The 57,671-nt window shown below is 54.5% G+C and carries 41 protein-coding genes and 1 tRNA gene (2 of these 42 only partly in view); 23 read left to right on the top strand and 19 right to left on the bottom strand.

Features of this window, described 5'->3' with window-relative positions; translation table 11 throughout:
* Both HY913_01880 and HY913_01885 read right to left on the bottom strand, forming a co-directional pair.
* Window positions 1–353, bottom strand: the 5' portion of a protein-coding gene (locus tag HY913_01880) for a hypothetical protein (protein MBI4962003.1). The gene continues 82 nt to the left of window position 1, outside the view; 353 of the gene's 435 nt are visible here — the first part of the coding sequence; its start codon is at window positions 351–353; the stop codon falls past the left edge of the window.
* On the bottom strand, window positions 337–978 hold the full coding sequence (locus HY913_01885; GenBank protein ID MBI4962004.1) for a radical SAM protein: 642 nt from the start codon (window positions 976–978) through the stop codon (window positions 337–339). Before HY913_01885 ends, HY913_01880 begins: the two co-directional genes overlap by 17 nt.
* A gap of 135 nt (window positions 979–1,113) precedes the next feature.
* Between HY913_01885 and HY913_01890 the strand changes: the two genes are divergently transcribed.
* The gene (locus HY913_01890; GenBank protein MBI4962005.1) at window positions 1,114–3,045 is read left to right on the top strand and encodes a DUF4445 domain-containing protein; all 1,932 of its coding nucleotides are present in this window, start codon (window positions 1,114–1,116) and stop codon (window positions 3,043–3,045) included.
* 7 nt (window positions 3,046–3,052) lie between these two features.
* Here the strand turns inward: HY913_01890 and HY913_01895 are convergent, their stop codons facing one another.
* Window positions 3,053–3,520: a PaaI family thioesterase gene (locus tag HY913_01895; protein ID MBI4962006.1), complete on the bottom strand. Its 468-nt coding sequence runs from the start codon at window positions 3,518–3,520 to the stop codon at window positions 3,053–3,055.
* Between the two features lie 138 nt (window positions 3,521–3,658).
* On the bottom strand, window positions 3,659–3,841 hold the full coding sequence (locus tag HY913_01900) for a hypothetical protein (GenBank protein MBI4962007.1): 183 nt from the start codon (window positions 3,839–3,841) through the stop codon (window positions 3,659–3,661).
* A gap of 469 nt (window positions 3,842–4,310) precedes the next feature.
* Between HY913_01900 and HY913_01905 the strand changes: the two genes are divergently transcribed.
* The 4 genes from HY913_01905 (at window position 4,311) to HY913_01920 (ending at window position 11,013) form a co-directional block, all read left to right on the top strand.
* Entirely contained in the window at window positions 4,311–7,109 is a 2,799-nt protein-coding gene (locus HY913_01905; protein ID MBI4962008.1) for a pyruvate, phosphate dikinase, read from the top strand.
* A gap of 232 nt (window positions 7,110–7,341) precedes the next feature.
* Entirely contained in the window at window positions 7,342–7,707 is a 366-nt protein-coding gene (locus HY913_01910) for a hypothetical protein (protein ID MBI4962009.1), read from the top strand.
* Between the two features lie 188 nt (window positions 7,708–7,895).
* Window positions 7,896–9,620: a 50S ribosome-binding GTPase gene (locus HY913_01915; GenBank protein ID MBI4962010.1), complete on the top strand. Its 1,725-nt coding sequence runs from the start codon at window positions 7,896–7,898 to the stop codon at window positions 9,618–9,620.
* 235 nt (window positions 9,621–9,855) lie between these two features.
* Window positions 9,856–11,013: an FtsX-like permease family protein gene (locus HY913_01920; GenBank protein MBI4962011.1), complete on the top strand. Its 1,158-nt coding sequence runs from the start codon at window positions 9,856–9,858 to the stop codon at window positions 11,011–11,013.
* Window positions 11,014–11,320: 307 nt separating this feature from the next.
* Here HY913_01920 and HY913_01925 read toward each other — a convergent pair whose 3' ends face one another.
* The gene (locus HY913_01925; GenBank protein ID MBI4962012.1) at window positions 11,321–12,520 is read right to left on the bottom strand and encodes an MFS transporter; all 1,200 of its coding nucleotides are present in this window, start codon (window positions 12,518–12,520) and stop codon (window positions 11,321–11,323) included.
* Window positions 12,521–12,791: 271 nt separating this feature from the next.
* Here HY913_01925 and HY913_01930 point away from each other — a divergent pair, with 271 nt between their 5' ends.
* Entirely contained in the window at window positions 12,792–13,289 is a 498-nt protein-coding gene (locus HY913_01930) for a hypothetical protein (GenBank protein ID MBI4962013.1), read from the top strand.
* A gap of 40 nt (window positions 13,290–13,329) precedes the next feature.
* On the opposite strand, the gene HY913_01935 is transcribed toward HY913_01930, so the two are convergent.
* From HY913_01935 to HY913_01955, 5 genes are all read right to left on the bottom strand, one after another.
* On the bottom strand, window positions 13,330–13,752 hold the full coding sequence (locus HY913_01935; GenBank protein ID MBI4962014.1) for a PaaI family thioesterase: 423 nt from the start codon (window positions 13,750–13,752) through the stop codon (window positions 13,330–13,332).
* Window positions 13,733–14,404, bottom strand: coding sequence for a DUF502 domain-containing protein (locus HY913_01940; protein ID MBI4962015.1), 672 nt, complete (start codon window positions 14,402–14,404; stop codon window positions 13,733–13,735). The genes HY913_01935 and HY913_01940 overlap by 20 nt, the downstream gene beginning before the upstream one ends.
* A gap of 473 nt (window positions 14,405–14,877) precedes the next feature.
* Window positions 14,878–16,440, bottom strand: a complete 1,563-nt coding sequence (locus tag HY913_01945; GenBank protein MBI4962016.1) for a cobalamin B12-binding domain-containing protein — start codon at window positions 16,438–16,440, stop codon at window positions 14,878–14,880.
* 309 nt (window positions 16,441–16,749) lie between these two features.
* Window positions 16,750–17,463 (bottom strand): 4'-phosphopantetheinyl transferase superfamily protein, encoded by a 714-nt coding sequence (locus HY913_01950; protein MBI4962017.1) that lies wholly within the window; start codon window positions 17,461–17,463, stop codon window positions 16,750–16,752.
* Window positions 17,464–17,659: 196 nt separating this feature from the next.
* Window positions 17,660–25,693 (bottom strand): SDR family NAD(P)-dependent oxidoreductase, encoded by an 8,034-nt coding sequence (locus HY913_01955; protein ID MBI4962018.1) that lies wholly within the window; start codon window positions 25,691–25,693, stop codon window positions 17,660–17,662.
* Between the two features lie 217 nt (window positions 25,694–25,910).
* Between HY913_01955 and HY913_01960 the strand changes: the two genes are divergently transcribed.
* Complete coding sequence (locus HY913_01960) at window positions 25,911–27,002, top strand: SDR family oxidoreductase (GenBank protein ID MBI4962019.1); 1,092 nt, start codon at window positions 25,911–25,913, stop codon at window positions 27,000–27,002.
* A 331-nt stretch (window positions 27,003–27,333) separates the two neighbouring features.
* Here the strand turns inward: HY913_01960 and selD are convergent, their stop codons facing one another.
* Together selD and HY913_01970 are read right to left on the bottom strand one after the other, a co-directional pair.
* Entirely contained in the window at window positions 27,334–28,383 is a 1,050-nt protein-coding gene (gene selD / locus HY913_01965; protein MBI4962020.1) for a selenide, water dikinase SelD, read from the bottom strand.
* Between the two features lie 168 nt (window positions 28,384–28,551).
* Window positions 28,552–29,169, bottom strand: a complete 618-nt coding sequence (locus HY913_01970) for a L,D-transpeptidase (protein MBI4962021.1) — start codon at window positions 29,167–29,169, stop codon at window positions 28,552–28,554.
* 1,331 nt (window positions 29,170–30,500) lie between these two features.
* On the opposite strand from HY913_01970, the gene iorA reads away from it, so the two are divergent.
* Together iorA and HY913_01980 are read left to right on the top strand one after the other, a co-directional pair.
* Window positions 30,501–32,282: an indolepyruvate ferredoxin oxidoreductase subunit alpha gene (iorA, locus tag HY913_01975; protein MBI4962022.1), complete on the top strand. Its 1,782-nt coding sequence runs from the start codon at window positions 30,501–30,503 to the stop codon at window positions 32,280–32,282.
* Window positions 32,279–32,863, top strand: a complete 585-nt coding sequence (locus HY913_01980; protein MBI4962023.1) for an indolepyruvate oxidoreductase subunit beta — start codon at window positions 32,279–32,281, stop codon at window positions 32,861–32,863. The genes iorA and HY913_01980 overlap by 4 nt, the downstream gene beginning before the upstream one ends.
* Window positions 32,864–33,254: 391 nt before the next feature.
* Here HY913_01980 and HY913_01985 read toward each other — a convergent pair whose 3' ends face one another.
* The 4 genes from HY913_01985 to HY913_02000 are packed head-to-tail and all read right to left on the bottom strand — an operon-like array spanning window position 33,255 to window position 37,450.
* Window positions 33,255–35,606: a molybdopterin-dependent oxidoreductase gene (locus HY913_01985; GenBank protein MBI4962024.1), complete on the bottom strand. Its 2,352-nt coding sequence runs from the start codon at window positions 35,604–35,606 to the stop codon at window positions 33,255–33,257.
* Window positions 35,603–36,091 (bottom strand): (2Fe-2S)-binding protein, encoded by a 489-nt coding sequence (locus tag HY913_01990; GenBank protein MBI4962025.1) that lies wholly within the window; start codon window positions 36,089–36,091, stop codon window positions 35,603–35,605. Before HY913_01990 ends, HY913_01985 begins: the two co-directional genes overlap by 4 nt.
* Window positions 36,092–36,148: 57 nt before the next feature.
* On the bottom strand, window positions 36,149–37,036 hold the full coding sequence (locus HY913_01995; GenBank protein ID MBI4962026.1) for a xanthine dehydrogenase family protein subunit M: 888 nt from the start codon (window positions 37,034–37,036) through the stop codon (window positions 36,149–36,151).
* 27 nt (window positions 37,037–37,063) lie between these two features.
* Window positions 37,064–37,450, bottom strand: a complete 387-nt coding sequence (locus HY913_02000; protein ID MBI4962027.1) for a hypothetical protein — start codon at window positions 37,448–37,450, stop codon at window positions 37,064–37,066.
* A 427-nt stretch (window positions 37,451–37,877) separates the two neighbouring features.
* On the opposite strand from HY913_02000, the gene HY913_02005 reads away from it, so the two are divergent.
* Window positions 37,878–38,681, top strand: coding sequence for an IclR family transcriptional regulator (locus HY913_02005; GenBank protein ID MBI4962028.1), 804 nt, complete (start codon window positions 37,878–37,880; stop codon window positions 38,679–38,681).
* A gap of 422 nt (window positions 38,682–39,103) precedes the next feature.
* A complete protein-coding gene (locus HY913_02010) occupies window positions 39,104–39,925 on the top strand; it encodes a hypothetical protein (GenBank protein ID MBI4962029.1) in 822 nt (273 codons plus the stop codon).
* 11 nt (window positions 39,926–39,936) lie between these two features.
* Here HY913_02010 and HY913_02015 read toward each other — a convergent pair.
* Window positions 39,937–40,034 (bottom strand) — tRNA-Sec (locus HY913_02015).
* A 169-nt stretch (window positions 40,035–40,203) separates the two neighbouring features.
* Here HY913_02015 and HY913_02020 point away from each other — a divergent pair.
* The 6 genes from HY913_02020 to HY913_02045 all read left to right on the top strand — a co-directional run bounded on the left by HY913_02020 (window position 40,204) and on the right by HY913_02045 (window position 49,147).
* Window positions 40,204–40,686, top strand: a complete 483-nt coding sequence (locus HY913_02020) for a 2-C-methyl-D-erythritol 2,4-cyclodiphosphate synthase (GenBank protein MBI4962030.1) — start codon at window positions 40,204–40,206, stop codon at window positions 40,684–40,686.
* Window positions 40,687–40,895: 209 nt separating this feature from the next.
* Window positions 40,896–42,383, top strand: a complete 1,488-nt coding sequence (locus tag HY913_02025) for a cysteine--tRNA ligase (GenBank protein ID MBI4962031.1) — start codon at window positions 40,896–40,898, stop codon at window positions 42,381–42,383.
* Window positions 42,384–42,421: 38 nt separating this feature from the next.
* Window positions 42,422–43,279: an ATP-binding cassette domain-containing protein gene (locus tag HY913_02030; GenBank protein ID MBI4962032.1), complete on the top strand. Its 858-nt coding sequence runs from the start codon at window positions 42,422–42,424 to the stop codon at window positions 43,277–43,279.
* On the top strand, window positions 43,276–43,971 hold the full coding sequence (locus HY913_02035; GenBank protein MBI4962033.1) for an outer membrane lipoprotein carrier protein LolA: 696 nt from the start codon (window positions 43,276–43,278) through the stop codon (window positions 43,969–43,971). Before HY913_02030 ends, HY913_02035 begins: the two co-directional genes overlap by 4 nt.
* A complete protein-coding gene (rimO, locus tag HY913_02040) occupies window positions 43,961–45,301 on the top strand; it encodes a 30S ribosomal protein S12 methylthiotransferase RimO (protein MBI4962034.1) in 1,341 nt (446 codons plus the stop codon). Before HY913_02035 ends, rimO begins: the two co-directional genes overlap by 11 nt.
* A 588-nt stretch (window positions 45,302–45,889) precedes the next feature.
* Window positions 45,890–49,147, top strand: a complete 3,258-nt coding sequence (locus tag HY913_02045; GenBank protein ID MBI4962035.1) for an AMIN domain-containing protein — start codon at window positions 45,890–45,892, stop codon at window positions 49,145–49,147.
* 203 nt (window positions 49,148–49,350) lie between these two features.
* Here HY913_02045 and HY913_02050 read toward each other — a convergent pair whose 3' ends face one another.
* Window positions 49,351–49,872, bottom strand: coding sequence for a hypothetical protein (locus HY913_02050; protein ID MBI4962036.1), 522 nt, complete (start codon window positions 49,870–49,872; stop codon window positions 49,351–49,353).
* A 201-nt stretch (window positions 49,873–50,073) separates the two neighbouring features.
* Entirely contained in the window at window positions 50,074–51,330 is a 1,257-nt protein-coding gene (locus HY913_02055) for a glutamate-5-semialdehyde dehydrogenase (GenBank protein MBI4962037.1), read from the bottom strand.
* A 464-nt stretch (window positions 51,331–51,794) separates the two neighbouring features.
* Between HY913_02055 and mobB the strand changes: the two genes are divergently transcribed.
* The 6 genes from mobB to HY913_02085 form a co-directional block, all read left to right on the top strand.
* On the top strand, window positions 51,795–52,292 hold the full coding sequence (mobB, locus tag HY913_02060) for a molybdopterin-guanine dinucleotide biosynthesis protein B (GenBank protein ID MBI4962038.1): 498 nt from the start codon (window positions 51,795–51,797) through the stop codon (window positions 52,290–52,292).
* A 574-nt stretch (window positions 52,293–52,866) separates the two neighbouring features.
* Complete coding sequence (locus HY913_02065) at window positions 52,867–53,160, top strand: integration host factor subunit alpha (GenBank protein ID MBI4962039.1); 294 nt, start codon at window positions 52,867–52,869, stop codon at window positions 53,158–53,160.
* Window positions 53,161–53,368: 208 nt separating this feature from the next.
* Window positions 53,369–53,935, top strand: a complete 567-nt coding sequence (locus tag HY913_02070) for a hypothetical protein (GenBank protein MBI4962040.1) — start codon at window positions 53,369–53,371, stop codon at window positions 53,933–53,935.
* A 471-nt stretch (window positions 53,936–54,406) separates the two neighbouring features.
* Window positions 54,407–55,576, top strand: coding sequence for a methionine adenosyltransferase (locus HY913_02075; GenBank protein ID MBI4962041.1), 1,170 nt, complete (start codon window positions 54,407–54,409; stop codon window positions 55,574–55,576).
* A 77-nt stretch (window positions 55,577–55,653) separates the two neighbouring features.
* Window positions 55,654–56,907 carry an adenosylhomocysteinase gene (locus HY913_02080; protein MBI4962042.1) on the top strand — a complete coding sequence of 418 codons (1,254 nt, stop codon included), beginning with the start codon at window positions 55,654–55,656 and terminating at the stop codon, window positions 56,905–56,907.
* A gap of 319 nt (window positions 56,908–57,226) precedes the next feature.
* Window positions 57,227–57,671, top strand: the beginning of a protein-coding gene (locus HY913_02085; protein ID MBI4962043.1) for a diguanylate cyclase. It continues 500 nt past the right edge of the window; 445 of the gene's 945 nt are visible here — the first part of the coding sequence; its start codon is at window positions 57,227–57,229; its stop codon lies off the right edge, out of view.

A 57,671-nucleotide genomic window follows, 5' to 3' on the forward strand; every position in this document is an offset into this window, starting at 1 on the left:
AGGTATTTTGCCCAACCGATTTGCCCCAAGCCGTACACGCCGACCACGACCTGCCCTACTGCAAATAATCCGCAGCTTATCTGGCCGACAGCCACTAGAAGCCCCAAAGCCACCTGGCCGAACGAAAAGAGGCCGACCGCAAACTGGCCGAACGCCAGTATCCCTGCGCCGAATTGTCCAATAACTATTCCGCCGAAGGCAAATTGACCGATTGCCAACCACCCTTTGGCGACTCGTGTCCTCCCCTCGCTGTCATACCCGTAAGAAATACAGATCAGAGGCAGTCGGAACAGGCTTGCTCGGGTTTTCCATTCAAACCCGCGTGTCGGTCGGACGTTAAACTCCTCTGGCATCGTGGGGCCATATATACTTGTGGATTTGAAGTTGGAATCGGACCGGCAAATTATCCTGGAGAATCCATTCCACCAGGTTGCCAGGTGGCAATTCCCCGAAAACGGCTGAGAAAAGAACTCGCGTCTTGGTCCGCCCGAATCGTTCCCTGACGATACCCCGCGCCCACTCGTAGTCATGTCTGTCCGAAATCACGAATTTGACCTCGTCGCTATCCCGGAGTTTCCATATATTTTCCCACCTGAATTGCGCGCTCTCGCCACTGGAAGGGCACTTGATATCCATGATCCGGACGACACCATCCGGCAGAATCGAAATGTCGACGGAACCGTTTGTTTCAATCAGTACTCGGGAACCGCGATCCAGTAGCGCTGCCGCAAGTGCGGGGGTTTCCGGCTGGACCAAAGGCTCCCCGCCGGTTATTTCCACCAACTCCAGACCGAAATCCGAGACCTGGGCAAGGACCTCTTCAAGGCCCATCTGCGTACCATCTTCCTGGGCATACCGGGTATCACAATAGCGGCATCTGAGGTTGCAGCCCGCGAGCCTCACAAAAGTGCAAGGAAGGCCTGCGAAGGAAGACTCGCCCTGAATGCTGCGGAAAATCTCTGATACGTTCAAGCTCATATTGTGAACTCGGATCCCATTGGAAAATTCTTTTCATATGAATCAGCAAATACCAGAACATTTTGCAAAAGTCATCCTTAGTGATAAGATACCAGCCTCAAATTGCAGTGGTGGCCATTTTTTGGAGGGGAAAGGTTGCAGAAAGCTCTTGTCCGATTCCTTCCCGACGATGTTATCGTTGAATCCTTCGTAGGGGAACTGCTTCTCGATGTCGCTCTCGACGCGGGTATTTTTCTGCCTGCCGCGTGTGGGGGTTCTGGTGCTTGCGGCCAGTGCAAAATCAAGGTCCTCGAAGGTTCGGTTGACGCCCTCAAGATAGACAAGGTCCATGCCGCGGCGAGAGCCGAAGGGTTTGTGCTCGCCTGCCAATCCAGACTCACCGGCGACGTGACCGTCGAGGTTCCCCAGGCTAAGGTCGGACGCAAGGTCATCCCAAGGGATGAAGCGGAGCGGATGCGTTTGACCGCAGCGCCGATGGAATCCCCCATAATTCCCGAATATAATCCTACCATTATCAGGGTGTTAATGGAGTTGCCGCGGCCGAAACCCGACGACAACATCAGTGACTTCGAAAGGATCATACGTACGCTGAGGGTCAATCATGACATATCAGCCGTTACAGCCGGTCTGGATTTGTTGCGGGAAATGCCGTTTCAGGTGCGCCAAAATGATTGGAAAATTACAGCGTGTCTTCAGGTGGACACCTGCGCTGATTCGGATGAGAAGGTCTACAGACTGGGCCGCATACGTCCAGGCCATGCTGTCGATCCATCGGTGGGATTGGCCGTCGATATCGGAACCACGTCGCTGTGGGGGGAACTGATAAATCTCGACACCGGCGAAGTGATGGCCCGTGGCTCGCGCTACAATCCGCAGATTTCCATGGGCGATGACGTAATAAGCCGCATTGTATTCGCGCTCAAAAAGGATGGGCTGGAGAAGCTCCAGCAACACGTGGTCAAGGGCCTGAACGAAATAATCGACGAAACATTGTCCAAGACAGGGCTTTCCATGAGTTCGATAGACTATATGGTGGCAGCGGGCAACACCGTAATGACACATCTTTTTCTTGGGCTCTATCCCAAGTTCCTGCGTGAATCACCCTATGTTCCAGTGGCGCAGAATGTCGAGTCCGTGCCCGCAGGAGTGCTGGGCTTGAATCTGAATCCCCACGCGGTGATCAAGGTCTTTCCCGGTGTGGCCTCGTACGTGGGGGGGGACATAGTGAGCGGGGTCCTGGCCAATGGCATGTGGGACTCCGACGAGATGACCCTCTTTATCGACATAGGAACCAACGGGGAGATAGTAGCAGGCAATAGGGACCTGCTGATGACCGCATCATGTTCGGCCGGCCCCGCTTTTGAGGGAGGGGGGCTGGAATATGGGATGAGGGCGGCTCCTGGAGCCATTGAAGGCATACTGATCGACCCTGACACGCTCGAACCCATGATCAAGACCATAGATGCCAAACCTGCCATGGGAATTTGCGGGTCCGGCATAATCAACATAATTTCTCAGATGCTGAAGCTCGGGCTGCTGAATCAAAACGGCAAATATGCTGCCGGCCTGAAGACCGACCGGGTTCGGGAAGGGAAGAGCGGGCTGGAGTACGTGATCTGCAGAGCGCCGGAGACCGGTATTAAGGAAGACATTGTGCTCACTGAGGTTGACCTGGACAACATACTCAGGGCCAAAGGAGCCATGTTTGCCGGGGCCACTTGTCTGCTGGACAAAATCGGTCTCAGTGTAGACGCCCTGGATCGCGTTATAATAGCAGGAGCATTCGGCAGCTTTATCAATCTTGATCACGCGGTTACCATTGGGCTTTTGCCGGACATTCCGAGAGAGAAGTTCACGTTTATAGGTAATTCTTCGCTGAAGGGCGCTAGACTGGCAGTTGTTGACAGGAACCTGTTCGAGCGGTCTAAAGAAATTGCCCGGGCCATGACCAATGTGGAGCTATCCGAAGATCCGTCTTATATGGACAACTTCATGGCTGCTCTTTTCCTGCCTCATACACGAGGCGAGCTTTTCCCGTCAGTACGGCTGCGCATTTACGATGAATAGGCTGGCATCACAGTTCGGAATTGTTGTCGGTTCCCACGAGCTTTTCTTTTGGTACGGCCATTAGAGTAACCATTGCCTTGGCAACAGGGACTTCCTCATCTCCCCTAACGTCGAATACCTCCGATTCTGATACTATGACCTGGCGGCCTTCGCGGATGACCTTGGAATAACAACGCAGGGCTTCTCCAAACGCGGGTCGCAGAAAATTGACTTTGAACTCGATGGTCAAGATCTGCATGCTCTCCGGAACAATGGTGAAAGCGGAATACCCGGCCGTGTGATCCGCCATAGTCGCCATAACCCCGGCATGAATGAACCCGTCCTGCTGGCGATGATCCTTTTCGATCTTCACTGTTGACTCGAACTTTCCCCAGCTTGCCCGGACGGCCTCGAAGCCGCAGAAACGAATGAAGCCCCGCCGGTAGTCTCCTTTGAGGTAATCCCTTCTTGCCTGGCTTATTTCTTGATCTTGCATACGGCACCTTCTGTAATGATCGCAATCGGGAAATTTACGGAACCCTGTTCGGCAGGGAAGAAGTCACGCCCCCGCGCGGGGTCACCATAAAGGCGGAGAAGAACCCGGCGCGGTGAAAGGTATTCCACAACCCATCCGCTAACCGAACAGACACCCGGCTCTGTAACCATTCAGTCTCGCGGGGGTAGAAGGGATTCTGAGCCCTGAAGGGGCGTACCAATGGTAGCCACGGGTGTAACCCGTGGACCGGAAGCATTGCCACAGCCCTGAATCACCGACCCTGGAGGGGTCGACCAATCCCGAAGTCCAACTCACATTCATGGTCGACCCCTCCAGGGTCGGTGATCCAAATGATTGTGTGGACCATTGTCCACGGGCTCACGCCCGTGGCTACTTTTGGGCTGCCCCTTCGGGGCATGGGAGCCCCTCCCGCACGTAAGTGAATGGTTACCCGGCTCACAGGAATTTTTTGCAATCATGGCTCACAGTTTGTTACAATATTATGTTAGGCGTTAATTCGACAAGCGATTAATTCAAGCGGCACATATAAAGAAAAAGGATTGCTCTAGTCCTTAACGTCTGACTGAATTTCTTGACCCGCAGCCGGGGGATCGGCTTACTTACCGGACCTGGAGCGCAGGACCGCGGAAAAGTGGGAGTTGATATGAAGCTTTCGGCTCTCCACCAAAAGGGGGGAGACTGACTTCAGCATAGCCGTGTCAGATCTAGTGCACTGAACGGCATAACACAACATTGCTTATGGAAAACCTAATGAAATACGGAGCTTGGTATGAAGCCGAAATATGTTTACTCATTTTGTGAAGGGGACGGAAAGAACAAGAAACTTTTGGGCGGCAAGGGGGCAAATCTTTGCGAGATGACCCAAATCGGGCTGAATGTGCCGCCTGGATTTGTAATCACTACGGATGCCTGTTTGGCGTACCTCGATTCGGGCAATACCCACCTTCCCGAAGGCCTAATGGACGAAGTGAGAGGACATATAAAAGAGATCGAAGCGGCCACGGGGAAGGGTTTCGGCGACCCGAACAATCCGTTGCTCGTTTCGGTTCGTTCCGGATCCGCGCTTTCAATGCCAGGCATGATGGATACCATCCTTAACCTGGGGTTGAACGCGAGCACCCTGCCAGGATTGATCAAACAGACCGGCAATGAGCGTTTCGCTTACGACGCGTACCGGCGGTTCATCCAACTGTTCGGGAAGGTTGCCATGGGTGTGCCGGACGAGCCTTTCGACCAGACTCTGTCAGCCATTAAAGTCAAAGCCGGCGCATTGTCCGACGTAGACCTGACCGCGGACGATTTGAAAGAGGTTGTGGAATTGTTCCTACACGTGGTCGAGGAACAGACCTTCAAACCCTTTCCCGAAGATGTGTACGAGCAACTGAACGTCGCGATTAAGGCTGTATTCGGCTCGTGGATGGGCCGGCGAGCGGTCGATTACCGTAGAGAATTCCACATTACCGAGGAAATGGCCAATGGGACCGCTGCAAACGTAGTTGCAATGGTATTCGGAAACATGGGGAACGATAGCGGCACCGGCGTCGGATTCACTCGAGATCCGGCTACCGGAGAAAACCAGATGTTCGGCGAATATCTGGTCAATGCTCAAGGAGAAGACGTGGTCGCGGGAATCCGGACGCCCAAGCCGATTCAAGCCATGGCACAGGAAATGCCGGATCTGTACGGGCAGCTTGAAGACCTGCGCAACAAGCTGGAACGACATTATCGAGAAGTTCAGGACTTTGAGTTCACGATAGAAAAGGGCATTCTGTACTGTCTGCAAACGCGCAACGGCAAAATGAACGCCAACTCCATGGTGCGGACCTCCGTGGAAATGGTTGCGGAAGGTCTGTTGACCAGGGAAGAAGCGCTGCTGCGTATCAACCCGGAGCATCTGGAACAATTGCTCTACCCTGGTTTGGATCCCAACTCCAAAGCCGTGCCGGTTGCCCAAGGCCTGCCTGCTTCGCCGGGTGCCGCCTCGGGAAGGTGTATCTTCGACGCTGATCGGGCGGAAGCTCGGGGGCGGCGGGGAGAGAAGGTCATTCTGGTGAGAGAAGAAACCAAGCCGGAAGATATCCACGGGTTTTTCGCATCCCAAGGAATTCTCACCAGCCGAGGTGGTAAAACGTCTCACGCGGCCGTTGTCGCACGCGGTATGGGCAAACCGTGCGTTGCCGGGGCCGAAGGCCTCAGAGTGGACACGCAGCACAAACTGGCCATCATGGGTGACCACGTGGTTCATGAAGGCGACGTTATCACTATCGACGGCGCTACAGGCAAGGTCTACCTCGGGCAGGTCGCCACTGTAGAACCCGAGTTTAGTCCCCAACTGAATACCCTCTTGGGTTGGGCTGACGAAATGGCCAGGCTAGGTGTCATGGCCAATGCGGATACGCCGGAGGATGCGGAGCGGGCCCGAGAATACGGCGCGGTGGGAATTGGACTGGTCCGGACGGAACGAATGTTCAACGCGCCTGATCGCCTGCCCATTGTAATTGAAATGATCCTCGCGGAAACTCCCGAGGAAAGGCAAGCGGCCCTGGACCAGCTGCTGCCGATCCAGCGGTCTGATTTCAAGGGTATTTTGAAGGTAATGTCCCCGTACCCGGTGACCGTGAGACTGCTCGATCCACCAATCCATGAGTTCCTGCCCCTCGAGAACGAACTTGAGTATCAACTGCAAGATCTCCGTCGTCTGCGGAAAACGGTTAGCAACACTCAACGCCTTCTGGAAAGTCTCAAGATCGTGGACTCGGAACTCCATGCAGATTACCTGTCCAAGAGGGAAGGGCTGCCCATATTCTTTGCGAGCCTGGACACCGCAACCATCGAAGAAGCAATCCATAAAAAGGAATTGATGACGCAAAGGGCGCGTGCGTTGCGCGAGACAAACCCGATGCTCGGGCATCGTGGTGTGCGCCTCGGGGTCACATTTCCTGAAATCTACGCCATGCAGATCAGGGCAATGCTGGAGGCTGCTGCCGAATGCGTAAAAGAAGGGGTGGAAGTCTATCCGGAAATCATGGTGCCTCAAGTCGCCACCAGGTCCGAGTTGAAATTCGTGAGAAATTACGTGGAGGAAATACACAAACAGGTGGAGGAGAGCCACGGAGTCAAGGTCAATTACAAGTTTGGAAGCATGATCGAAGTGGTGCGGGCCTGTCTGACCGCATCGGAGATGACGGATGAGGCCGAGTTCTTCTCATTTGGGACGAACGACCTGACTCAGGCCACCTTCTCGTTCAGCAGGGAAGACGCGGAGAATAAGTTCCTGCCGATGTATCAGGAGATCGGTATCCTGAAAGACAATCCATTCGAGTCTCTTGACGTCCAAGGCGTGGGCCGACTTATGCTGATCGCGGTGAAAGAGGGGAGGGAAAGCAGACCGGAGCTAAAGATTGGAATTTGCGGGGAGCACGGGGGGCATCCTGCATCGATAAAGTTCTGCCATTACGCTGCATTGGATTACGTGTCCTGCTCCGGCCCGAGGGTCCCGATCGCACGTTTGGCTGCTGCTCATGCAGCCTTGGGGGAGAACAGTTTCGATTATTCGAAACAGTTGTGACCAGGTACTGGGAAGGAAAAGGGAGCGAGGAGGGACAGAAAAGGTCTGCCAAAGGTGAGCATTCATGGATCCGCGGCGGTTCGCCGGTCCGCATGCGAATCTTTGGCCTGGTCCCCTGTTCAAGAAATTCATGAGTTGACACGGAAAGTTTCCCAATGATAACATCACCGGTAAGTTCTGCATTGAATAACGTTTCATGGGCCGTTTTAAGGCCTTTTTTTGAGGTATAGCCATGAAAGCTGTGAGGGTTGCCGCTCTTATCGTCCTGTCTTTTACTATGATGCTAATACCGTTGTCCGCGTTCGCAGGCGACGGCGGCTTCCGCCCATGCATTCCGGACCGTCCAATTCCCCCTGAAAGCGTAGGGCCGATAGGCCTTCCTTTCGACATTCCTATCTGGCCGACTCTGCTCAAAACGGAGTTCCACATCCTGCCATGGATAAGTTTTGGCAAGGCCTCAGTGTGCATCCCCGGCACGTGCAAGTCGGTGGAGTTCCCTGCTCCGTGCCTGTCTCTGAAGCCCATTCCTTTCTGGATTCCGTGGCTAAGGCCCTTGGATGTGGACTGCAAAGATAACTCCCTCTGCCCGAATCCATGATTTCATTGATCGCCCCTTAGGGTATAGGATTCTCATTACGGAGGCCCCGGGCCGCTCCACTTCGGGCGGTGGTGTCAGGGCCTGTGTTCCCTACTTCTACAGTCTCCCCAGCAGCCTCGATTGCGAACACTTGCCTTGGAAATTACTGTACGTACAATGTCTTCACCTTGTAGAAGGGTGATAAAACTTTGACCCGCGGCGTGCTTATCGACAACCTGGCAAACTTGCTGGAATTCCTCCGGGTTCACGGAGGTGTTTTGCTGCCCGGTCAGGCCCTTGAAGCCTCTGTGAAAAAGGTACAAGCTCTGCTGGAAAAAGCCCGCCAGCCAGGGGAATTACTGTACGTGGCGATCGTCGGCGGAACCGGTGTCGGGAAATCCACCCTCATAAACGCGCTGGCGCGGAGTGAGATTTCCAGCCCATCGGACAGGAGACCGTTCACGGATCGCGCGGTGGTATATCGTCACAAGGAAGCGGCCAGAGGACTGGAAAGTATTTCGCATCTGGTAAGAGAGCCGGACGCGGTGCATGACAGTGATGTCGTGAAAGACCTGGTGCTGCTCGATCTGCCCGACTTTGACAGCCGGGAAGAAGATAATCGCCAGGCCGTGCTCCGGATATTGCCGGAGATGGATTGCATCATCTGGGTTATAAGCCCGGAGAAGTACGCGGACTCGGCGTTTTACAGTTTGGTGGAGCTGACGGTGATTCATCGGGATAACTTCACCTTTGTGTTCAACAAGGCCGACGAGCTGTTGAGTAACGGTGAGTCCGATCCGCAGGGGAGGTTGAAGGAACTCCTCGGCGATCTGGCGTTCCGCCTCAAAGACGAAGCAGCGATAGATCACCCGCGAATTTTTTGCGTATCGGCATTGAACGAGTTTCAGGGCCTGGACAGCGATCCGCTTGTGACCAAAGAGTTCATCAGATTTCGCGATTTCTTGATGAAAAGAAGAGATGCCAAGGAGATCTCGTCGGTCAAGACGGTCAACCTGGTCGAGGAAGCAAGTCGGTTGATCGAAGAACTCGCGGCGGCTATCCAACCGGATGAAAAGGCCGCTTTATTGGCTCAAATTCGCGAAAGTCAGGCAAAAGCCAACGGCCTTGAAGAGGATGCCGCCCGGCCGCGGTTGTTGAGCCATGAAAAGGCCTTGTCCGACACAGTATACCCCATTCTTGTCAATCAAGACGCCTCGATCTGGCCAGTAGTTGTGGCGGGGAGGTTGCTGAATCTCGGTCGGTTGGACGCGTCCAATGAAAAACTGGCAGCGGTCTTTGAGAATACTGCCGACGACGTAGGCAAAGACAAACGTCTGGACCTGGAAAAAACCGCGGCTCGCATCGACGCGGAGCTACTCCTGGGCTTCCGCAACAGTGAGATCTCGCATGGCCTCGAAGAATCTCAGGCCCTTGTGGCTCAGACCCGGCAGCAGGCCTTTAATCTACTGCTGCAAAGCGTCGAGAATCGCAAGAGCCAACTAAGCGGGCCGCTTTCCCGCTGGAGACGCGTGTGGCAGAAACTAATTCTATTCCTGCCCGTGCCGATCCTCATCATTAAATTGATCGGTTACCCTCGAATAGAGGCCTGGGTGGATCATCCAAGCATTGGAGGGGCCGTGAAACTCCTCCTTAGCCTTATGACCTCGTTTTTCAGCAGCGATGGACTGGCAGGCCTGATAGCCCTGCTCATTTTTGAGTTCCTTCTGGTCTTGTACATGGCAGGCAGGAGGAGAAAAAAGCTTCGGAAGGACGCTGACAGAATTGCACGCGCGGTCGTGGACTACCTGGAGGACAGCCTTGGCTCGGCGATTCGGAAGATCGAGGCTGACAGGAGACAAAAGCTGGAACTCGTTAAAGAGGGAATAGGCCGCTGGAAGGCCCTTACCGGGAACCTCGGTTTACGGGCAGATTAGAGGCGGTCGGTTGAAACATGGGTTTCTACCATTTCGCTATTATTTTCGTAACATACGTGGTTTGGGGTGTCATTGCGAGGAGTGAAACGACGAAGCAATCTCAGCAGTGAGAGATTGCTTCGGGCTTGACGCCCTCGCAATGACAACTTTCGGCAATGTTATATAGGTTTCGGCCAAGTGGTATTATCTTCGGTCGGCTCATTCTGCCGGCCTCGCAGAGTACGATTGCGACTTCATGGATCTGATAAAGCTTATACTACGTAACATCTTCCGCCATAGATTACGCTCTGTGCTCACGATTCTGGGGGTGGCTGTGGCAATGTTGGCGTTCTGCATCCTGAGGACCCTTGTAGCTGCCTGGTATCTCGGGGTGGACGCGTCGGCCGCGGATCGGCTGGTGACCCGAAACAAGATTTCTCTCATTTACAGCCTTCCCATCGCATACAAGAACAAGATCCTGCAAGTTCCGGGGGTCAAGAACGTGGCCTACGGCTCTTGGTACGGGGGTGTCTATATAGACAAAAAGAACTTCTTCCCCCAGTTTGCGCTCAGCGGAACAGACTACTTGGACATCTATCCTGAATACCTCTTGCCGGAGTCCGGCCGGCTGGCGTTCGAGCGGGAAAGGAACTCAGCCATTGCAGGTCGCAAACTGGTTGAGCGTTTCGGTTGGAAGATCGGCGACGTGATACCTCTGCAAGGGACCATCTACCCCGGGAAGCTGGAGTTGGTTCTCAAAGGCATCTACAAAGGGGCCAGGAAGAACGTTGATGAGACCGCGCTCTTCTTTCGATGGGACTATCTGAATGAACAGGCAAAAAAGACTTTCCCCGAGCGGGCCGACCGAGCCGGGTGGTACATGGTCCAGATAAAAGACGTGGACCGGGCCGCGGAGGTTTCCCAGGAGGTTGACGCGCTCTTCAGCAATTCACTGGCGGAAACGCTGACAGAGACGGAAAAGGCTTTCCAGCTCGGATTCGTGGCCATGACCGATGCGATCGTAGGCGCAATTCAAGTCATTTCCGTTGTAGTAATCGGGATCATATTAATGGTGCTGGCAAATACCATGGCCATGACTGCCAGGGAGCGGTCCGGGGAATACGCGGTGCTCAAAACCCTGGGATTTGAGAAAGGGTTCGTGTTCGCTCTTATCGCCGGGGAATCGCTGGCGATCGCGATCATAGGAGGCATTGCAGGGGCGATTCTCAGCTTCCCGGGCGCTATGATCTTCCGTAAGCAAATGGAGTCCTTCCTGCCCGTATTTGAAATCGAACCATCCACAATTGCCCTTATGGTCGTGGTCTCGTTTATCGTTGGACTGGTAGCTGCCATCCCTCCCGCGGTCAAAGCCAGCCAAATGAGCATCGCCGACGGCCTGCGACATATCGGGTGAAAGAAAAGAAAAGAAAAGAAAAGAAGAATGCGGGGGAACCCTTTTTTGCAAAAAAGGGTTCCCCCGCCCCCTTCCCCAAAAACTCCCAATTCTTGCTTAAAAAAGCATTTGCCCTCGTAACAAGGCTGATATGATTCTGGTTCTCAGGCTCTGCCTGGGAACCAGATGGATCTCTACCCGCGCCGCGCAGCAGACGCTGCGGTAAAAGCGCGGCCACGCAACCTTGGTAGTTTTTGGGGAGGGGTCCGGGGTGGGCGTTTTTGCAAAAACGCCCTCCCCCGATGCTGTTCTCCGTTCCTCACTGCCGCTACTGAGGCGGTTGTCCGTTGATTGGAATCCATTTTCGCGCGGTGAAGATGAACGCGAACGCGGGCAGGGAGAGGAAGAACGTCAAGGCAAAGTAGTAGGCGTATCCCATGTTGTCGGTGGCAAGGCCGCTGAAAGCTCCGGCAATGATCCCGGTGACCCGAAAGAGAGCTGAGAGAACAGCATATTGGGTGGCTGAAAACTCCTTCTTGCAGATGCTCATGAGGAAGGCCAGGAAAGCAGCTGTTCCCAGCCCGCCACAGAAAGACTCAATCACCGACGCGGCATAGATTCCAAGATTTCCTGCGCTCGGGTCCCAAGCCACCCAGACGTAGCTGAGGTTACTCAAGGACTGCCATAACCCAAGGAACCAGAGGCCGTGAAAAATACCGTATCGAGCCATGAAAAGACCACCGGCAAGACCGCCGGCTATGGCCGCGGCAACACCGAGGGTCCCTGTGATCAGCCCGATCTCGGTCAGTGTCAAGCCCCTGGACTTCCAAAAGGGAAGAATCATGGGACCCATGGACATGTCTCCGAGTTTATATAGCAGAATGAACAGCCCAACATGAATTACACCTGGTCGGGCAAGGAAGTCTTTTACCGGCGCAATCAGAGTAGCCAGCGAAAAAGGCGGACGCTGCACTTCAACATGAGGTAGTCTCAGCGAAATGAGGCAGCACCCAAGAAGGACAAAAGCGGCAATGAAATAGGCGGCGCCCCACCCCAGTCTTCCTCCCATAGCAACTAATATTCCACCGGATAAAACCATGGCTCCACGGTAAGCCGCCTGCCTGAAACCATTTGCCAGCCCAAGTTCAGACGGCCTTAACATCTCGATAGTGTACGCGTCGACGGCGATGTCTTGCGTGGCCGACATTATGGCAAATGAAACTATGAGTCCCCACAACAGAGAACTTGGCTCCATTGGGTCGAAAGGCAAGATTGCCAGGAGCAAGGCTGCCATGAGAAGCTGCGCCGCAGCGATCCAGTGGCGCCGCGCTCCTAGAAAATCCACCGCAGGGGCCCAGAAGAACTTCAGCGCGTAAGGCAGGTTAAGCAAGCTGAGCAAACCCACATGCACGACGGACAAATCATGGAAGACAAAATACGCGGGGAAAGTCTTGTCGACGATCCCGAAAGGGAAGCCTTCGGCGAAATAAAGCATTGAAACAATGAGAAATTTTCTATTGCGCGTCACGCTGTCTCCCGGGCCCTGCCACAGCGACTGGTGTCTTGGCCGTTAAGAAAGGGAATAATACAGAAATTTTAGGAAAATAGAAGTTGTTTCTCATTTTATAGTCAAAGTTTTATTAAAAACTCTACGGCAATTCAGTATCTAGTGGAGTACGATGCTAAATCGGCCAAGCCAACACAACCGTCCGAACAAATAGAAAAATGCTGCGAGAACTAAAGAACAGCCGGTACCTTTGAGCCTGGGATGCTGTATAATTAGTTCGAGGATTTTGGAAATGGCCGAACAACAAACGAGCAGAAACTTAAATGCGCGGGAAGCCGTGGAAGCCATCCGGGGTGAGTTATCGAATGTAGAGCTGATGCAACGGTTCAAAATCTCCGCTAAAGGTTTTGCCGACCTTCTCACGCAGCTTTTTGAGAACAAACTCATCAGCGAGGAAGACCTGGCCAGTCGCGGTATACGCTTCAGGGTCGTGAAAAAGGAAGCGACGGCCGAGCCCATTCCCGAGCCGATTCCCGAACCTATTCCCAAGCCTATTCCCAAGCTTAAACCCCTAAAGACACCGCAAACGATCGAGCATGATGAGGAATTCCTCGATACTGTGGAATTGACCGAGATGCTCTCGTTCAAGCCTGGTGAAATAGAGGCCCCACCGAAGAAAATTGAGCCGCCACCCTCACCACCGCCAGCACCCCAAGAGAACAAGGAGAAGCAAGCGCCTGCGAAAAAAGGCAAGTTCAGGCTGTCCAACCTCTTCAAGAAAGACAAGTAGAGGCTTACCCAATCAAGTTGGGGGAGCGGACCATCGCTCTTTATGTGAAGGCTATATCTTTTCCGGTTCGGTAGGCCAATGCCTGAGCGGTGGCAATAAGTCTGCCCCCGTCTTTTTCACGGACATCGCAGTAGTACGATGCTGTACGCTTTGTTCGGTTCAGTTCTTTCGCACGCGCTTCGAGGACTGTATTCGGCTTGGGCGCAGCCATGTACGTAATGCTGACGTTCAGGGCCACGGACCAGATCCCGTGACTATTGGCAGCCAGTTGAAAGGCCTCGTCGATGACGGAAAACAACGCGCCGCCATGAGTGGCTCCGAAGATGTTTTCCAGGTCCGGGTGAACCGTCATGCGAACCAACGAGCACCCCTCTTCGATTTCAACAGCCTCAAATCCTAGTAGTTTTCCGTAAGGTCCCAACAGGGACCGACGCACCAAATCATCACACAGTTTCTGGTCCATCTTGCACCTTTTTCACAGGAACGGGCTGAACCGGAGGTCGCAGAACCTGCGAGCCCAGGAGGCCCAGAGACATCAACACTTTTGCCAGATCCTCCACGGCCATGTCCAGCAATTCGAAATCTTCCACCGGCACAAACACGTTGAACCCGGTGGCCGGGATCGGCGAGTTCGGAACAAAGAGCAAGAAGTATTCCCGACCGTCGGGCATTAGATAACGCTGACGGGAGGTCAGCAGGCCAAGCATCTTCACATTGCCCATTCGGATCTGACCGACTCCGCCAAAACGATCCAGGCCACCTTGGCCCTTTTGGCCAAATATTTCCACCATTTGACCCACAGTGGCGTATATCTTGCCGAACAAAGGAATCCTGGCGAACGTGCGATCCACGGCTCGGTGAAGTCGTGACACCGTGGCGCGGTTCACAAGGAACCCGAGAAGGATTATCAGTAGCACGACCACCAAGTACCCGACGATGTATCCGGAGTACTTGTATTGGGTCCCCGAAATGGTAACGAGGAACGCTCCGAAGGTGCTGCTGGGCCCCACGTATGCATCCGTGATCCTGACTAGCCAGCTCACCAGGAACACAGTGACCGCAAACGGGAGCAGCGTAGCAACTCCGGTGAAAAAGAAACGCAACATGGTTTGCATGTGTAACTCTCCGAAACGCTTCGGTCTGCACGGTCGCCAAGTTCGAGCGGAGCCTGTTCCTTGTCCTTTGAAGGTTCGACCGCTTACGACCGGCTTGTCACGGTCCTTGGAACTTGCCTTGAAAAAGTTTTATTAGACGCTATCATTTTGAGGACTCGTGCGTTAGAATAAATGAGCATCTTTGTGCGACCCCGTCAGGTAACGGCATGGATTAACCCGTAAGCCCGTCTGATGGGTTTTTTATTTTGAGTATGGTCGCGAGAAAGCACCGCTGTGTTTTGCGATCCCGACTGGATGTATCGAGGGTTCTTCCTAATGAAGGGCAACGGTTGGGTACGAAATCATACACTTTGACTAAACTGGCCGGGCCGATTGTCTCAAGGTCTTTTCAAGCTGCCTTTCAATGACTTCGGTATGGCGGGCGCTAAAAGCGATAATGATCTTTTTCGGACTGGCTATGTAATGCGGGACCGTCACGCGCGGCCGTCGCCATAGGCCTTTTCCGGAATCAACGCCTTCGCGACCGGCCTGCCGTTGGATCCCTGCCTCTTCAGCGATTCCCGCAACATGCCGGGTATGTCATGGGGGCGATACATAAAGCGTATCCCGGTGCGCAACCCGAAATGATTTGCTGCCCTGAAGTACCGCCAATACGGCCTGGGCAATCCCAGCATCTTGAACACCATAGCGGCTGGTTTGGAGAACACAAGCACTCTCTCATCAAATCCGAGGTAAACCTCAGGACAGGCTGAAGCCGCGTCAATCATCTGATGCACGGCACGATCCAGATCCAGGTCCTCAGAAAGGTACCAGAGGGTCTCCAGCGGGTCGGCTTGAGGCGGAATAAGGCCTTCAGCCAAGGCGATGTCCCACAGTTTCGTGTTGGGATAAATACGCACGCCGATAAAAAAATGGGCGATGTTCGTAACAGGGCGCCTTTGTTTTTGCAGGTATTTCAGGGCAAAGTCGAGCGATTCCTGGAGCGTATCGTTGTTTTCGCCGGGGCCCCCGATCATGAAAAACCACCAGGCGGCAAACGAGGTCTTGTTTATGGCCTCGGCCGCGTGGATCACGTCGTCTCTACTGAAGCCCTTTCTGTAGCTTCGAAGCATTTTGTCCGACACCGATTCCGGAGTGACCATGAAAGATCTGAAGCCGGCTTTCCACATAAGGTCCAGGTACGATTTGTCCAACGGCGGGTGAACGCCCATGGCCGTGAATTCGGCCTTCCACGGTCTGCGAATTATCTCCTCCATGATGGCTGCTGAATGTTCCATTGGATCGTTGAACACCGCATCAACGAACTCGAACGTGGTAGGATGATACTTGAAGAGCGCTTCTTCGATCTCATCAACCACTTCGTCAGGCGAGCGGAGCCTCAGCCGGTTCCCTTCAAGGGCTTGATTGTAGGTGCAGTAAATACATTGCTGCCTGCATCCTCTTTTCGTTTGGATATTGTAACTGCTTCCTATTCTCTGGTAAGGCCTTATATCTATCCACTTGCCCAGATCTGCGGTCCCGCCCCTGAATTCCGTCTGTCTCGGTGGAGTGAGATTAAACTTTCCCCCGTTCATCATGCCGACGCCAGGAATTTTTTCGGGGGCTTCCTTATTCTCGATTGCTGTTAGAAGCCGCACGAAGCTCTCTTCACCATCGGCCACGATGATATAGTCAGCGCCCAGCAGATTCAAAACCTGTTCAGGCATGAGGCTGGCGCCGGACCCTCCCACTACAAGTGGGACAGACGTAATCTCTCGAATATACCCGGTTAGTTGGCGAATTGCCGGTAGATACGAAATCGGGTGCAGCATATTCACATTGTCGATGTTTCTAATAGAAAGCCCTATCACCTGTGGGGCGAATGAACGGACAGCGTGAGAAAGTTCTTGGTGAGTATGGTTTCCCGTAAAGCAGAGGTCCACCACCTTGACCTCGTGTCCCGCGGCTTCGGTGGCCGACGCTACATAGCACAATCCCAGCGGCGGTGCGGCCAGGAGATCAACTTTTCGGTTGCTGTTTATGAGCAATACACGCAATTGTGCGCCCTCTTACGGCTAGTACAACATTCTTCAAGGATTAGAGGCTCAATTTCTACGTATGAGCGGTTTCTCAATGATCCGGGGCCGCGAGCATCGAGAAAACATCTTTCAAAACAGCGTCACAGTGTGCACCACTGAGGTTGCGTCTTCCGATTCGCGAAACCCTTTGCAGGCTGACACAAGGCCTATTTTCGGTACTGAAAATTAAGACTTGCCCCGGTTGCAGCCACACACCGTATAAGCCCCGTGCTCGTGTCACTGTTTAGCACAATTATAAGGACATAGACAACTAAACCTCTAACTTGTTCAGCAACGGGCATTCCTGTCCATCGCAGCGATGGACGCCCAAAGCTTCTCGAACCTGAAGCTAATCACATCCATTTGACATCCGCCGTACAAGGCAATCCTCTCCTGACTTCTATCGGAGAGTCTTAGTCGAAGGAGCGAATGATCACGTTCCACGATCAACGGGGTAGCTGTCACTTCGAGCGGCGAAAACAGATGAAAAGCACAGCCAATGGCTTTGACGTAAGCCTCTTTCGCGGACCAGACCAGGGCCGCGGATTCGGCGCGATCCCCTTTGGTTTTCTTAAGCGGCAACTCCAGTTCATGGCCGTTAAACACCTTGTGAAACGGGTAGTCTCCTCGGAATTCTTCCGCTCGTGCCGCATCGATCCCCACGTCCGATTCGTGTCCTGCCATGGCCGCCCAAGTCATTCCACCGCAATGGCTGAAAGAGATGCTTGGTGCAAGTGCATCGTTGAGCAGCAGACGGGGTTTTCCCATCCTGTCGAAAACTATGTCAATGGAATATGGAACTTCGGCCGGTCTCGCTTTCGTGCCATACCTTATGCCCTGAAAATCCCTCAATAGGACCGACAGAAGCCGAGACTTGTTTTCCTTTTTGGATTCCGAAGCATTCGGGGAGGGTTTCGTGTTCGCGCAGGTCCATAAAACGGGCCTGCCTTGAACAGTCAGCTTACGGACATTTATCCTCGCCGGTTCAGGCCCATCGGACATCCGCGTTTCTTGCACGCCAAAAGAGGCCGCGCCGGATCGATTGCAATTCGAGGCTTCAGTCGCGGACGTATGATGGGGTAGGGGCACGGCATGCCGTACCCCTGCTGATCCATATTGGCTCTGTGTTTGTTCCGATTTCAATTGTGCGACCTATACACTCCGCGAAGCCCGATAGTATTCAGCGCAATGCCAATCGTCACTTGGAGAACCACCGCATCATTATGTCCTTGGCATTCATCAGCACTCTTCCGGTTTCGTCCAACGCCCGAGCATTCCAGGTAATCCCCTTTTCATCACTGCTCTTCATACGCGCTTCCAAGGTAATTTCCTCACCTGCGGCGCACTTTCTGAAGAACATCATCTCCCCGATCCGATAGGGAATCATGGAGCGGGGTTCGTCGGGGTCCCGCATGGCAATGTAGAAATTCACGACCTGCATCAGCGCTTCCAGCAGGTAAGGCGAGTACTGGTAACGGGACCTGAGAGGCGGGGCAAAGTCCGTGCCTTGCTTGTAGATGATTCGTCCTCGAATGGCCCCGGCGGACGTGCCGTCCAGGTCTTCGATCACGCGATACCGATCCTGCATGTCAGTACGATTCTGGTACCACTCAAGAGCTTCATCGTGATCCATGGGACGGCTTTCCAGCTCTTCCGGCTTGACCGGAAAACCCGGAAGGTCTTCTGCAGGAATTGCGTGATAGCTCGCAAGCATTACGATGGCCTTGAAATTGGACTGGAGGCGATCCATGATCCGCCCTGACGGCGAGATCTCTCTCGTTGAGAGTGTCACTTCGCACTGAACTCCGTTCACGCCGCTGCTTACCCGGCGGCAGGAGACCTCGGAGGGTCTGGTGGTTCCTGCAGGGCACTCTATGATGTCGAGGAACCGGGCTTCACGAACACCCCGGACACGGAGGTGCGGATAGAGGATTCTGCAAGCCTCCATGAAAGTTTCCAGGGCCATGATTGCAGACACCAGCGGATGTTTCAGGAACTTAAAAGGTTTGTGGTCCGCGATCCACAGGTCCCTGGTCTGAGAAAAACTGCGGGTCGCCTCCAACTCACCGTTCAGCAAATCCATGCGTGAGACGGAATCAATCATGGGGAAATCTTCGTTCCTGAACATCACTGCCCCTGCATGGATCTTTCCGGCAGGAGCCACCGGTTCATCCATTTCAAGACGCACTTGGCTCAAATCCGGCAGTGATCTCATGAACAGGACCCAGACGTCCTCGGGTGGCGCGACGAAGAGTTCCCTGCAAAACAGCTCGCCAAGCTCGTCCACATGTACGTAGGCAGCGTTCATCCTCTTCATCAGGACCTTGATTTCCGGATCTTCAGCCATTCCCGCTCCTTCGATGGGCGGGAGCATCATGGCTTTGAATCGGACTTCCTCATGGGCGGAACGTAGGTGAGATACTAACGCGGACATGATGCGGTTCCCCGCGGCGTAATTCGCCTGGCCGGGATTCCCTTGAACGGAGGCCGCTGACGACAGGCACGTAAAAAACTTTAAGCCGGCCTTGCTGGCGGCGCTGAAAAGGTTCCACGCACCCAGAAACTTGACATTTACCACAGCGGAAAAATCCACCGGAGTCATCTGCTTGATAAAACCATCCCGCAAGACACCGGCGCCGTGCACAATGCCGTCAATCTTTCCGTATCGCTTCACTATTTCGTCGACAACAGCGCGGGTCTTTTCCGGGTCTGCAACGTCGCAACTGAAATAAGACGCCTCCGCACCGGCAGAGCGCAGTTCTTCCACGTTACGCACTATGTCCACTGCTCTGGCAATCTTTGAGATCTCGGCTAGCCGCTGTTTGCCCGACATGCTCGGCTTCTTGGATGAAACCAGCTTTTCCGCGATCTCCCCCGAATCGCCACTTTCCGCAATCAACTTGCGGAAGTTGATATCAGGGTCAAGTTCCGTTCTCCCGAGAAAAACCATCTTGCACCCGAACGGTGCCAGGCTCCTGGCCAGAAACGGAGTTATACCGGAGCCGCCACCGGAAAAAACCACCACATCACCGGGAGATAGCTGAAGTCCCGGAGCATCGTGGAACGAACAGGGCTGAACGCGGCCTTCCGTTGTATAAGCTTTTCCGTCTCGGTATATGGTCTCAATGGGCTTTCGGCTCCGATCCAAGGAACCACGGATTGCATCTCGCAGGTCGGTGTTTGCGTCCAGGCGGACCGTTCGGAATTGCACGGAAGCGAACTCGAGAGCCGCGCTCAGGAACATGCCTACCATGCCTTGAGCGAGCACTCCGGCTGTGCCCGCGTTCCCTTGGCTCTTATGAATCATCAGCACGAATTTCTTCGCCGGAGTATCCAGGAACGCTTTAAGGACAGAGAAGAACCCTTCGAGAACGGCTGAGGCCGTCTCCATGCCGTCCAGGTATTTCTCCACAGCGTCGTCCAATATGATCACAATTCCGGAGAGAGATTGCAGTTCCTGAAGGAGACCCACGGCATCCGCGGCGCCTTTGTGGGTTCGAAGGTCAAACCTGGCTTCCTCGGACTCCGATGAAACATCCATGAAGGCCATGGGCGCAATGCTAATCCCATAGTCTCGCCGGAAAATGCCGCCGACCTCTTGTCTCAGTCCCGTGCCACCCTCTGCCGCCAGGACCGCGACGGTATCCATCAGATCGAGTTCAACCGGCTGGGAGTCTCCCGGCTCCAGAGGCGCCTCGGTGAAAACAACCCTTTTCAGGGTTTGGTTCTCCTCAGCGGGTTCAATCATCCGGGCAGGCTCTGTCTGGGCACTGCCGGCCGGCGGTTGGGCAGGTGCGACTTTCTTGCACGCTTGCCTCGAAAGAACCGCTAGAATACGGTCAGAGATGTCCTGTATCGTCCGGGCATCCATAAATTCCTCAAGGTCTATTTTGATGTGGAAGTGCCCCTCTACAGCGTCTATGATGACCGGAAGCCTGCTGGAGCGGATGGAAAGGTCTTCTCTCAGATCCATTTCGGGCTCTATCTCATCTCTTTCGTACCCGGTTGCATCCATGATGATGCCTATCACCGCCTCGGTGATGTCCTCCGCGCCGGTTGATTCCGGTGTCGCGACCTGGTCGGTCTGGGGAAGCGCGGCAATTGGGACCGCCACAGCCTGTTGAACGGTCGGGACAACCTGTGAGGAAGGCGGTAAAGAGACAACGGGACCCGAGTCAACACCGGGGAACATTGCACGCAGCAGGTTTTCGAGACCTTGTTCCCCGAACCGAGGATCGTAGTCTCTCCGAATTGCGGCCATGAGAGCCGGCTTGAGGAATTTACCGAAGCTTTCCATCACAAAGGCATTTATTTCTCTTTGAACGATCTGTTCCAGATTCGTCGGAAGAGCCGACGCTACAGGGGCAGTCGTCGGCCTGACGGCTATTTCCGCCGGTGTAGTGTCGGCAGACTTCTGTGTAACGGGAAAAGATACATGCTTCAACGATCCCTTTGAGGGCAGATTTCCCCTGGCAAATAACTGAGACATCGCATTCCTGTACACCAGACTTTCCGCGGAGGGCAGACACGTCTGTATGCAGTCCGCCTCTTCCACGATGTCCCGAATTAAATTGCTCAAGATGTCTCTCGGGCCTACTTCCACAAAAAGCCTGACCCCGTGGTCGTTCCAAAGCGTGCGGACATTCGGCATCCAGTTGACCGGCGACTCCAGGTGCGCCATGACGGTGCGCTTGATTTCGGCTGTGTCGTCCGGAAACGGCTTCATGGTTGTATTTGATATCACCGGAATGCGGGGTGCGTGGAATTCTATTCCCGCGATGAACTCTTCCAGTTCATCGTGGATACACCTCATTATCGGGGAATGAAACGCCATGCTCACCCGCAGCAAAGTAGACCTGTGGCCGAGTTGCTTCAATTCGGCTCCCACGGCCTTCACGGCATCGGTGTCTCCCCCGATTACAATCTGATGGGGCGAATTTATGTTGGTTATGTAGACCTTTTCAGCTTTCGCCAGCATTTCCTCCACAATGTCCATCGGCGCGTCCACGGCCATCATCACGCCGGGGTCCACGTTCATTGTGCAGGCTTTGTCCATGCAGATAGCTCTCATGTTGACTATTCGGAAGCCATCCTCGAAGGAATACACGCCTGCCAGGCACAGAGCGGTCAATTCACCGAGGCTGTGGCCTGCCATAGCCGCCGGCCGGACGCCCAGAGAGGCCAGATACTGAACCATTGCATATTCTATGGTAAAGAGAGCGGGCTGCTGCCAGCGGGTCTTTTGGAGATCTTCCTCCCGATCGTGAAAGAGTAGGTGCAGAAGGTCGAAATCCGCCACCTCGGCCGCTCGGTCCATCCATTGACGAACAACCGGAAAAGTCTGATACAGCTCGAAACCCATTCCGGCGTAATGTGACCCCTGGCCTGGAAACACAAAAGCGAGCGGCGGCGGGGGCACCTCGGCTGATCCCACATGGATCCCCTGCCTTGCCATGGCCTTTTGGCGCTTCGCAGCCACGCCGCCTCCATTGCTAAACGGCTCCGTGTTTTGTATGCGTTCGAGCGCTTCCTGGCCTGATTCCGCTACCACTGCCACGCGATAAGGCTTACCGCTTATTTCGGTTCTGAAGAAATGTATCCCGTCCGGAAGAGCCGGCGAATCAGCAGAGTCTTCCAGCGCCTCCTGCGGTTTCCCCAACTGCACTAAGACTGCGCCATCATTGTCCATGGCCTGCTCCACCTGCACAACGTAATTGGACCCACCAAAGCCGAAGGCGTTGACCTGAAGGTGTCTCGGGCTGCCGTTCCGCAACTGCCACTCCTCAGGGTTCGGCAAAACGGTGAGGTCCGATCCCGGGAGGCCTAAGTCCGGGTCGGGTTCATCGAAATTCAAAGTTGCCGGATAAATCCCGGCATTCATAGCCGTAATTCCTCTGATGAGACTGTTGATCCCGGAAGCGCCTAAAGTGTGCCCGATCTGCGACTTGAAGGAGGTCAGAACGGTTCGGCGGCCGGAATTGAAGAAGGCCTTTAGGGCCTGGACTTCCTCCACGTCGCCCTGTCGCGTGCTGGTCGCGTGACATTCCACAACATCCACGGAGTCCGGTCCGTAAGACGCATCGTCGAAAGAAGCGCCTATCGCTATTTCTTGAGTTATCCTGGATGATTCGACCATGCCCAGGTTGTTGTTGCTGGCACCCATCGAGGTTATGTACGCATGGATCTTGGCCCCTCTTTTTCGTGCAACGGACTCCCTCTCGATAACTATCATTCCGCCGCCTTCACCCAGAACCATGCCGTCTCTTGCCGCATCAAACGGACGACTGGTCTCAGCCGCAGAGCGCTCTACGCCGGACAGTCCTGCGAGAGCCCCCAGAGCGGAGAATTCGAGGAAATGCATCGGCGTAAGGAACTCTTCGCCGCCGCCCACTATTGCTGCATCTATAATCCCGTTTCGTATCATCTGGTATGCGCTGTACAATGCCACCAGAGCCGTCGCACAGGCCGCGGACACCGAGAAGCTGGGGCCCATGAATCCGTATTTGTTACAAATGAAGCCGCCCGCGGAACAATTGAGCCTGCCCAGCAGCGTTGTGTCGTCTATGGCTATTCTGCCCGATGTCACCTCTTCGGCTATTGCCGCTTCCATCTCGGGCGTGAGCTGGAGCACTTTCTTTACGGCTGAAATTATGTGGGTCAGGGAGCCGCGGATTATTACGTCCTGCAATGTGGCGGCAGCTTCTCCCGAGTTCTGAGAAATCAGCACGCTTATGCGTTCCCGCGGGATATCCGAATCGAGGATCCCGGATTCGTCGATGGCTTTGCCGGCCAGCCACATGCTGATCTTGGTGGCGTCAGTCATGGTCCGGAAGTCCTGGGGAGGGACACCTATTTCTTTACGGGACACCTCGATAGTTTGAAAGGCCCCGACCTTGCAATAGGTCTTTTCCGGCATTCGAGGCCGGGGATGATAGAAAACCTCGTGGTTCCATCTGGCTTGAGGCACAGGGACTATGCCGCTCCTCATGGCCAGGCTGGCCGCCCAAATCTCCTCCGGGCTGTTACCCAAAGCGTTGACGACACTCATGCCGGTAATCGCTATCCGTTCCCGGACCGGTCCACGTTGCTCCACTACGGAAGGGGCCTGTATTCGATGACCCGCGACAACGTGACTGACTTCCACTCCTGAGGGACGAGGGGCATTTTGTTCCAGTAAAGGCCCTGTGAACGGCAATCCTTCTTCCAATGCTCCCTGTGCCAACTCCTCATGCAGGCTCTTCATTTCCACGCAGGCCTTCAGTGAGCCTGCACACGCCCCGCTCATAAACTGGCCTTCTTCAAGGCATTTGTCAGATTCCAGGGCTGTACCGCCGGGTTTGTCCATACCTCGGGCAGCCACGAAAAGACTCCCGGCGCTGAGCGCCTCAATCTTCATGCGAAAAGAGGACTCGTCTTCCGTGCCCGCGGCGAAGTCTCGCTCAAGAGCACAGATGGCGTTCATCTTAGGGGTCTTGATGGACCTGACGCGAAGGCCTGTCCCTTCGCCTGTCACCACCGTGGCCCCGGGCTTGGACCCAAGGATAACTTGTCGATACAGTTCGGTGAGCGCGCCGGTTTCGACTATCTCACTGCTTGTTAGATAGACCGTGCCCATCTGAACCGCGTCCGCGCCCAGCATGGATGCCATAAAAATGGTTTCTCGGTTCGAGATTCCTCCGGCTAAAATTATTCGCCGTCCTTCAAAGAGTTGCGGCTCTCGGTTTTTCAGGTCCAGCACGATTTGCGCCATTGTCAGCGTGCTATGCTGCCCCACATGTCCGCCGGCTTCGTTCCCTTCGCAGATCACGTAGCGAATGCCTGCTCCAAAGGCCAGCCGTAGAAGCTCCTCGTTAGGAGCAATGTAGATCACGTTGATTCCCCGGGCCATCAACTCCGCCCCGTGAGACGGTTCACCCGCGGCAATCACTGCGAAGCGCGGCTTCACATCTTTGATCCAGGCCAGTTGAACGTCTCGGTGTGGGTTTTCGGCCAGCGCGATGACATTCACCGCGTAGGGCGCGTCGCCCAAAATTTCCGGGAGCGACCCCAGCCGCCGATCCAGGGTTTCTTTGTCCATCATGCCCAGCGCAACCGTGGGCAGACCTCCTGCGTCAGCTACTTTCCTTGCAAATTCCGGCACATCGGTAATCCAGGACATGGCCCCTTGGACAAACGGGTACTTTGTGCCCATTTCTTTGGCCACGGCGCTTGCGACAAAGGCCTGTTCCGCTTTGGCCGCGGTTGAGAGGACCTGATCGATTGTTCTGATGAAGCGTGAGATGGCTTCCTCGGTCTTTGACCCGAAGCGTCTCACGAAGGACGCGGCGAAGGTGGCCTCAACACCGAGAGGAATGAGCTTTCCTCGGTCAAATTGACTTTGGAGAGCATGCACCGAATCGCTTTGAATCCTTTTGGCAAAGGAACCACGTTGTTCGTCCGTGATCTCAGCGCCGCACAGACTCCCGGCAAATTCCTTCAGTTCTTTCACAGCCTTGGAATTTCCCTTGTTGAAAAGACGGCAGGGAATGTCGAGGTTCGATCCGGCCACATCCGTGTGATCCGGCCGGAGCTTGGATATCTTGTCCCGCGTCTGGTCATCCGCGGCAACCAGATCAGTCAGCCAGTGGAGGCTTTCAAAGACAATTCCCTTTGCCCCCGCGGCTAAAAATGTCGCAGCGGCTTCGGGAGTGGCTGCCCCACCCCAAATGAACAGATCGGGACCTGTATTCGTGCTTCGGATCATTTCCCGAACAGTGGCATACAGGACAAGTGAGTTCTCGCTGCTTACAAAGCCGGCCGCCTCGTTGCCTTTCAGCGCGAGGCCGGTTATTTGGGGAAACTCGTTTACAATGCGGGTGATCAGATCCACGGAGCCAACTACGGGAATTACTGTGTAATTCCGGGAGAGTACCGCTATCCTTTCCAGATAGGGGCCCGAGTCTCCTTCAAGCAGCGTAGGGTGCAATTCCACCCAAATCTTCTTGATGTCCGTGTCCTCCAAGAGTTCTTCCAGACCGTCCTGCAGGAGACAGGAAATAGAGATCTTGAGATCAACGGCGTCGGCCGCGGCATCAGCTTGCAGCAGAGCTTTCCCTGCACTGTCCGTATCCGATGAGGAAATATCGAAAATGGCCCGGCCCCCGGTACTACGCGCGGCCTGTACCACTGAAGAAGAAATTTCCTCAGGTCTCCATACGAAAGCAATTGATGGTCTCAAATCTTCGGCGGGCATATCGCACCTCGCAATTAGGGTCTTTAGACAAACGATTAATATAGCACATCCATCTGATCTGGGAATAGGGGAAATGAAAGAACCGGCCAGAGACGGCTTTCAGCTTTACCCTTGCAATGGCACCTGTGCCTGTTATAGGCTGTGACATTCTGCTTCCGGAAACCCGGATGTGATTTCCGGTTTCGGAGAGGTTAGCAATAATAAATCTGGAGGGATAATGGACGGATCTATGAAGGTGCTTCTTACCGGAGGCACAGGTTTCCTCGGAGAGTATATTCTGGCCGAACTCTTAGACCGAGGACATTCCGTCTGGGCTCTCTATCGCAGTGAACCCCGCAAGTTGGATACGATTCGTTTCCTGAGCAGCCTCGGTCTCCCGAGAAGTGCTGAAAGCCTACGCTGGTTCAAAGGTGAAATCCTTGAAGCCGACGAGCAATGGGATAACTGGCGCCGGGAATACGAGGGCCTCGAAGAAGTAGACACTTTGCTCCATAATGCCGCTTCCACCAGACTCCATATGGATGAGAACGGAGAGCCCCTTAAAACCAATCTGGGTAGCGCCAAGGTCCTGAGAAGGCTTGTCGAGCGCAATCCTCTGAAGGTTCATATAGTGAGCACAGCCTATGTGGCCGGCCTGGTGCAAGGGGAGGTGCTTATGGAGGTGAACCACCCCAAAGGCGATTTCGTCAACGTGTATGAGGAGAGTAAATGGGAAGCGGAACAGCTCTGGGCCGGGGAGGCCACTTTCCTGAGACCGTCAATCATAGTGGGCCATTCCGAAACAGGAAGGTGTACATCATTTACCGGCTGGTACATTCTCTTTCAGGCCGTGCACCTGCTTGACCGCCTCATGTCCGACGCGGCGGAGGGTAATCGCTCGGATTTGCGGCTCAATGTGCCGGCGGACCCTAAAGCCACGACGAATATCATCCCGGTGGATTATGTAGCTAAAGCCGCGGTTCGCATCATAGAGAATCCCGAGAATCACAAAAAGATCTTCCATCTGACCCACCCTGATCCGCCGACTCACCAATACACCCTGGATTACGTGTGCCGCAGATTCAATGTCGGTGGCTTGCACTTTGTAGGGGCAGGCGCTTCCTTCACGCAACCGCGCAATAGGATCGAGCGCATGGTATGGCGGCAGATGCAAACCATTCTGTTCCACTTCTCCAACAATCCTGTGTTCGATCGCACAAATACGGACCGGGCCCTGCCCGAGCTTAAGGTGCCGCCAATAACAGAGGAATTTGTGGATAAGCTCATCGACTACGCGATCGAGAGAGATTGGGGTAATGTGGGGGCATAGGGAGACAAGTGACAATAATACGGCGGCCGCGATCTGCATGGCTGGGCGAAATAACGCGAATCCCGCGTCTCGCGGGACGGTTCCCGTTCGGTCAGCGCATCCTGCTCGCTGGACGACCTGCCTGAAGGTGCGGCGAAATCAACCAATGTGCATAGGTTTGGATTCTCCTGGGAAGGTGAGCTTGCAATTGGGCCGGCAGGGACGCCGGCCCCTACTGTAGGAAAGTCTGCGTGACTTCATTCCAGCGCAGGCGGGATGGTCCCACGTCATTTTTGCCTTTCGACCATTAATGAGATGTTGTCTGGACGAGGTGGGGGATTATCTACAGGGCTCACATGATCTCCAGATGACCCTTGTCATCCGGTCCGAGGACTTCTCCGATCTCCGCGGCAAATTCCACTTCCTCAGCAATTAATGCATCCGCCAACTTTCGAGCCGAATCCGATGGAATGCCCAGAATCAGCCCCCCGGAGGTCTGCGGATCGAAAATCAGGTCGGATATTTCCGGGGAAATTGAGCTGTTCAATGTGATCCAGGTTGTGAAGAACTTTCGGTTGGCATTCGTTCCGCCGGGTATCATTCCCATCGATGCGGCTTCGAGCGCGCCCTTAAGAATCGGAATGGCGTTGGAGCTGATCCGGACTCTGCATCGAGAGGCCCGCGCCATCTCGACCAGATGCCCGGCCAAGCCGAAGCCTGTAACATCTGTGCAGGCTCTGACGCCAAAACCTGAGGCCACCTCGGACGCGGCCTTGTTGAGAGCGCAAATGGATTTCACCATTGCATCAACCGCAGGCTCAGGCGCAAGGTTTCCCTTTATGGCAGTGGCGATTACTCCGGTGCCGATGGCCTTGGTCAAGATGAGACGGTCACCGGGACGAAGCGCGGAATTGGTCATTATGCGATCCGGGTGAACAAGGCCCGTGACTGAAAGGCCATACTTGGGTTCCTCATCCTCGACGCTGTGGCCGCCGACTAAGGCAACACCGGCTTCTTTCAGTATATCCAACCCTCCCTCGAGGATGCCGCGAAGCAAGGCAATGCCCAGCTTTTTTGTGGGAAAACAAACAACGTTCATTGCCGTCAGCGGCCTGCCTCCCATGGCATAAACGTCGCTTAACGAGTTCGCAGCCGCGGCCCGGCCAAAGGTCCTCGGGTCATCGACAATAGGGGTAAAAAAATCTACGGTTTGGACCAGGGCAGTAGAGTCGTCAAGGCGGTACACACCCGCGTCCTCGAATCCGAACATGCCGGTCAGCACGTTTGGATCGGACGGAATTTCAATCCCGCACAGCGCCTGGTCCAGGTCCCCTGGACTCATTTTTGACGCTCAACCTGAGGATTTGGCAAGAGTAGTCAGTCTTATCTCTTCGGACGACATTTGATTTCCTTTTTGCGAAATCTGCGTGACTGTACAATGTTTAAAGGGCAACCACAATGGGTTGCCCAGTATATTCCCCAAACCCTAATATTCACTTATGTAATAAGTATAAGCCTTGCATTCGGCAAGGCAAGACCGATTGTCGTCTTGCGCCGGTCCCTGCAAACTTTATTTTACCAGATTGAGTCTCACCGGGGCACTCAGGACCACGAAGGATCCATTGTCGGACTCCTTGCGCTGATGCCAGGTCACATAGTCCTTGATCAAAGAAGCCACTTTGGCCGCATCCTCGGGGCGCATTCTCACGCAACCGTGGGATTGATTATGGCCGATGCTCCGGAGCTGGTTGGTGCCGTGGAAGCGATATCCATAATCATCCAATTGGACCTGCCCTGCGATCATGTCCTCCAAGTCCGTTGACGGCTGCTGTTTCTTGACGCGCACCGGCCTCTTTTTCAGGAGAGGGGCCATGGTCCCTCCATAAACGCGTTTGCTGGGGGAATCTCCGGCAGCCCAGGCGCGATCTTTAGGGGGTATCCACCAGGGATTATCGTCGTATATGTGGGTCACGTAGTAAAGTCCCACAGGTGTCGGAAAGCCTGGCCCGCCCAGTCCGACTCTGCACTCGTGCAGAGTTTCCTGGGTACTGTCGCCTCGATGCGCGATGAGCTTGAAGGTATGCTGGGAGTGACTTACTTCGATTTCCAAATAGCCTAATGTACCAGCGGGCCCTACCGGCTGTTCAAGAGCCGACTTCAATCCCTGGTCCGGGTCCTTTGGTTCCATTCCGGGTGATGTCCGCGCCTGGGGGCTGTATGCCGCGGGCTCCGCTATAGGGGGATCGGGCCGAGACTTTTCTCGAGGAAGAACCCCGGTTTGCGGGGTCTTTCCAGCTGGCGCTCCGCCTGGCGCTACGGTAGCCTTGTGGATTAAGGTCTGTTCTTGAGTCCGATTCTTTGCCGGGCGCCTCTTTCCGGAACCAGCTTTATCCGTGCTCTGAGAAGCGCTGCGGGCAAGCTGGATGTTGCTATCGCCGGAACGCGTAGGCCCATAGATTTGTTTGGAGGGAGCCTCTGTCAGGCGGGCATCTTGCCCCGACGACACGGCAGTGGCCGCTGAAGGAAGGCAAAACGCGACTAAACCCATACCCAAGACAACCAACAATCCACGAAACATGGCAATCTCTCAAAACCGTCAGAGACATTAAATGGAAATAATGTGTATATTTAGCATTTTATCGCAAAAAAATCAATGCAAAAAAAGCCCTGGAAGTTAAGCATCTGGAACCACGCGTAACAAAAGGTGAAATTGGTCGCGATGCCGCCAGTTTTGGCGATACCAAATATCAATTTGTGTAGACTAGTTCATGTCTCATTCGCCGTCGATTCTCTTGTTTGCGTGCAACCGCTTTAGCGGACTTATGGCAAGTGTCAAAAATAATGTCCGCCAACGCCATCTGGTCAGCTCTCGGTCACCGTCACGGTCGGCGGGCACGGCCCGCCCTAGGAATTTGCGACCCGCCTCCTGTAGGGCGGGCCGTGCCCGCCGTCTCATGAATGACGATTGGCAAAAGCGCGTCAGATAGCCGCAGCCTTTCTCAATGCCACACAACTGATTCGGTCAGAAGTTTTGGCAATTCCTATGAAAACGCCTCGAAGACAACCGGCAATCCCGCGTTCAGCGCGGGACGGCGCTACTGGCGTTTTCATAATTCGTTGTGGCGCTTTCCGCCATGAAAGTTGCTATAGTTTGTTGGACCGACTCGTCCCCAAGAAGATCGCGCTGCCAATCTCTGGATCCATAATTCACTGGAATGAATCTATCCCTCCCCACATTCTAACCGCAGACCGTTCATAACCTCTGCAACTAATAAGCGTTTTTCAAAATGCCGCGCTGGCGGTTTATCGAACCGCGAAAGTGGCTTACTGAAATTCTTGACACATTATTTGACCCGGTCTAGGATAGATGAGGACGGTTCTGCTCTATCCTAAGATGCCCATCGCTTGAGAATCTGAACCGAGTTCAGACCGATGCTGAATGCTCTCTAACGAGAAACACCGCCGTTCGCGGGTTCATTACGCCGGCAGAGCCGGAGATTAACGAAAGGTGAGGCAGCCGTGAAACAGCTAATGTCAGGAAATGAAGCCATTGCACGTGGGGCCTGGGAATACGGTGTGCGACTGGCCTCGGCTTATCCGGGAACTCCCAGCACTGAGATATTGGAGTACATTGGCGAACGATACCCCAATATTAAAGCCGGTTGGGCGCCCAATGAAAAAGTCGCGGTCGAAGTTGCCGCAGGAGCCGCTTATGGAGGCTCCCGCGCCCTGGCGGCCATGAAGCACGTCGGACTGAATGTGGCCGCGGATCCGTTCATGACTCTTTCTTACACTGGAGTGAACGGCGGCTTCGTATTGGTAGTCTGCGACGACCCGGAAATGCACTCGTCCCAGAACGAGCAAGACACCAGGAATTTTGCAAAATTCGGAAAAGTCCCGTGCGTGGAACCGTCTGACAGCCAGGAAGCCAAGGACTTGATCGGCGAAGCCCTGCGGATAAGCGAGGAATTTGACACCCTGGTCATCTTCCGCAGTTCAACCCGCATTTCACATTCCATGTCTCTGGTTGAAACCAAGGATAGAGTAGAAGGTACGCGGGAACTTGGTCTGAAGAAAGACCCCATGAAGTTCGTCATGCTGCCCGCTATGGCCCGGCGGCGCCACCCGGTGGTGGAGCAAAGGCTCAAAGACCTTGCAGCGTTCGCGGAGACTTTCCCGTACAACAAAGTAATCATGGGCGATGCCGCTCTTGGGATTATATCATCCGGTGCAGCCTTCCAGTACGCTCGTGAAGTGATGCCGTCCGCGTCCTTCCTCAAACTGGGCATGGTCTGGCCCCTGCCTGAAAAAATGATTCGAGATTTTGCCTCCCGCGTGAAGAGATTGGTGGTCATTGAAGAGCTTGATCCCTTTATCGAAGAAGCTGTTCGCCTAATGGGCATCAAGGTTGAAGGCAAGGAGCTTACCGGTCTGACAGGTGAACTGACCCCGGAGAAGGTGGAGATGGCCCTCACAGGGAAATCTTCCGCCAAGAGTATCGGCTCGATTGATATGGAATTGCCGCTGCGGCCGCCGAACATGTGCCCCGGCTGCCCGCACCGAGCTACGTTCACCGCGCTGAAAAAGAACAAAGTCTATGTGGCCGGCGACATTGGATGCTATACCCTTGGGGCTCTGCCTCCCGTCGGGATGCTGGACAATTGCCTGTGCATGGGCGCGGGCATCGGCATAGCATCGGGGCTGGACAGGTCTCTGGGTGAGCTGGCAAGAGGCAAGGCGGTAGCGGTAATAGGCGATTCCACTTTCTTCCATTCGGGAATGACACCGCTGCTTGAACTCGCTTACAACGGCGGCTCCACCACGGTGGTCATCATGGACAACAGGACCACAGCCATGACGGGTGCCCAGGATCACCCCGGAACGGGCTCCACACTGCGGGAAGACCCCACTATCAAGGCGGACATAGCAAAGTTGGCCGACGCGTTCGGTTTCAAGAGAATCAGTATCGTCGTGCCTTATGATGTCAAAGAAACGGAAAAAGTCATCGCGGAAGAGTTGGCTGCAAACGAGCCTTCCTTGATAATTGCCAGGGCCCCGTGCGCTCTGCTGAAGACCGAGCGGATTCTGCCGGACAAGCCGCTCAAGATTGACGCAGACTTATGTAAAGGATGCAAGGCGTGCATCAATACCGGGTGTCCCGCGCTGGAGTTCGTGAAGATCGAGGAGCCCAAGGAGGGCGACAAACGCAAAGGATTCTCCCGGATCAACGAGGCCCTCTGCGTGGGGTGCCGGACCTGCTTCGAGGTTTGCAAGTCTGATGCTATTCAGGAGGCGTCATGAGCAACGATCGCGTTTATAATGTCCTCATAGTCGGTGTGGGCGGCCAGGGAATCATTCTCGCCAGCGACGTGCTCGGGCGAGCCGCGGCCTTGCACGGGTACGATGTGAAGAAGAACGAAATTCACGGCATGGCGCAACGTGGAGGATCGGTTTCCAGCCATATACGGTTCGGGAAAACGGTAAGTTCACCGATCATTAAGATGGGCGAAGCCGATGTGCTCCTGTCGTTTGAACAGATCGAGACCCTGCGGTACTTTCCGTACCTTTCGGAAAAAGGGAAGGTGATCGTCAACGATCAAAAGATACTGCCGCCCGCGGTCTTTACAGGGAAACAGGAATACCCGCCGGATGTGCTCGACAAGATCAAGGAAAAGGTGCCTGACGCGGTAATCGTAGACGGCGCGGCTGTTGCCTCCAAGATTGGGAATCCTCGAGTGGCGAACGTGATTTTCCTCGGAGTGATGTCAAAATACCTGGATATACCTGCCGAGACCTATGAAGCTGTTTTGAAGGAATCTCTAAAACCTAAACTGGTGGATATCAACCTGAAAGCATTCCACGAAGGCCGATCACTGGCGTAAGAACATCCGGGGAGGCCGAACAAAAAGGGCCTCCCCGGACCCCTCCCCAATCCCGCGTTCCGCACTGGCCTCCCATGGATTTGCACCACTGGCGTCTTTGACTCCAATGGGTGGTGCGGGAGACTCCGATGTTTCCTTCGCTAAGGTTTTTTGAAACCAACTGTAGCCAATTACCGGGCTCGTAAAACCAATTTCTGTGGATTCGTAGCAGGAACAATTCCTGGAAAGTTTTCCCCATTCCCATTCAAATATTTCTATTTCTTGGTCGCTGAGCAGCTTCCGCCGACAGCGGAAGCTGCTCAGCGACCAGGATATAGAAGTTTTTGGAGAGGGGTGCGGGGAGGAACCTTTTTTCAAAAAGGTTCTCCCCGCAATCTTCTTCTTCTTCTTCTTACTTCCCTGTCTGCTTTTTCATGGCCATGTAGAGTCTTTCCGGAGTGACGGGAAGTTCGTTGATGCGGACGCCTGTCGCATCATAGATGGCGTTCAGTATTGCGGGTATGGTAGGCATTATGGCGCCTTCGCCGACCTCTTTCGCGCCGTACGGTCCGTTGGGCTCCTTGGATTCCACTATGATGGACTTCACATTGGGCATGTCCAGGGCCGTGGGGATTTTGTATTCCCCTAGGTGAGAGTTGATGATGCGGCCGCGGGAGTCAAATTTGACCTCTTCAAAGAGGGTCTCCCCGAGGCCCATTGAGAGAGAGCCCTGCATCTGACCTTCGACCTGCGTCCGGTTTATGGCAAGGCCGCAATCGTGCGCGTCCGTCATGTTTTCAACAGTGACCTGGCCGGTTTCCAGGTCCACATTTACTTCCACAATCTGAGCGGAGCAGCCGTACGCGGGAGACGTCCCCACCGCTGCGCCCTTGTAAGAGCCGCCAAGCCGCGGAGGCTTGTACTTGCCCGTTCCTACCAGGGTTCCCGCTTTGAGGTACGCGAGGCGGGCAGCTTCCCGGAACGTCAGATAATCGCCGGTGGGAGGATCGGTCCACCCGCGGTGCTCTTTGATATAAAAGGAGCGGATCTTCTCGAAGTCTCCAGGTTGGCCGTCAAACATCACATTCCCGTTTCGGAAACTTATGGACGAGGCATCGCAACCCATTGCCTCGGCAAGGTGCCTGGCAATTTGATCCCTGACCTGTTCCGCTGCCTCCTTGGTAGCGTGTCCGGTCATGAGCGTTTGGCGGCTTGAATATGCGCCCAGGTCCACGCTCAAATCCGTGTCTCCGGAGGTGACGCGCACGCTTGCCAACGGAATTCCCAGAGTCTCCGCCGCGATCATCGCCACCATGGTATCGGAACCCTGGCCGATTTCCGCGGAGCCTGTGAGCACATTTGCAATGCCCCCGTCCTCGCTCATTTTTATAACTACCGTAGAATGATAGGTGTCGGACCGGTATATGGGATAGCCCGCGCCGGACACGAAGAACCCGCAGGCCATACCTATCCCTTTCCCACGGGGGAGCTTTCCCTTCTTGTTGTTCCAATCCGAACCGTTTCTGACCGCTTCCACGCATTCCTTCATCCCGAGGCTCGACATGTCCAGCTCATTTATGGTCATGTCACCGGTGGTCATAATATTCTTCAGGCGCATCTCCACCGGGTCCATTCCGAGTTTTTCCGCTGTCATATCCATGAGCTGCTCAAAGGCTGCCCGGTGGGCCACTCCACCGTGGCCTCTCTGCGCGCCGCACGCCGGCTTGTTTGTATAGACTCTGTACCCGTCGTACTTCATGGCCTTCAGTTTGTACGGTCCCCCGAGAAGCGAGCCGGAATAGTAAACAGTGGCAATGCCGAAGCTGGTGTACGCGCCCCCGTCCAAGATGGCCTTATTGCGCAGCGCCACCATTGTTCCGTCATTTTTGACCCCAAGCGTCATCTCCGCGTAGAACTGGTGCCGCGCGCGACTGTGCAAAAAGACCTGTTCCCTGGAATAAATCCCCTTCACAGGTTTCCCGGTGTAACGCGCCAGCATCGCTGCGCTCATTTCGAGCGGGGTTGCTTCGCACTTTGGGCCGAATCCGCCCCCGACGTACGGCTTTACAACCCGCACATTTCCAACGGGGATCTGCAGTACCATCGCCAAGGTGCGCATGACGTAATGGGGAACTTGCGTGGAGGTATGAAGGGTCAGCTTGCCGTCAAGGTCGAATACCGCAAGGCACGCATGAGGCTCTATGAAAGCCGCGTCCTGACGTTTGTTAAGGAAGGTGTGATTTACCACGAGGTCACATTCGGCCATAGCCGCCTCGGTGTCACCGAACTCCTGATGAACCTCGGCGTTGAGGTTGCCGGGGAACTCAGCATGAATTTGCGGCGCGTCTTCCTTCATAGCCTCGAACATATCAAACACCGCAGGGAGTTCCTCGTAGTCCACTTTGATGAGGCTCACCGCTTCTTGAGCCGTGGCCTGGTCCACAGCAGCGACAGCCGCTATCTCGTCTCCCACGTATCGGACCTTCTCGTGCGCGAAGAGCGTTTCGTCGTACCGAGCAGGGGAAACACCGTATTTCACCAGGCCGGCCTCCTTGGCTGTGATGATGGCCTTTACACCCGGTAACTTGAGGGCCTTTGAGGTATCTATGCTCAATATCCTGGCATGCGCTACCGGGCTCTGGAGTAGGGCGGCGTAAAGCATTCCCGGCATGCTGAAGTCATCCGCGTACTTTGCACGGCCTGTCGCTTTGGCCGGTGCATCAATTCTAGGGGCCCTACTATTGAGAACTGCGAATTCGCTCATTTCACGACGCCTCCTTTCCCCAGCATGGATCCGGCAGCTTCCTGGATTGCCTCGACGATCTTCTGATACCCTGTGCATCGGCACAGATTGCCTGAGATTGCCGTGCGGATTTCGAGTTCGGTGGGTTTAGGGTTCTGTTCCAGCAGCGCTTTAGCGGCAAGGATCATGCCGGGTGAGCAAAACCCGCATTGAATGGCGCCTTTGTCCACAAAGGCCTGTTGAATGGGGTGAAGCTTCCCGTTTTCGGCCAACCCCTCTATGGTAAGGACCTCTCTGCCCCGAGCCTGTACCGCGAGCACCAGACAGGAGTTTACCGGCTTGCCATCAAGAATGACGGTGCAGGCGCCACAGTCCCCGACTCCACAGCCGTGCTTGGTGCCTGTCAACCCTAAGTCTTCCCTCAAGAACTGCGCGAGAGTATGGTTTGGCTCGACAGCGGCTTCTACTGTCTCCCCGTTGACGACTAATTGGATGAGAGTCTTCATGTTACGTTCTCCCCGAATTCAAAATCCAATGGTTTGCAAGCGCGTGGCACATGCCGGTCAGGGCTTCCAGGAGCGGGCTTGTTCCAAGGCCATCCCCAATGCTCTCTTGGTAAGAACCTCAATCATCATGCAACGATATTCCATTGTTCCGCGGTGATCCGTGATCGGGCTGCACATACCTACCCCTACCTCACCGGCCTTACGGAACAATTCCTCCGAAGGCGTCTCGCCGATAAGCAATTGCTCGGCTGCGAACGCTCGCACCGGCGTTGGAGCCACCGCCCCGAGGGCTATTCGCGCATTGGTTATGGGGCCTTGCGGTGATTCCAGAGTGATCAGGGTGGCCACGTTGACCATGGATATTTCCAAGGCCTTGCGCTCGCCAAGCTTTATGTATGCGCCTCCGGTCCACGGCGGCGGGGTGTCGAGGTCGATGGCCACCAAAAGCTCATTGGGCTCGATTACGGTCTCACCCGGCCCGCGAAAGAAATCGCACACGGGAATGTCCCGTTCCCCCGCATTACTCTTGAGGCGCAACGTTGCATTGAGAACCATGCAGGGTGGCGGAAAGTCTGCGGCAGGACGGGCATTGACAAGATTTCCTCCGATGGTGGCCCGGTTGCGTATCATGGGCGCGCCGAGGCGGCCGGCAGCAACGGCCAAAGGGGTAAACCTATCCATTATTAACTCGTGGCGGGAAAGAGCCGCAGCCGTCACTCCTCCTCCTATTGTCACCCCATGTCTCTCCCTGGGAATGACTTGATCCAGCCCCGGGATTCGGTCAATGGAAATGAGATGAGAGGGCTTATCTACCTTCAGCTTCATCCGCACGAGAACATCGGTGCCTCCCGCGACCAGTTTGGCATTTCCGCCGTACTCGGAAAGCAGATGCAAAGCCTCTTCGAGGGTCTGGGGTTCGTGGTAATCAAATTTCGGCAGCAACATCGCCTTTTCCTCCCGCTAATAAAAGAGTCAAGCGTGTTCAAACATTGAATTTGCCCGTGCAGCCGAGTTCGGGATCGATGCATCCGGCCGACATTCGGCGTCTATCCCGTAAGAAGCCAGCCACCGGACCAATTCCTCGCCGGTTTTGCGGGCTTGTCCCACTCGCTCGACGCTGTCGTCCTTGCCTTCATCATCGTACGGCGGGCACCTGAAATAGAGCCAACGAGCGTACCCGCCGAAGGGGGTACCGTCGGAGGGACGGTTGCACGCCAACACGCCTCGCGCTATCTGCACATCTACGGGCACGACCACGTGGTAGTCGTCTCCTTTGGGAGAGACGCCTATCCATCCCTCATTCCCGCACCGAATGGGGAGAGTCGCCCTGAGGATGTCGGTGAATTTTATGTTCAGCATAGGGTGGCCTGAAGTGGTTCTGTATCAGGAACTTTAACGTTCCTAGATTAGCTGCGGCGGGAAAAGGTGTCAAGCTATAAAGCATGGATGCAGGAAAACCATTGACAATCGCTTTCAAAGTGTTTACAAAACAATTTCAGTTCATCATAATGAACCTCCATTGACAGCTGCAACGGCCTGTGGCTATTTATCCCCACAGGAACAGCGACGCGGAATCGCTGTACTGATTCCGCGTTAGGAAAAGGGGTACGCCTGCCGAAGCGGTTGCGAGAGGTCGTCGCTGCCAGAGGTAAAGCGCGGCGACTGAAAAGGTTTCATCGGTATTATCCCAGCGGCGCCGTGAATGGCGCCGCTGGGCCGAGTGGTCTCTGAGTAACCCGAGCCTTTCGTCAAGCCATGAGGCTCGCTTAAGAAATGAGTGAAGCGAATGACTGACAAAAAAACATCAATTAATGTGGCATACTCCGCCCCCATCGTATCGAAAGCGATGCGAGTGTTGAAGATGATCGCCACAGCCCCTAAGAATCCCGGAATCAGCGAGATCGCACTGGCGTTGTCGCTGGCTAAGTCCACAACTCACGGCATTCTAGCTGCTCTGGAGGAATCGGGATGGGTGCTGCGTGATCCGGTGACCAGAAAATACACCTGCGGCTATACTGCCAAACACATCGGCTCTGTGGCCACGGTCCGTGTTCCCCTGGTAGATCAGGCCCGCCCGCATCTGGAGAAGCTTGCCGAGGAACTGGACGAGGATGTTTTCTTGGGAATTCTTACCGGGAATAGCATTCTAATCCTGGACCAAGTGGAGTCATCCAAGGAACTCAAGGTTACGGCTCGCCCCGGCACTCGCATCCCGATGTACGCAGGCGCTGTCGGTAAGATGTTTCTGGCCTATCAGGACCGAGAAACAGTGGGACACCTCCTTCGGACAAACCCATTGCCTCGGTTTACGGCGCGGTCGGTGACTGATCCCGTCCAATACGTGCGTGAACTGGATCAAGTCCAAGAGGCAGGCGTTGCAGTGGACCGTGAAGAATACATTCCCAACATGCTGGCCGTCGCGGTCCCTATTTTCTATGGCAAGAAAAACAGGAAGCGCATGGTAGCCGGTTTTTGGATCGTGGGACTGGATTGGCACCTCAATCCGGAAAAGATGAAAAAAGCGACTCGACTGGCTGTAAGAACCGGCGAGGCAGTCTCTCAGGCCATTAGCAAACAATTGAATTGGTGAAGGACCTTCGGTCTGAACAAATGAATGGGCTGGATATGTGAAAAAGCTAAATCCCCGTGACACGAGCCGGCTTGCATAATTATCGAGGAAGGGCGCTGTCAGCCGGATGAAGCAAGCAGGCTTTTCCCGCAACCCTCGTCCAAGCGAGAGCTGACCGCACCTCTCTCCATACTTATGGCGCCTGTTGGGTCTTTCACCGGCCCGCGGATTTTTCGGGTCGCGCTTTGGCCGTTTTCTGAAACAGTCAGGAAACCTATTGCCAAGAACAGCAGGATGATTATTGTTCCGAGAAATACCATCGCCCAATCTTTGTTTGTACGGGTTGAGCTTAGTTCGGGGGGCGCAATTTTTCGAGGGACTCGCGGCACTTTAGATCACCTCAAAGCAAAAAACTGGACTGATTATACCCTAAACCAGCCGCTGTGTCATGGTACAGAGGTGGGATAGCCGCGGGGACGGCTGCCCCCGAGAGAAACGGAAGGAAGCAGGCGATCAAGACGGACCAAAATACCCAATCTTGCCTGGAAATTAAGCAGTCCCTATTGAAAGCGGCTTGCGAGGCATATGAGGAAGTCATTAAGCCCTTCCCTGCCGCGTGCAGGAAAGACTGCAAAGCCTGTTGTACGCAAAATGTCCTTGGTACGACACTTGAAGCAGACTTGCTCGTGTCCGAGTTGGAAACAAAAGGCCGCAAAGACCTCCTCGAAAAAATCCGAAACGTGGAAAAGGAAAAGCGGCTACAGCCCAACTTCACAATTAACTCGCTCGCCGGATATTGCCTCCGCCGGGAAGAACCGCCTTGGCAGCACCGGGAATTTGACAGCCGCGCTTGTCCCCTCCGCGAGGAGGCTGGATGCGCGATCTACCAGGCCCGGCCGTTCGGTTGCCGATGCCTCTGGTCCGAGGAGATCTGTGAGATGGGTGGGGAAGCCCTAATGAGTCCGGTTCTGATAAGCCTTAACGGCATGTTCCAGCAAATCCTCGAACATATTGACGCGGGCGGCCTTTATGGCAACATGATCGACCTGGTTTGCGCTGTCGTCGAGCCTGGAACGCGGTCATCCTATCGGTCGGGAGTTTGGCTCAATCCGACCGATGTCTTGCATGCCGCGTGCCCGAATCCGGGATTCTTAGTGCCCCGGGAACACCGTCCCACAATAACGCGGGCGCTGACTCTACTTTGGCAGAAACGGGTGGGAGATCTGAGCTTCCGAGAGGCCCTGGAGCTGATAAGGAGCGAGTGAACGTGAACTATTGGCGGAGGCGCATGGGAATCGAACCCACCCAGGACGGTACTAGCGCCCTGCTTACGGTTTTGAAGACCGCGGAGCCCACCAGGACTCTACCGCCTCCGTTGGCCCGAATTTCATCCGGGTGACCGGCGCGGGTTATCATACACGTTCCCGGCGCCAAGTGAAAGAGCCGATGAAAATCGAAGGTAGCCGTTGCGTTACGGCCCATTCTTGACGAAGTTCAAGGGATGAATTAAGCTCGCCGTATCCAGAGCACAGAGGAGGGCCCCATGAGGGTAGGCCACGGATTTGATGCTCACAAATTCGCCGAGGGCCGCAGACTCGTATTGGGCGGACAGCTGGTCGACTATCCCGTGGGCTTGGAAGGGCACTCGGACGCGGATGTGCTCACTCACGCGGTTATAGATGCTCTGCTGGGCGCTGCGGGACTCGGAGATATCGGCATGCACTTTCCGGATACGGATCCGGCGTACCGTGATGCTCCGAGCATCGGGCTGTTGGAAGTGATAGCCAAGGCTGTCGAGTCGGTGGGCTTTGAAATCGCCAATATCGACGTGACAATTTTTGCCCAGAGTCCGAAGATTGGGCCGTTCAGGGCGGCAATAGTGGACAATCTGGCCACCGCGGTGGGTATACCACCTGATCGGGTAAATGTTAAAGCCACCACGACCGAAGGCATGGGATTTATCGGGCGATCTGAAGGTATCGCTGCCTCGGCTGTGGCTCTTCTGGAGCTAAAAGGGACCAGTTGAATCGGATTTATACCAACTTCAATGGCAGCCAGCGCCACAACAAATTATGAAAACGCCGGTATCGCCGTCCCGCTCTGAACGCGGGATTGCCGGTTGCCTTTGAGGCTCTTTCATAGGAATCGTGCGCTGTTGATTTTTGTTTCCAGGGTGCATGAACCGGTCACTTTAAATAGATTTTTCCGGGAGCCGGAATAGGTCGGGAGATGGTGATGAGCCTGCGAATATACAATACGCTGACCCGCAAGAAGGAAGAATTCGAACCCGTGAAACCGGGGAAAGTCGGAATGTACGTTTGCGGAGTAACCGTCTATGATATGTGTCATATCGGCCACGCTCGTTCCGTCGTGCTTTTCGATGTGATCTACAGGTACCTGTTGAAAACCGGGCACGAGGTCACGTATGTCAGGAACTTCACTGATGTGGACGACAAGATCATAAACCGGGCGAACCAACTGGGGGAAAACTGGAAGAGTCTGGCTGAAAGATTTATTAAGGAATTCTACATAGATATGGATGCACTCGGTGTGCGGCGCCCCACCGTTGAACCCAAGGCAACTGAGCACATCCCTCAAATTCAGTCCATTATAGGCAAATTGATTACCCGTGGACATGCGTACGAAGTGGACGGAGATGTGATGTTTTCCGTGGAAAGCTTCAAATCCTACGGCAAGCTATCCGGAAAGAAGACCGACGAGCTAATGGCCGGCGCACGAGTGGAAGTGGACGACAAAAAGGAGAACCCGCTGGATTTCGCCCTTTGGAAGGCCGCAAAGCCCGGCGAGCCTTCGTGGGACAGTCCTTGGGGACCGGGCCGGCCGGGTTGGCACATCGAATGCTCAGCCATGAGTATGGAGTATTTGGGAGAAAGGTTTGACATTCACGGAGGAGGCTCGGACCTGACATTCCCGCATCACGAGAATGAGATCGCCCAATCGGAAGGGGCTACTGGAAAACCGTTTGCGAGGTATTGGATACATAACGGGTTCGTCAACATCCGGTCTGAGAAGATGTCCAAGTCGCTGGGGAATGTTCTGAACATAAGGGACATACTGAAAATCGTGCATCCGGACGTGCTTCGGCTGTTTCTGCTTTCCAGCCATTACCGGAGCCCGCTTGATTACAGCGAAAACTCAATCAAGGAGGCATCCGCAGGGCTTGAACGCCTGTATGCGGCCTTGGATTCTCTAAAGGGTCTCATTAGCGCTCAAGGGACGGCCGAGGAGTTACCGCCGGAGCTAAGCGGCATCACCGAGCGATTCACGCAGGCGATGGACGACGATTTCAACACTCCCCGCGGTCTGGCAGTGATCTTTGAAGCGGCTCGGGCGATAAACAGAATTGTCACCGAGGCCGGGTCCTCAAAGGAAAATATTCCGTCACAGGAAAAGTTGGCTGCGGTTCACCAAGAAATGATAGACCTCGCTAGGGAGGTCCTGGGGCTTCTTAGTGAAGATCCGCGAGTTTTTCTTGAGGATATGAGAGAGAGGGAGTTGCGCAGACTCCAGGAACTAAAGGTCCTGGACACTACTCTTGAAGTCCTGAACAGGGAACAAATAGAGGCTAAAATCCTGGAAAGAGCTGAAGCCAGAAAACAAAAGGATTTCGCTCGCGCGGACGAAATACGTCAGTGGCTCGCGGACAGAAAGGTCCATCTGAAAGACGGACCCGATGGGACCACATGGGAAATCACGGAATGAGAGCTCCCTTGGGGTGAACTACGGAACCAGAGTGGAAGGTGACCGCCTTGGAGATCAGGGTCGAAAATCTTGCTTACGTTTACAATCCCGGAACCCCGCTGGAGATAAGGGCTCTGCAGGACGTGAGTTTTGTCCTGCCTTCAGGAAAAGTTCTGGGAATACTTGGCGGTACAGGTTCCGGAAAGACCACTCTGATTAAGACGCTCAACGGGCTCCTACAGCCCAACCGGGGAAGGATACTCCTGGACGGCGTGGACTCGGGTAAACTGGGAGCGGAGTTGCGGCGAAGGGTCGGCATTGTCTTTCAAAGACCGGAACGCCAACTCTTCGAGTCCACGGTGGAAAAAGACATCTCGTTCGCGCTCAGGCGCTTCTCCGATTTGAACGAACGTGAGATTCAACAGAAAGTGAAGGCCGCTGCCGACCTAGTTGGCCTCGACATCGAGTCTCTTGCCGGCCGCTCCCCTATGGCGCTTTCCGAAGGCGAAAAACGCAAGGCCGCAATAGCCGGGGTGCTTGTGAATGAGCCCGAAACCCTGGTCCTTGATGAACCTGCCGTGGGCTTGGACCCTCCGTCGATCATAGAGTTGGTCAACCTCGTGCGCCAACTAAATGGGTCCAAAGAATCGTCAGTGGTAATAGTGTCCCATGACATGGAAGCGTTTCTTCCTGTCCTGGATTTGATGATGGTACTGCACGAGGGACGAGTGGCCGCGTTCGGGCCGCCGGCTGAGGTATGTGAGGACTTGGGGGATGATCCCGGAATGAGGAATTTGCTTCCGGAACTGGCCTTACTCATCCATGATCTCCGAAAAGCCGGCCATTCGATTTCATCCGCCGAGGTCCGGATTCCGGCTCTGGTAAATCGGCTGCTCGAACTGAGAGGGACTATTTGAGACGTATCCTGACGGTTTGGCTCATGTTGCTCATGTTGGCCGCCTCATCGGATGCCAATGCCCAGACCGAGCCGCGCTCGGTGGACGAAGTGGTGACGAAGGTGAAAGAGGTCTACTCGCGGGGCTGCTGCTTTAGGGCCACCTTCAACCAAGTTACCGTTAATGTCGCGATGGACCTGAAAGATTTCTTTGACGGCACTATATATGTGAAAAAGCCGGGACTCATAGCCCTGGATGTGGAATCTCCCGAACGGCAGAAAGTGGTCCTGAAGGGCCGCTCCTATGCAATATATTTTCCTCAGGACGGAACCGCGGCCCGCGGGGAAGTTCCCCCTGAAATCGATGTGGAGCATTTTTTCGGATTCTTTGCGAACATTGGGGACATGGAAAGAAACTTTTCCATTCAGTTCCCGTCCAGAATAATGGACAAGGATGAAAAGCTGATCTTCCTTGAACTGGCGGACAAGAAAAACCCTCGAAGCACTTTCAGAATAATGCTGGGGGTTGATTTCAACCTGTTTACTATAAGGCGGGCCATCGTTTACGACGCGCTGGGAAATTACAACCGCTTCGATCTTTCCAATATCACCTTTCTTCCTTCGATTCCCGAGGAACGTTTTGAAGTGGTTCCAGGCGACTTGGAAAAGACCGACCTTCCCCTCATACCATCCATGAAAGACAGTGGCCGATAATAAACTTTTCAACCTTGTCAGTCTTGGGTGCCCCAAGAATCGGGTGGACGCGGAAAGACTACTTTCCGTGATGACATCGGCCGGATTCGTTTACACGGACGAGATCTCCAAAGCACGCGTGATCATTGTGAATACCTGCGCGTTCATCGAACCCGCGGTTGAGGAATCCATAGAGGCCATATTTGATTACAGAGCGCAGAATAAACATGCTTACCTGATAGTCGCCGGTTGCCTTCCACTTCGCTACAGAGACGAACTTGCCAAGGCCCTCACCGAAGTAGACCTCTTTATCACGCCGGAAATGATTACCGAACTCGTTCCGATGTTGAACGAGTCTCTCTTCACGAGCCACAACCTCCGGGACGCAATGTCGGCCGTGTCTTCGCAGGACCGAATTCTCACCACGCCTGGGTTTGCGTACCTCAAGATTGCAGAAGGCTGCTCGAGAGCGTGCGGGTACTGCACCATACCCTCAATCCGAGGGCCTCTGCGAAGCGCGGACGCGCTCGAACTTGAACAAGAGGCGATAAGCATTGCGTCTAGAGGAGTGCGAGAGTTGGTCCTTGTGGCGCAAGATCTCACCAGTTACGGGATGGACCGACAGGAAAAAGGGGCCTTGGTGAGTCTCCTGAAACGGCTGGAAATGGTTGAAGGCATACGGTGGATTCGACTCATGTACCTTCACCCCGACAGCGTCCCCCGCGACTTGGGCAAATTAATAAACGACTCACAAAAGGTCCTTCCTTATCTGGATGTTCCGTTCCAACACATCTCCGACACGGTTCTCCGAGCAATGGGCAGGCCATGGAAAGGCGACAGGATCCGTGCGCTCGTAGACAGGCTCAGATCAGAGATCCACAATCTGGTCCTCCGAACCACACTCATGGTGGGGTATCCCGGGGAAGGGGAAAAGGAATTTCAAGAGCTGCACGAATTTGTGTCAAGGGCTCAAATAGAACACGTGGGGGTTTTTACTTATTCCCCTGAAGAGGGAACCCGCGCATGGCGTTTGGGAGATCCGGTGCCACCTGAGGTAAAAGAGGCCAGGGCGGCCGAAATCAGATCACTGCACTCCGGTTTTGTAAAAACGCGAAATCGCGGCAGGGTGGGCAACCTGGAGGAATGTCTTGTGGAAGGAATCTCTGAGGAATCAGAGCTGCTTCTTCAGGGAAGGTGCTGGGATCAAGCCCCGGAAGTCGACGGCGCACTGTACATTACCGCAGGTAATGCCATTTATGGAGAAATCCACCACGTGAGAATAACCGATTCACATGAATTTGACCTATTCGGCGAGATAGTCGATCCCGATCCAACCTCTCCCGGCTTATAGCTGTCGCCGGACACGGGTGGGGTTTCGATTTCACCTGTACAGGCACCAGTAAAGGGCCACCGCTATGATTACGGAGCCGATCACCACTATTTTGACTACGATGGCGGTTTCCATGGCCAGATAATAGCCCATAGGCAGTGGCTGTCAACTGATGAAACCGCTGTGTGCAGAGCGCGCACCTGTGGACAACTCGGCAGACAGGGCAGACAGGCAATTCGGCCGCCGCGTTGGTTTGAGTCATCTTTACGGCTGGAAACCGGAAATGGGTTTTTGGTCCGCGTTCCCCCGAATAAAATCCTAAAAGATAAACATCATAAAAATTGAAGTTATACATGAATTAGGCAATGTATGAGCCGCTACTTTATTAATCTAACACTTTAACGATTATTCATATCATTCTGTTTTTCTGTATTTTTTTGTTGACATAAGTCTGTAAGTTTTGCTATCATCCCTTCAAACGCGGCATCCGTACAAGGACTCAGTCCTTGTCACACAAAATCATCGGCCGCTTTGAGATCGACCACCAGGGCATCGTGGCTTCCGCACGGTCTGGATCGCGCCTGACACGGTCTTCGGGAGAGGATAAAAATGAGGTCACCTGTGATAAAACACAAACCCCTATGGCTTGCTTGCCTGTTCCTCGTCGCCTTTTGCGGGCCCGCATGGGCTGAAAATGCTGGCGAGATCACCGGCGTCAGACTAGATCCGGAGAACAAGCGCATCGTGATTGCATCCAAGGGAAGTGTGGGCAAACATTGCGCGCGAGTCATCGGGCGACCCAACCGGCTGGTGATGGATTTCGAGGGAACCAAGCTGGGGCAGGCTCCGGGAAAACTCCCGGGAGGGGCCGCGGACATCCATGAAATCCGTGTCGGCACGTCGAAATCGCGGGCCCGCGTCGTGGTGGATTTCCAGAACAACCCTGTTCCGGCCTTCAAGGTGAAGCGAGAGGACAGTCAAATCCTGGTAGTCTTCGGCAGTTCTTTGTCCGCGGCAATTGAGACTGCCGCCGCAGATGCGGCCGACGGAAATTCGAAGACCTCGGCTTTAAAGTCCCCGCTTGCTCCCACTTTCGTCCCTGCGGCCGCTGCCGGCGCCGGGCCCGAGAGCGGGAAGACCTTACGCCTGGACAGTTTGAACAAAAAACCAGCCGCTAACAAGAACGCTACCGCGGCTGTGGCTCCCGACAAACGGAACGGCCCCGCGGCTGAAGCGCAAAAGGCCGCAAGCAATGGGATCAAGATGGCTCAAGGCCCGGCCTTGAATCAGCCACCCACTGCTCCCTTCCCGAAAGCTGGGACAGGTGACAACCAATCGCCAGCGTCAACCACGGCAGGGTTGGACAAACCCCATTCAGGGCCCCCGAACGGCGGTCCTCAAATGGTTAGAGAGGTTAGACCGCCTGTAACTCCCCCGACCCCTGATCCTCGTTTGCTGGTTCAGGAGATAACCGAGTTGCAGTTCATTCAGGTTGGTCACAATGCCCGGCTGGTCGTGCGCGGTGGCGATCACCTTGACTATCGAATGACCAAAGTTTCCCCTACCAAGCTAAGGCTTGACCTGATCAATGCCGAAATACCCAAGGTGCACCAGAAGCCCTTGAAAACGGACCTTTTCTCCACATCCGTAGAAATGATAGTCCCCGGTTCTCAGACGATTTTCATCCAGCTCAAGGACGCTGTTCCCGCCCAGGTGGAGAAGAAGAAGGGCGTGCTCATGGTTGATTTCCCCCCGCCTCGTTTCGCCATGACCCGCGACCAGATGGGCACGGGACGGCCCGCGGCGGGTGACGCGGCCGGTCGCGAGGCTGCCTCGCAGATTCGAGAAACCAGGCGGGAAGCTATTAAAGTAATGAGGGAAGAGGAAATCCGCCGAGATAATGAAAGGCGCGACAGGGAAATCCAAGCTCTCGAACGTCAACAGGACGAACTGCAAAAGCAGCGGACGGAAATCCTCAAGAGATATCAGATAAGCCCTGATCCCGAGATCTTTACAAAACCCGTTACGATGGATTTCCAAGGCATTTCTTTAAAGAACGCGTTCAGGCTGCTAGGCGAGCAAGCGGGAATCAACATCATTGTCGGGGACGGAGTGCCCGCAAACCGCACAGCCACTCTCCGCATGTTTCAGGTGCCGCTTGGACAGGTCATGGAAACGATCCTGAACACGCACGACCTGGACAAGGAAATGGTCGGCAATGTGATGCGGGTGGACTCTCGGGCAAAGATTCTCCAATACAAGAACGCCCGGCAAAAAGAGTATCAGACGCGTATCGTCGAAGTTGATAAAAGACTCAAAGAAATGCGAGACGAGGTCCAGAAAAAGCAGGCCGAGAATGAAAAGGCCCTCAAGGAACTGGAGAGAAAAGAGATAAAGGCCGAGGAACCTGTGGACGATACGCGGACCGAGGAGTTCGGCGAGGCCGAGTGTATCGATATAGAAGGCGAGCGCGTCTGCTTCCAGTATGCGACCATCAGAATAGTGCATAAGTCTCCCACGGTCATCAGACGGACTCTGGACTGTGTCTTCAATCTCCAGTGCCCAGGCGCTTACCGTGGCCGACAACGTTACACGGACCTCGGCGAAGCTGTCTTTGGAGCCGCGGCAGAACCCGGCAGAGCAGTGGAAATCGGTCCGGGCACAACTACGACGGTAGGAGGTCCCGCGGATACTACGCAGTTGCCTCAGGGATCGATGAACAGGGAACAGTTTGAAGAATCAATGCGCGGTCAAGGCTTTACCCCGGGCAATCTGCGTTACGAGCAGGAATTGGAGGCCTGGAGGCGAGCCCAAGAACAGACCACGTCCAGGAGAGTCCAGGAAGCCGCCGCGCTGCAGAGAATGGGGCAGGGGCCACGAGCAACAGGCTCCATTGATCTGCCCTTCGGGACCGATCCTAAATTGGTCAAGATCCTGGCTCAGAGTGTCCTTTATGCGGACGAAGCTAACCGATTGATTTTCATCAAGGACACCCCTGACCGAATCGCTCAGATGAGAAAACTGATATACCAACTCGACGTTCCTACCCCCCAGGTCCTTATCGAGAGCCGGGTGGTTCAAGCCGACCGGGACTGGAGCAGAGGCCTCGGCATACTCTGGGGCGGCAGGAATGACCAGAGCGGGTTGCTCTCCGTCAACAGGAAGAGCTTCTGGGGTGTCAACGGGTCCACGGCAGGTGCAGGGACCATAGTCGGAGCCACCGCCAATCCGCCTCAACCGGAAGGAACTCTCATACCGTCTCAGTTTTCAGTGAACCTTCCCGTGTCCATAGCCAACCTTGCCAGCATCCTGGGCGGAGGAGTTCAGTACGGTTTTCTTGCGGGCAATTACCTGACCGAATTGGATTTCAGGCTACAAATCGGTGAATCCACCGGCCAGACGAAGATCATAGCGCGACCTAAAGTGCAGGTTTTGGACGGCGAGAAAGCCTCAATCAAAAACGGACAGACAATTGCTTTCGTCACTGCTTCTCCTCTCCTGGGAACTCAGACCCAGTTGGTTGACGTAGACCTCCTGCTGGACGTTAGGCCGAGGATCTTTCAGGACGGCAGGATTCAGATGGAGATCAAAGTCACCGACAACGATGTTGGCGCAGTCATAAACGGCCAGGCTTCGATTAACAGGAGAGAATCACAGACTAGAATGATCGTGAAGGACGGTGACACTGCGGTGATAGGTGGAATCGTCAGGAAGACGGACAATTCAAGGCGCCAGGGCTGGCCCGGGTTGATGAACGTTCCTATCATCGACGTGCTGTTTACCAACAAGACCAGGGACACACGAATACAAGAGCTGCTTGTATTCATTACTCCAACCATAATAAAGAGGCCGCCACAAGCCTCCTAGAAGACAACCAACTCAACTTCCTCTCTGTGCTTCCCCTTCACTCAAGGGGAAGCTTTTTTTTGTGTGGTCCTCCCCGGGACAATGCTGTTGAGGGGTTTTTGTACGGCGCGAGGCATGCCTCGCCCAAGGGCGACCCATGTGTCGCTACAGACCTGCCCTCACCGAATCGGTGGAACAGTGGACCGGTGAACGGTTTCCCCTTTTTATGCCAGTAGGTCTCGTTTGAGTTTTGCGAAGTCGGAAGAAAAACCTTCGTGCAATGGCGATTGTTTTGGGATCTTCGGCACCACCGCGCTGCCGGATATTCCCAGTGCAGCGAGTTTCTTCTTTTCCCGAGCGAAGCTCTTGTGCCTGTCATCCGCTTGGTCTTTCAGCAGGGTTTTGAAGCGGGAGCGAATTTCATTGAGGACTTGACCCTTGAGTTTCGCCTGAGGGAGTTTTTCCATCAACTCCAGGTACTGCAGGAGTTCATGGTCGAGAGGCAGGCTGTCAACCATCTCTTCCCATATGAATAATTCCAATGCGGTTCGGTCCTCGGGGCTATGTTCATCCAACGATGACAAAATCTCTTCTACGGCCGCGGGGTTCTGCAATAATTTGATTTTGAACCCTTTGGCTCTTTTGCGCAGATCCTCTGTACGCAAGCTCTCCCGCTCATCGGGAGAAAGAGTCATGCCACGGGTCCGCTCCATCATCAGGTCTATGGTGCTGCGGATGTCAGCCAATTGATGCTCCTCTTTTCAGTTTGACGCGTAGCATTTTTTTCTAAAGTTTTTCTGTAATGACCCATTCCCGTCGTCCCGGCGAAAGCCGGAATGACGCTCTAGCTAGGATCCGTAGGACAGGCCACGCCGGCCACCGACGCGTATGCGCCTCCGAACGAGGGAATTGCGGGGAGCAAGAAGGTTCCGGCCGCAATTTCCTGGCTATTCCCGGATCTGCCCTTCGCCCAAAACGATGAACTTGGTAGTGGTAAGGTCTTCTACACCCATTGGGCCGTAGGAATGGATCTTTGTCGTGCTGATGCCTATTTCGGCTCCGAGGCCGAACACATATCCGTCGCTCATACGTGTCGAAGTATTGACCATGACCGAGGAGGAATTCACTTCTTTGAGGAATTTTTGTGCGGCCGCGTAATCCTGAGTAACAATTGATTCCGTATGTGACGATCCATAGCGCGCTATGTGTCTGATGGCCTCGTCCATATCGCCTACCACTTTCACGGCAAGAATCAGATCCAGGTACTCCGCGTGCCAATCTTCCTCTGTCGCTGCTTTCATGGATGGAACTACGGCCCGGGACTGGTCGCATCCTCTCAGTTCAACACCGGCCTCAATGAGCCGTTGGGACGCGAGCGGGAGGAACCGGTCCGCGACGCTTCGGTGGACAAGCAAGGTTTCCAGGGAATTGCACACACCGGGTCTCTGCACCTTGGAATTGAAGGTGAGTTTGACCGCCATGTCCAAGTCAGCCGCGGAATCCACATATAAATGACAGACGCCTTTGTAATGCTTGATAACCGGGATTCTTGAATTTTGCGCCACGAAGCGTATCAGCTCCTCGCCGCCTCGCGGAATGATGAGGTCAATAAGGTCTTCCAATTGCAGCAAGTGAAGGATCGCTTCTCGATCCGTTGTGGGTAGAAGGCTGACGATGTCCGCACATACGCCTTTCCGGATGAGGCATTCTTTGAAAAGGCCGACTATCGCTTGATTGGAATTAATCGCTTCCGAACCGCCTCTCAGGATGACGGCATTTCCCGCTTTGAGACAGAGCGCGGCCGCGTCCGCGGTAACGTTCGGTCGTGCTTCGTAAATAATGCCTATCACTCCCAGAGGTATGCGCATTCGTCCCACGCGCATCCCGTTCGGCCGATTCCACATACGGACGATCTCGCCCACAGGGTCCGGAAATACGGCTATCTCTTCGAGACCGGCTGCGGTCTGTTCGATGACCTTGTCGGAGAGTGTAAGCCTGTCCATCATTGCGGAAGACAGGCCTTTTGCTTTACCCGTCAGCAGGTCTTTCCGGTTCTCCTCTTGAAGGTAGTCTCTGCGGCTCCGCATCATGGCCGCCATGTCCATCAAAATTTCCTCTTTGACCGTCATGGACAAAACAGCGGCTTCCCGTGCTGCCTCGTGGGCCACGGTAGCCACTCCGCGCACTTCATCTTGTAGTGACATTATAAACTCCGACGCGTGCTATCATTGAGCCGTCAGACGAAGAAATTGCGAGGGCTCCGCGGAACGCGGGATTGCACAAAAAATCTTCCTCGTAAATTCACCGTTTGAAGCCGAATTCGTATAAATCCTACCATCGGCCCGGCTTCTCGTCAACGACCGCGGGGGCGCATGGGCCACCATTCAGTTACGAGTGGGGAAAGGACGGGTTGTTCTCACGGCGCCTTGAGGTTTCCGTTCAAAATCCCCCTCAATCCCCCTTTAATAAAGGGCGAGAAAGCCGCTCCTACACCTCCCCCTTAATAAAGGGGGGCAGGGGGGATTTTCCCGGCGTAACGAATGGATACGCCTCCTCGACAAACCCACTCGACTGTGACTGAACAAATGAGTAAACTCACAATGCGCTGCGGACCGTCTCGACTGCATTGAATTGCCGCGCCGCAAATCGTGTTCGGGGGAGCCCATAGATGATTCCTATCGTTTCGATTGTCGGAAAATCGGATTCCGGTAAAACCACGTTAGTCGAAAAGCTCGTCAAGGAGCTGAAGTCTCGCGGGTATCGGGTGGCCACCATCAAGCATGACGCACATAGCTTTGAGATAGACCGGGAAGGCAAGGATTCGTGGCGACACAAGCAGGCGGGGGCCAGCATCACGGTGATTTCTTCCCCCTCCAAGCTGGCCGTGATCGCGGACACGGATCATGATTACACCCTGGCCGAGCTGCGCGAAAAGCTCATCCGGGGAGTGGACCTCATACTCACCGAAGGTTACAAGAGAGAAAACAACCCGAAAGTGGAAGTTATAAGAAGTGAACACCACCGTGAAATGTTGTGTAAATCAGACGACAATCTGATAGCAATCGCCGGAGATCCACCCGACCCTCCGGCGGGCGTTCCTGTTTTCGATCTGAATGATGCGAAACCGCTTTGTGACTTCTTGGAAGAACGATTCCTGAAGACCTGACAGCCTCAAGAGGGAGTGTAATCGCTTCCCGCTCGGGAGCGGCTTTGCGAGGCCTGGACAGGCGTTATGATTGACGGGCGCAGCCCCATTGGTGCTAATTTGTCATGAGTCGCACCAGCCATTTCGATATGATATCACTCTCCCCCTTCCCCCCTCGTCAAGGGACGGGGTCGTGAAAACCCTCTCCCGGCCATAGAGGGCAGGGTGAGGGAAACTGTCTCAGAATTGCAGCGATGTGAATTCATCTGTACGGCGCGCTTCGAGAAGAGCCCTGATTCCGGGCGGGTCACGAACCGCGCCGTACGGGCGACGTGTGAAATCCCTTATTTTGAGACAGTTTCGAGGGGGGTGTCTGTGGGCGCGGGCGGTGGGATTAAGTTGGTGCCAATAATCATATGGCCGGACATATTTAGCTTTAAGTCATGGTTTGAGGCGTCCCGCTAATTTCCACAAAGGACGCTGTCGGAGGCTTTTCTTTCGGAAGTTTGAGAAATTTCTTGCCTTTTGGCCCTCCGGTTGTTATATGTTACCAGCTACGGCTTTGCTTTCTTCTGTTCTGTTTGGGAGGGATTCTATGACACTTACAAAAGCTGATATCGCGAAAAAGATAGCGGATGACTGCGGGTTCATGAAGGGAGAGGCGACCGAAATTGTAGAAAAACTGCTGGATATCATCAAATCCAGGCTTATAGCCGGCGAAGACGTCATGATCTCGGGCTTCGGGAAGTGGACCGTCAAGTCCAAGCACTCCAGGCGAGGGCGAAACCCTCAAACGGGTGCGGAGCTAATTCTGGACGCCCGAAGAGTAGTTACCTGGAAGTATTCGCCGGTCTTGAAGAAGGCTGTGAACTCGCCTCTTTCGAGATAGGACCGAAAATACGCTATTACCCGGATCAATGAGTCGCCTGGACGGTTCAGTCCAACCCTTGTCAGTCGATTACCCGAATTGATTCAGACTCAAAAGAAGTTGACGGTTCAGACCGGATTCATCTTGGGCGGAACTGGTCCGTACGACCAGGCGTTTCTGACGGGTGGCGTCCGCGGGAGGCCAAAGGTTCCTGCTGTAAGTCCACAGTATGGCTGATAATACGGAAAAACCACGCGGAAAGGTTCCCATCAGGGAGTTCCTCGCTGATTTTCGATCCGCGCTGACAGATCGGGAATTGAGGGAAAAATACGGCCTCTCCGCACGTGGGTTCGTAAGCCTGATCAAGGCGCTCCTGGCGCAAAATGTCATTTCCTCTGTGGATCTGGCGAAACGGCGGGAGATGTCGGTCCAAAGGGACTTGGCCAGAGAGTCGCAATTCTTGGCCGGCCTTTACATCTGTCCAAACTGCAGCCATCCCTCCCCACAGCCATTTGCACGCTGCCCGGCCTGCGGAGCACCACCGCCATCAACTTCGGATGGTCCGGTTACGGGCGTAATCACTCCCACTGAAAACCATGTCTTTGTGGAGGAGTCCCCCGCTTCAGTGACACAAGAAACAGAGGTTATCTCGGAGTCCGATATTGAGGAGGAAGTCCAGGAGGAATCCAAAGGAAAATCACGGGACCAAGCCGGCGGAGGGGCCGGCGAAGACCAAGGGAAACCGTCCGCTATGGATTCGCTGAAGTCGTTGTTTTCCAAACTGAAAAAGAAATGAGGCCGCGCGACCCCTGGGGTAGGGCTTGTCGGGCAATCGCACGCTAAAACCGCTAGCGGCAATCATTCCGTGATAGGGGGGACGACCGTGCTTCATGGCCATATCGCGAGCCGGGCACGTTTTCCAGCCGGTCTTTCCTGAAATGCCAGTAATAGCCTGCTGGAAAGCCTGCTCCAGAACAAACGGTTCACTCCCGAGATACTCAATGCCGGGTGCGAGTAATTGGTCAGTTTCGCGGGGAAGACAACTCGCGCGAAACATGTCATTGCGAGCGAAGCAATCTCTAGCCTTAAGCGCTGAGATTGCTTTGTCGCTTTACCCCTCGCGATGACAGAGAACCGACAATTCTCTCGCGTAAGCGAAGGGTTACTGGTGCGACATGATTTCGGACTTGACCTTCGGCATGACGTGTGATTAATATGCAAAGTTTAAATTGACCGACTCACCGATAACTCTGAAAGGAGACTCCCCATGGGGGTGGGCAGCTATTTGTTTTCATCCGAGTCCGTAACTGAGGGCCATCCTGACAAGATTGCCGATCGCGTTTCCGATACTGTATTGGACGCGATGCTGGCCCAGGATCCGCATTCGCGCGTAGCCTGTGAATGCCTGGTTACCACCGGCCTTGCCATGGTAGCCGGCGAAATCACCTCTAAGGCCATGGTAGATGTCCCAGGCCTGGTTAGAGACGCGATACGCAACATAGGATACACAGACGGATCCATGGGGTTCGACTGCGAAACCTGTGCGGTAATCGTCACTCTGGACAAGCAGTCCCCTGACATTGCTATGGGCGTGACAGAGGGGGAAGGGTTGTTCAAAGAACAAGGCGCCGGCGACCAAGGGCTCATGTTCGGTTTCGCCTGCGACGAAACGCCCGAACTGATGCCTATGGCCATTCAGTACGCTCATCAGCTGACCCAACGGCTCACGGACGCCCGAAAGAGCGGGACGCTGCCCTTCTTGAGACCCGATGGCAAGTCTCAGGTAACTGTGAAATACGAAAACGGGGCGCCGAAAAAAGTGGACACGGTAGTGGTTGCTGCCCAGCACGCCCCGGATGTGACTTACGAACAGCTCAAGGAAGCAATCATAGAATTGGTTATCAGAAAGGCCATCCCCGCGAAACACCTGGACGAAAGTACGCGCTTTCTCATAAACACCACCGGCAGGTTTGTCGTTGGTGGTCCCCTGGGGGACTGCGGACTTACCGGCCGAAAGATAATCGTGGACACATACGGCGGTTACGGGGCTCATGGTGGCGGAGCCTTCTCAGGCAAAGATCCCAGCAAAGTGGATCGTTCCGCTTCGTACATGGCGCGACATGTTGCCAAGAACATTGTCGCAGCGGGAGTAGCTTCCAAATGCCTGCTCCAGGTGGCCTATGCCATCGGATACCCGGAACCGGTTTCCCTCATGGTCAACACCTACGGCACAGGAAAGATAGATGAACAGAAGATAGCCGATATCGTCCAAAAGGTTTTCAGCTTTAAACCGGCGTCCATTATCGAGTATCTCAATCTGCTCAGGCCCATTTATCACAAGACCTCGGCTAACGGCCATTTCGGTCGGGAAGATCCAGATTTTACATGGGAAAGCACCCATCGAGCAGAGGAGATCAAAAGCCTCGCCGGACTCTGAAAATCTGTCAGCGCAAATGAGAACGCCGTTCGGGCTTCCAAGCGCCCGCTTACATGAAACTTTTTCAAGGAGAATGCATGGATTATCACATTAAAGATAAGTCCCTCGCGGAGGCTGGAAAACTGCGGATCGAATGGGCTGAGCGCAGCATGCCGGTCCTGCGAATGATAAAGGAGCGCTTCGAGAAGGAAAAACCTCTTTCCGGCATTGTGCTGGCCGCGTGTCTTCACGTGACTACCGAGACCGCTTCACTGGTCCGCACTTTGGCAGCCGGGGGCGCGAAGGTGTATGTTTGTGCCTCCAATCCACTCTCGACTCAGGATGATGTAGCCGCAGCCCTTGCGGACGAGGGTTATTCAGTATTTGCCATCAAAGGCGAGGACACGGAGACGTATTATAAGCACATAAACGCGTGCCTGGACCCGCAGCCTCAGATTACAATGGACGATGGCGCGGATCTGGTGGGGACCATTCACTCACAGCGCCAGGACTTGGTGGCAAACATCATTGGAGGGACCGAAGAGACCACCACAGGTGTGATTCGACTCCGAAGCATGGCAGACAAGAAGGTCCTGCTTTTCCCGGTGATAGCCGTGAATGACTCTAACACCAAGCATTTCTTCGACAACCGCTACGGGACGGGGCAAAGCACCATAGATGGGATTCTGAGGGCCACCAACCGTCTCATATCTGGAAGCTGGTTCGTGGTGGCCGGGTACGGGTGGTGTGGTCGTGGCGTGGCTATGCGGGCCGCGGGAATGGGTGCAAGAGTCATAGTGACGGAAGTGGACCCACTCCGAGCCCTGGAAGCTGCAATGGACGGATATTCGGTCATGCCGCTCGAGGAGGCCGCTCCTCTGGGTGATTTTTTCTGCACGGTCACGGGTGATATAAGAGTGATCAGAAAAGAACACTTTGACCGCATGAAGGATGGGGCCATTGTCTGCAACTCCGGCCATTTCAATGTAGAGATCGACATTGAGGCCCTTGAAGCGATGGCCGTATCCAGGCGTCACATAAGGAATATGGTGGAGGAATTCACCACGGCCGACGGACGGAGGATTACGCTCCTCGGTGAGGGGCGGCTGATCAACCTGGCGTCGGCTGAAGGCCACCCGTCCTCGGTCATGGACATGAGCTTTGCGAACCAGGCCCTTGCCAGCGAGTTTCTTGTCAAGACCGGCAAGGGACTGTCCAGGGAAGTTCACAAGCTACCCGCAGATGTGGACAATGAGATTGCACGGTTGAAGCTGGCATCCATGGGAATTCGTATCGACGCGCTGACAGACGAACAGAAGCACTATCTAGCCTCCTGGGAAATGGGAACCTGACAGGCGCTGCGGCGTCTAAAGAAATGACGCTTTATTCACGGAACCCACGGGGAAACTTTTCTGTGTGAACAAGTTTCCCCGTGATTTACTCGTTCAAATTCAAGCCGGGATTCACCCTGCCGCTGGACAGCCGCTCAAGGGTGTTATACTGTTTAGAGACAGCCTCTGCCCACGTCCGGCTTAGTCCAAAACAATCGCAGACTTAGAAGAAATTTGTTGCGGGGCGGTGAGGTTCAGGATAAACCAGGGCCGGTTCGGATTCTCCCGGACAAGCGTTTGCCCGGGAGTGGGTGGGAACTGAGGCGGATTGAGAAAGCCGATGGATTCTTCCAGCCCTACTGGGGACACGACAGCTAAGCCCAAAATCCTTGTTGTGGACGACGATTCCATGGTCCGCGAAGTGGTCGTGGAATCGATTAAGGCAGCTGGGTTTGACGCGGATGACTGCGATGACGGTGCGCACGCGCTGGAGATGAACACTCGAAGTCCCTACGACCTGATCGTGACGGACATGCGCCTTCCCGGCCTCGATGGCCTTTCCCTGATCAAGCAATTGAAACTCGTCAAGAGTGACACAGATGTGATTGTCATGACCGGGTACGGGTCTATTGAAAACGCGGTTGAATGTATGAAGGTAGGCGCTCTGGAGTACCTTATCAAGCCTTTCACGGTGGACCAGATCCAGTTGGCCGTGAGGAAGGCCGTTGAACACAGAGAGTTGCGAAGGCGAGCGCAGGAAAGGGAATTCTACAAGGAGCTTTCTT

The sequence above is a fragment of the Desulfomonile tiedjei genome, from assembly GCA_016212925.1.
In the GTDB taxonomy this organism is placed as follows: Bacteria; Desulfobacterota; Desulfomonilia; order Desulfomonilales; family Desulfomonilaceae; genus JACRDF01.

What these genes read in the sequence shown, in the direction of transcription:
- HY913_01885 (MBI4962004.1), bottom strand. Translation starts at nt 978, where the DNA reads ATGAGCTTGAACGTATCAGAGATTTTCCGCAGCATTCAGGGCGAGTCT.
- HY913_01895 (MBI4962006.1), bottom strand. Translation starts at nt 3,520, where the DNA reads ATGCAAGATCAAGAAATAAGCCAGGCAAGAAGGGATTACCTCAAAGGA.
- HY913_01900 (MBI4962007.1), bottom strand. Translation starts at nt 3,841, where the DNA reads ATGAATGTGAGTTGGACTTCGGGATTGGTCGACCCCTCCAGGGTCGGT.
- HY913_01905 (MBI4962008.1), top strand. Translation starts at nt 4,311, where the DNA reads ATGAAGCCGAAATATGTTTACTCATTTTGTGAAGGGGACGGAAAGAAC.
- HY913_01910 (MBI4962009.1), top strand. Translation starts at nt 7,342, where the DNA reads ATGAAAGCTGTGAGGGTTGCCGCTCTTATCGTCCTGTCTTTTACTATG.
- HY913_01920 (MBI4962011.1), top strand. Translation starts at nt 9,856, where the DNA reads ATGGATCTGATAAAGCTTATACTACGTAACATCTTCCGCCATAGATTA.
- HY913_01930 (MBI4962013.1), top strand. Translation starts at nt 12,792, where the DNA reads ATGGCCGAACAACAAACGAGCAGAAACTTAAATGCGCGGGAAGCCGTG.
- HY913_01935 (MBI4962014.1), bottom strand. Translation starts at nt 13,752, where the DNA reads ATGGACCAGAAACTGTGTGATGATTTGGTGCGTCGGTCCCTGTTGGGA.
- HY913_01940 (MBI4962015.1), bottom strand. Translation starts at nt 14,404, where the DNA reads ATGCAAACCATGTTGCGTTTCTTTTTCACCGGAGTTGCTACGCTGCTC.
- HY913_01950 (MBI4962017.1), bottom strand. Translation starts at nt 17,463, where the DNA reads ATGTCCGATGGGCCTGAACCGGCGAGGATAAATGTCCGTAAGCTGACT.
- HY913_01955 (MBI4962018.1), bottom strand. Translation starts at nt 25,693, where the DNA reads ATGCCCGCCGAAGATTTGAGACCATCAATTGCTTTCGTATGGAGACCT.
- HY913_01960 (MBI4962019.1), top strand. Translation starts at nt 25,911, where the DNA reads ATGGACGGATCTATGAAGGTGCTTCTTACCGGAGGCACAGGTTTCCTC.
- HY913_01970 (MBI4962021.1), bottom strand. Translation starts at nt 29,169, where the DNA reads ATGGAACCAAAGGACCCGGACCAGGGATTGAAGTCGGCTCTTGAACAG.
- HY913_01980 (MBI4962023.1), top strand. Translation starts at nt 32,279, where the DNA reads ATGAGCAACGATCGCGTTTATAATGTCCTCATAGTCGGTGTGGGCGGC.
- HY913_01985 (MBI4962024.1), bottom strand. Translation starts at nt 35,606, where the DNA reads ATGAGCGAATTCGCAGTTCTCAATAGTAGGGCCCCTAGAATTGATGCA.
- HY913_01990 (MBI4962025.1), bottom strand. Translation starts at nt 36,091, where the DNA reads ATGAAGACTCTCATCCAATTAGTCGTCAACGGGGAGACAGTAGAAGCC.
- HY913_01995 (MBI4962026.1), bottom strand. Translation starts at nt 37,036, where the DNA reads ATGTTGCTGCCGAAATTTGATTACCACGAACCCCAGACCCTCGAAGAG.
- HY913_02000 (MBI4962027.1), bottom strand. Translation starts at nt 37,450, where the DNA reads ATGCTGAACATAAAATTCACCGACATCCTCAGGGCGACTCTCCCCATT.
- HY913_02005 (MBI4962028.1), top strand. Translation starts at nt 37,878, where the DNA reads ATGACTGACAAAAAAACATCAATTAATGTGGCATACTCCGCCCCCATC.
- HY913_02020 (MBI4962030.1), top strand. Translation starts at nt 40,204, where the DNA reads ATGAGGGTAGGCCACGGATTTGATGCTCACAAATTCGCCGAGGGCCGC.
- HY913_02025 (MBI4962031.1), top strand. Translation starts at nt 40,896, where the DNA reads ATGAGCCTGCGAATATACAATACGCTGACCCGCAAGAAGGAAGAATTC.
- HY913_02045 (MBI4962035.1), top strand. Translation starts at nt 45,890, where the DNA reads ATGAGGTCACCTGTGATAAAACACAAACCCCTATGGCTTGCTTGCCTG.
- HY913_02055 (MBI4962037.1), bottom strand. Translation starts at nt 51,330, where the DNA reads ATGTCACTACAAGATGAAGTGCGCGGAGTGGCTACCGTGGCCCACGAG.
- mobB (MBI4962038.1), top strand. Translation starts at nt 51,795, where the DNA reads ATGATTCCTATCGTTTCGATTGTCGGAAAATCGGATTCCGGTAAAACC.
- HY913_02065 (MBI4962039.1), top strand. Translation starts at nt 52,867, where the DNA reads ATGACACTTACAAAAGCTGATATCGCGAAAAAGATAGCGGATGACTGC.
- HY913_02070 (MBI4962040.1), top strand. Translation starts at nt 53,369, where the DNA reads ATGGCTGATAATACGGAAAAACCACGCGGAAAGGTTCCCATCAGGGAG.
- HY913_02075 (MBI4962041.1), top strand. Translation starts at nt 54,407, where the DNA reads ATGGGGGTGGGCAGCTATTTGTTTTCATCCGAGTCCGTAACTGAGGGC.
- HY913_02080 (MBI4962042.1), top strand. Translation starts at nt 55,654, where the DNA reads ATGGATTATCACATTAAAGATAAGTCCCTCGCGGAGGCTGGAAAACTG.